The sequence below is a fragment of the Mesorhizobium sp. M0571 genome (assembly GCF_040320985.1).
Taxonomy (GTDB): domain Bacteria; phylum Pseudomonadota; class Alphaproteobacteria; order Rhizobiales; family Rhizobiaceae; genus Mesorhizobium.
In genome coordinates, this window is sequence record NZ_JAMYQT010000002.1 from 1 (window position 1) to 57671 (window position 57671).

Below are 57671 nucleotides of genomic sequence, written 5' to 3' on the forward strand. Positions count from 1 at the left end.
CTGAAGTTGCTTGAGTTCAACAAGGGAGGAATGAAATGCCGGAAAAACTGCATCCGAAAATCGACAATGGACTGCCCAGGGTAAAGGCGGATTTTGCCGGTGGCACGCTGGTCTGCGCCTGCACCAGCAACCCGGTCAAGGTCAAGGTCAAGGGCCAGATCGCCCACAACCACGCCTGCGGCTGCACCAAATGCTGGAAGCCGGAAGGCGCACTGTTCTCGGTCGTGGCGGTTGCCGGTACAAACGACGTGACGGTGACCGAAAACGGCGACAAGCTGAAGGTGGTCGATCCGGGCGCGCTGATCCTGCGCCATGCCTGCACCGGCTGCGGCGTTCACATGCACGGCCCGGTCGAGCGCGACCACGCGTTCAAGGGGCTGTCCTTCATTCATCCGGAGCGCTTCCAGGAAGACGGCTGGTCGCCTCCGGGCTTCACCGCCTTTGTCTCGTCGATCATCGAATCCGGCATCGATCCGAGCCGCATGGACGGCATCCGTTCGCAGCTGAAGTCGATCGGCCTCGAACCCTATGACTGCCTCAATCCCGGCCTGATGGACTACATCGCCACCTGGACGGCGAAGAAGTCCGGCGCGTTGCCGGCCTAGTAGCCGCTCGAATATCATCGATTGAGCCGGGCGACGTCGCCCGGCTCTTTCACATTTGGAGAAACGATGCCCGCACCCGCTATTCTCGTCGATGCCGATGCCTGTCCGGTGAAGACCGAGGTCGAAAAGGTTGCCGAGCGGCACGGCATCGTCATCACCTTCGTCTCCAATGGCGGCTTGCGTCCGTCGCGCGATCCGATGATCCGCAATGTCGTCGTCTCCAAGGGCGCCGACGCCGCCGACGACTGGATCGTCGACAATGCCCGGCCCAACGACATCGTGGTGACCGCCGATATCCCGCTTGCCGCCCGCGCGGTGGCGCTTGGCGCCCATGTGCTCGGCCCGACGGGACGCCCGTTTACGCCGGAAACGATCGGCATGGCGGTGGCGATGCGCCATCTCAAGCAGCATCTGCGCGAGACCGGCGAAAGCAAGGGCTACAATTCGAGTTTCGCGCCGCAGGATCGCTCGCGGTTTCTTAGCGAGCTCGACCGCATCTTGCGGCGGGCGCTGAAATCCGCCACAGCGGACTAAAACCATGACGACCGGTACGCCGAACAGGATACCAATGCAGCGGCACATGCAGTTCGCCGTGTCGGCCTGCATCGGCGTGGCAGCCTTTGGCGCGGCGCTGATCTGGCGCGCGCCGCTTGCCTACTCGATCGGCGCGAATGTGTTCTTTGCCGCCTATATCATTCTTGTCGTCACCCACATGCCACGGCTCACCGGCAGCTATCTGCGCAAGAATGCGCGCGACACGGACCTGCCCGTGCTGGCCATCTTCGCCGTGACCTTGGTCGTCGTCGGTATTGCCATCATCTCCTTGTTTCAATTGATCAATAGGGAGAAAAGTGCGGATCCCGTCGAACTTACGGTCGCGCTGCTGTCAATCCCGCTTGGCTGGTTTACCATTCATGCAATGGCGGCACTTCACTACGCGCATCTCTACTGGATGGATGGCGACGCGATAGACACCGAAACCAGAAAGAAGACACCGGTCGGCGGCCTCGAATTCCCGGGCGGCAAACGGCCGGAAGGCTCGGATTTCCTCTATTTCGCCACGGTGATCGGCATGACCGCGCAGACCGCCGACACCAACATCACGACCTCGCATATGCGCCGCGTCGTGCTTGTGCATTCAATCCTGTCGTTCTTCTTCAATACGGTCATCGTCGCCGCCGCGGTCAACCTCGCCGTCAGCCTCGGCAGTCCGTAATAAATCCGTGATCGGGTGAAACATCGCTTTGGCCGGGAACGTATTGGGAGGAGAAGAGATCTGACAGGCCGTGGCGAACCGCGCCGCCGGAAGGAACAAAACAGATGGAATCGCTTGCCAGAAGCAAAGCCGCCGCCGGAGCGGATACTGCGGCGCCGAACGATGCGACGCTGATTTATCGCCAGTCGCGCTGGACGCGGCTGACGCATTGGCTATGGGCGATCGCGCTGTTTTTCATGCTGCTTTCCGGCCTGCAGATCTTCAACGCCCGCCCACAGCTCTACATCGGCAAGGAGTCCGGCTTCGGATACAACAACACCATCTTCGCCATTGGCGCCGAGAATACGGCGACTGGCCCGCGCGGCTACACCGAGATCTTCGGCAAGCGCTTCGATACAACCGGCGTGCTCGGCTGGTCGGGTCTGGCCGGCCAAGAGACGTCCCGCGCCTTCCCGTCCTGGGCGACGATCCCTTCCTATTACGACCTCGGCACCGCGCGCGTCGTTCATTTCTTCTTTGCCTGGGTGCTGACCACCACGCTGCTGGTCTGGCTGGTCGCCAGCCTGATCAACGGCCATTTGCGCCGCGATCTTGCGCCGCGCCTCGATGATATCAGGCGCTTGCCGCGAGACATCGTCGAGCACGCCAAGCTCAGGTTCCACCACACGCGCGAATACAATACGCTGCAGAAAATGGCCTATGGCGGGGTGCTGTTCGTGCTGCTGCCGCTGATGATCATCACCGGCCTCGCCATGTCGCCGAGCATGAACTCGGTGCTGCCGTTCCTGAACGACCTGCTCGGCGGCCGGCAGACGGCGCGCACAATTCATTTCACGGTGATGCTGCTACTTGTCGCCTTCTTCGTCATCCATATCCTGATGATCCTGGCCGCCGGCCCGCTCAACGAGCTGCGTTCGATCGTCACTGGCTGGTACCGCACCGATCCGCCGGCGCCTGGCGACAAAGCGCCAGAAAGGAGTGCCTGACATGGCTAAATTTGAGATCAGCCGCAGAAAATTCCTGACCTCGGCCAGCCTCGGCCTTTCCGGCATCATGCTGTCGGGCTGCGACGCCTTCGACAGCCAGCTTGGCGTCGGTGACGGCCTGCGCAGCTTTCTCGAAAGCGCCAACGGCCTGACCTGGCGGGCGCAGCGGCTGCTTGCCGGCCGCGATGCGCTGGCGCCGGAATTCACCGAGGCCGACATTCGCCAGCCGCAGCGGCCGAACGGCATCACCGCGCCCGACGACGATTACTACAAGGGCCTGCTCGCCAACGATTTCGCCGACTGGCGGCTCGAGGTTTCCGGCCTCGTCGAAAAGCCGCTGTCGCTGAGCCGCGAGCAGCTGACGAACATGCCAAGCCGCACGCAGATCACCCGCCACGATTGCGTCGAAGGCTGGAGCTGCATTGCCAAATGGACCGGCACGCCGCTGTCGCTGGTGCTCGATCTGGCGGTGGTCAAGCCGCAGGCGCGCTACCTCATGTTCCACTGCCTCGACACGATCGATCGCAGCCTCGCCGGGGATATCAAATATTACGGCTCGATCGACCTGATCGATGCCCGTCATCCGCAGACCATCCTTGCCTATGGGCTCAACGGCAAGCCGTTGCCGGTCGAGAACGGCGCGCCGCTGCGCGTCCGCGTCGAGCGCCAGCTCGGCTATAAGATGCCGAAATATCTCTACAAGATCGAGCTCGTCGACGGCTTCGCCAATCTCGGCGGCGGCAGAGGCGGCTATTGGGAGGACAATGGCTACGACTGGTACGGCGGCATCTGATGGGGCTATTGCGCTCAATGACTTAGTCCCTTTTTCTCACGCAACCTTGTCGATCAGCGGCTTCAGCGCCGGATGGATTTCCGGCGAGGCGTGCTTGATCATCGTCAGCAACGCACGCTCGTTCTCCTGCAACGGCCGGTCGCCTATGTGTTCAGCTAGCCATTTCGCCTCGCCGGCATCGACCGTCTCGGCGCGACGGGCCAGTGCCTCGGCTGCCTTGTTCTTCGCTTCCCACTCGGCCTCGACGTCGCCCGGCGAGTGATAGACTTCCATGATGCCGGACAGGCCGCCCGACACCATGCGGCTGAAGAAACCGCCGATCTCCGGATCGGAGTGCTCAAAGAAGGAATCCCGGCGCAGCGCCACGTCGCGCACCGGCGCTTCGTAGCCGGCCGAACACATGACGAAATTGGCGATCGCCTTGACGAACAGATCGTTCCACGCCGGATCGTTGTCGGCCGCCTTTGTCCGCTCGTTGATCTTGAACAGCACCTCGGCCTCGGCGCGGCTGATGGCGATGTTGCCATCGCCGCCATAGGCGTAAAGGATGCGGCGCAACAGCTCGACCTCAGCCTTGGCAATCGACCCAGGGATAAGTCTGCCGCCGGTCATGAGCGGCCCCTTGCCGTCCACGACCGCATGAGCGACCTGCTCCAGCGCATAGCTGGAAAGCGTGCTCGGCGATGATTTGGCAACTTCCAGCACATGCACCAGCAGCTCGAGCTCGGTCCGGCTGTCGACCATGCCGTCGCGCGAAATCGTCCGGACCAGCCAGTCGGCATTCTCCTGCGAGACATAGCCCGCCGGCTTTTCCTGGTGGACGATCAAGTCGGTGACGGCCTCGACGAAAAACTCAGGCCATTCCGCGCATTTGTCCCTCGCCGTCGCGTCGAGCGCAAACAGCGCCTCGGCCTCGCCGCGCGTTACCACGCCGTCGCCGAACACTTCGCGGCGCAGCATGATCACGTCTTCGGCCGTGATCCGATTTTTCGAGGTCAGCCCGGCCACCGGCGCGCTCATGATCAGTTCGCCCATTTTTGTTCCCCGCCCGCGCCCGGCAATTGCCGGTCCTCATCCGGTATATCTGCAAGGTCTTGAGAAACCGGCAAGCGGCGTGGTTAGCGAAGGCTTGCCTATAAGAAGGCCCGCAAAGAGGGCTTGTTAGTAAAATGTCGCCGGCAGGTGACAAGGTGTCGTCCACAGGCTATGGATGGCGCGTCGAGGGCTCTTAACCGAGTCCTACCTGTTTGCGGGAGAGAGCAGCGAGAGCTGCCGCCGAAGGGGAAATCGCCCGAAATCTCTCAGGCAAAAGAACCGTAGACGGGAAAGACACTCTGGAAAGTCGGGGCTTGCCCCCGCGCCGAAGGTGTAAGCGCTGCCGACAGAGTTACGGGGCGCGAGTCTCTCAGGCTTCAGACAGAGGGGCACGGACTGGTCGCCATTTGCGGCCGCTTGCGTGCGACTCTGGAGATGACATGACGGGCGACACCAAACACCTTCCCCTCGAAGATCTGCACATGGCAGCCGGTGCGCGTTTCGGCGCCTTCGCCGGCTGGTCGATGCCGCTGACTTATCCGGCCGGCGTGATGAAAGAGCACCTTCACAGCCGCGAGCATGCCGGTCTGTTCGACATCTCGCACATGAAGCTGTTCGAAATCAGCGGTCCGGGCGCCGCAGCACTTCTGAACCGCGCCTGCCCGTTCGATGCCGGCGCGCTTGAGATTTCCCAATCCAAATACACGTTCTTCCTCAACGAGGCCGCCGGAATACTCGACGATCTGATCGTCACCAGGCTCGACGCCGAGCGCTTCATGATGGTCGCCAATGCCGGCAACGCCGCCGCCGACGAAAAGCATCTGCGCGCGCTGGCCGGGGGCGATGTGAAAGTGGACGCGCTCGATCGCGTCTTCCTGGCCATCCAGGGCCCTGCGGCGTGGGCCGCCCTTTCGCGCGCCGGCATCGAGACCGGGTCGCTGGTGTTCATGCACGGCATCGAGCCGCGCGAAAAATGGTTCATGAGCCGGTCTGGCTACACCGGCGAAGACGGTTTCGAGATCGGTCTGCCCGAGGCGGACGCAAGAACTCTCGTCGCCAGGCTGCTCGAGGACGAACGTGTGATGTGGATCGGCCTTGCCGCCCGCGACAGTTTGCGGCTCGAAGCAGGGCTGTGCCTGCACGGTCTGGACATCACGCCGGAGATCGATCCGGCCAGTGCCGGGCTGATGTGGGCCATCCCCAAGGAGGTTCGCGCCTCTGGGGCCTTCATCGGCGGCGATGCATTGCGCGCCATCCTGGAGCGCGGCCCGGCGCAAAAACGCGTCGGTTTGAAGCCGGACGGCCGCCAGCCGGTGCGCGCCGGTGCTGCCCTTTTCGATGCCGACGGCAATCCTGCCGGCCATGTCACCTCAGGCGGCTTCGGCCCCTCGGCCGGTCATCCGGTCGCCATGGGCTACGTCCAGACGCCGCTTGCCAAATCCGGCGCAAAACTGTTCGCCGATGTCCGCGGGACGAAAATCCCGGTCGACATCCACCCCTTGCCCTTCACGCCCCATCGCTACCGCAAAGGATGAACTTCATGGCAAAGACCTATTTCACCGAAGATCACGAATGGCTTCGCGTCGAGGGCGGCATCGCCACCGTCGGCATCACCGACTACGCACAGCAGCAGCTCGGCGATCTCGTCTTCGTCGAACTGCCGGAATTGGGCAGAAAACTGGCCAAGGGCGACACCGCAGTGGTGGTCGAATCGGTCAAGGCGGCATCGGACGTCTATGCGCCGGTCGACGGCGAGATCACCGAGGCCAATACCTCGCTGTCATCGGATCCTTCGCTCGTCAATTCGGCGGCGACCGGCGACGGCTGGTTGTGGAAGATGAAGCTGGCCAATGAGAGCCAACTCGAAGGCCTGCTCGATGAGGCGGCCTACCAGGCGCATATCGGCTGATGACACGACCAGGACATTGAACATGACCGCAGCACCCTACCCCTTCTCGGCTCGCCATATCGGCCCAGGCCTCAATGACGTCAGAGCCATGCTGGCCACGATCGGCGTTCCCTCAGTCGAGACGCTGATCAGCCAGGCAGTGCCGAAGTCGATCCGGCTCGACCGTCCATTGGCCCTGCCCGCCCCCGCAAGCGAAGCGGAAGCGCTGGCGGAGCTCGCGGCGACGATGGCGAAAAACACCATGCTGAAGAGCTTCATCGGTACCGGCTATCATGGCGTCCACGTGCCGCCGGTAATCCAGCGCAATCTGTTCGAGAACCCGGCCTGGTATACCGCCTACACGCCCTACCAGGCCGAGATCAGCCAGGGCCGGCTGGAAATGCTGTTCAACTTCCAGACGCTGGTCGCCGAACTGACCGGCCTGCCGGTGGCGTCGGCCTCGCTGCTCGACGAGGCGACGGCGGTGGCCGAAGCGGTCGGCATCGCGCTGCGCCATCATCGCGACAAGCGGACCAAGGTGGCGCTCGCCGGCACGCCGCATCCGCAGACGCTCGACGTGGTGCGCACCCGCGCCGAGCCGCTGGGCATCGAGGTAGACGGCGAGGTGATCGACGACAACACCGCCGCCCTGTTGGTCTCCTGGCCGGACACGTTCGGCGTCTATGGCAATCACAAGGCAGCGATCGAAAAGGCCCGCGCTGCCGGCGCGCTGGTCGTCTTCATTGCCGACCCGTTGGGCCTGACGCTGACCGATGCGCCGGCCAAGCTTGGCGCCGACATCGCCGTCGGCCCGATGCAGCGTTTTGGCGTGCCGATGGGCTTTGGCGGGCCGCATGCCGCCTATTGCGCCGTCTCCGACAGGCTGACGCGGCTGATGCCCGGCCGGCTCGTCGGCCAGTCGACGGACAGCAAGGGCCGTCCCGGATATCGCCTCGCTTTGCAGACACGCGAGCAGCATATCCGCCGCGACAAGGCGACCTCCAACATCTGCACCGCACAGGCGCTGCTCGCCAACATGGCGACGGCCTATGCGATATGGCATGGCCCAGCCGGGCTTCAGGCGATTGCCGGCCGCGTCCACGCACTGGCCGACCGCCTTGCCGCCGGCCTTAAGGCAGCAGGCGTTTCGATACTTGGCGAAAGCCGTTTCGACACGGTGACAGTGGAAGTAAAGGGCAAAGCCGGCGCGCTCGCCGACGCTGCTGAAAAGACCGGCCGGTTGCTGCGCCTCATCGACGCCGACCATATCGGTATCAGCTTCGACGAGACCTCCACCGAGGCCGATCTGGAGGCGATTGCCACGCTGTTCAGCGCCAAGGCCGACGTTGCCGCCGGCAATTCCATGCCAGGAAAACCGCGCGGCAACGAGTTCCTCACCCAGCCCGTCTTCCACGACAACCGTTCGGAAACCGAAATGATGCGCTTCCTGCGCCGGCTGGCCGACAAGGACCTGGCGCTTGACCGCGCCATGATCCCGCTCGGCTCCTGCACCATGAAGCTCAACGCCGCCGCCGAGATGATGCCGGTAAGCTGGCCTGATGTCGCCAATTTGCATCCCTTCGCGCCGGCAAGCCACTCGGCCGGCTACCGCGCCATGATTGACGAGCTGGAAGGCTGGCTGGCGGAGATCACTGGTTTTGATGCCGTGACCTTGCAGCCCAATGCCGGCAGTCAGGGCGAATATGCCGGGCTGCTCGCCATTCGCGGCTACCACCGCTCACGCGGCGAAGGCCACCGCACGGTCTGTCTGATCCCGTCATCCGCGCATGGCACCAATCCGGCGAGTGCGGCGATGGCCGGCATGAGCGTCGTCGTCGTGCGCTGCACCGAAGACGGCAACATCGACGTCGACGATCTGAAGGCCAAGGCGGCCGAGCATGCGCAAGACCTCGCGGCGCTGATGTTTACCTATCCCTCGACGCATGGCGTCTTCGAGGAAGGCGCGCGCGACCTCTGCGCCCTTATCCATGAGCATGGCGGCCAGGTCTATTTCGACGGCGCCAATCTCAACGCGCTGGTCGGCCTCGCTCGGCCGGGTGACATCGGCGCCGATGTCTGCCACATGAACCTGCACAAGACCTTCTGCATCCCGCATGGCGGCGGTGGTCCCGGCGTCGGCCCGATCGGCGTCAAGGCGCATCTGAAGCCGTATCTGCCCGGCCACGTCACCGAAGGCTCGGGCCATGCCGTGTCGGCTGCACCGTTCGGCAGCGCGTCGATCCTGCCGATCACCTGGATGTATATCCGTATGATGGGCGCTTCCGGCCTGAAGCAGGCGACCGAGACGGCGATCATTTCCGCTAACTATGTGGCGACGCGGCTCGAAGCGCATTTCCCGGTGCTCTACAAAGGCAGGCACGGACGCGTTGCGCATGAATGCATCCTCGACACCCGCGTGCTCAAGGACAGTGCCGGCATCAGCGTCGACGACGTCGCCAAGCGGTTGATCGACTATGGTTTCCATGCGCCGACCATGTCGTTTCCGGTGGCCGGCACGCTGATGGTCGAGCCGACCGAGTCCGAGCCCAAGAGCGAGCTCGATCGCTTCTGCGATGCGATGATCGCGATATCGGGCGAGGCGGCCAAGGTGGCGAAAGGCGAATGGCCCCTGGCCGACAATCCGCTGGTCAATGCGCCGCATACCGCCGCCGAGGCGCTGGCCGGCCAGTGGACCCATCCCTATTCGCGCCTGGAGGCGGCCTACCCCGCCGGTGATGCCGATACTGCGGCAAAATACTGGCCGCCGGTCTCACGCATCGACAACGTCGCCGGCGACCGCAACCTGGTCTGCTCCTGCCCGCCGCTGTCGGAATATCTGGGTGCTGCGGAGTAGCAATCAGGCAGAACGCAAGGCCGGCCCCTCGGCCTTGCTCGCCTTGTCCTGGGCGACGACGCGATTTCGCCCGGCGCGCTTTGCCGCATAGAGTGCGGCGTCGGCTTCGGCCAACACATCGTCGAGACCGGTGCCGCTCGTCGCACCAAAGCCGATGCCGCCACTGACTGTGCTTCGCAACGGACCAAGCTGGGTGGCCACGACTTCCGTGCCGAAGGCGACGCTGATCTTGCTCGCTATGTCATAGGCCTTCTCTTCCGTCATCCGCGACATGACGAGCACGAATTCCTCGCCGCCCAGCCGGAAGGCGTCGACTCCGGTCCTGGCGTATTTCCTGATGACGGCGGCAAAGCGGCGCAGAACCTGGTCGCCGACCGGGTGACCGAATACGTCGTTCGTCCTCTTGAAATGGTCGAGATCGAACATGGCGACGGACATGAACGGACCGAAAGCCCGGTCACCGTAGAGTGCCGTCAACGCCCGCCGGTTCATCAGCCCGGTCAATGGATCGGTCATCGTCTCGGCCTTCAATTCGATCTGCGCCTGCAAATGGTGCAGGGAGAGCGTCAATGCACCAAACCCCGTCATGCAGGCGACGGCTACGACGGAATTCACCCGCTCGGCCCAATTGTCGGGCGCAACGCCGAGCACCCATTGGCCCTTGATTAGCAGAACCGCGCCGCAAAGTCCGAAGGACAGCGCACAGACGCCGCTCAGGAACGAGACGACCAGCAATATCCGACGATCGTGGCCACCCTTGATCCAGAACATCACCCCAATGAGCGAGAGCAGCGCCGTTACCGTCGCGTAGGTGACAATGAAGCCGATACCATCAAACCCGAGATACGTCGCGCCCGCGCAAACAGCCATCGCAATCAAGGTCGGCAGAACCGCGCGCCTGTAGTCGCGTATGCTGAGATATTGCATGGCCGACAGGCAGATAATCAGGAAGCCCAGGCTGAGAAGCGCAAGCACGATCTGGCAAAGCCAGGGGCTAGGATCCCTTGCGTAATGCCAAAACAAGACCACATGTGCGACGAGCATGAGAATGCCACACGCCACCGTCAGCACAAACCGTGCCTGTGGCGCGGTGAACCAGATCGCAAACATGGTGATGCTGAGACACGTGCCCGACAGCGCCGCCGCGAGCAGGAGCGAACTGTAATCCAACATGCTTAGGCGACAGCCTCTCGAGGGTTCCGCTGCATTCTAGGTCAGCGACACTCCGCGGATATCGTTTTTCAGCCAACCTTGCGGCGTAACCTTCGGACAGGGTTTACAAAACGTCGATGCTCCAAGCCTCGACCCCATTTCCGCCGCTTGGTTGTCGAATGGTTTTGCAGTAAGAGGCTCTATCCTCGAACGTAACAGGAACCTCCGTCGCCTGCCCGCGAAAAGCGTGGCAGTATCGGGGGTGATTCGCAGCATCGGAATCCAGGACCAGCATGGACGACAGCAACGATCTTTTCGGCAATCCGGAAAAGCCGCCGCAGCCAGCTCGCGCTACCGCGCGCCCGGCCGACCCGCTGGTGCAGGCGACGAAGCGCCCGCCAGCCCGCGATGCCAGCGAGAGCTATAGTGCCGCCGATATCGAGGTGCTGGAAGGGCTTGAGCCAGTGCGGCGCCGCCCGGGGATGTACATTGGCGGCACCGACGACAAGGCGATGCACCATCTGTTCGCCGAAGTCATCGACAATTCGATGGACGAGGCGGTCGCCGGCCATGCGACGTTCATCGATGTCGAGCTGTCCGCAGATGGATACCTGACGGTCACCGACAATGGCCGCGGCATCCCGGTCGATCCGCACCCGAAATTCAAGAAGCCGGCGCTCGAACTCATCATGACGACGCTGCATTCGGGCGGCAAGTTCGACAGCAAGGTTTACGAGACGTCCGGCGGCCTGCACGGCGTCGGCGTATCTGTCGTCAACGCGCTGTCGGACCATCTCGAAGTCGAGGTCGCGCTGGGAAGGAAACTTTATCGGCAAAAATTCTCGCGCGGTATTCCGGTCACCGGCCTGGAGCAACTCGGCGAGGTGCACAACCGCCGCGGCACGAAGATCCGCTTCCATCCCGACGAACAGATTTTCGGCAAGGGCGCGGCGTTCGAGCCGGCGCGGCTCTACCGCATGGCGCGCTCAAAGGCCTATCTGTTCGGCGGTGTCGAAATCCGCTGGACCTGCGATCCATCGCTGATCAAGGAAAAGGACACCACGCCGGCCAAGGCCGAGTTCCATTTTCCGGGCGGCCTCAAAGACTATCTGAAAGCCTCGCTCGGCGACGAATTCCAGGTGACTCGTGAAATGTTCGCCGGCAAGAGCGAGAAGCAAGGCGGCCACGGTTCGCTCGAATGGGCGGTGACCTGGTTCGGCGGCGACGGTTTTATAAATTCCTATTGCAACACCATTCCGACCGCCGAAGGCGGCACGCACGAGGCCGGGTTTCGCAACGTGCTGACGCGCGGCTTGCGCGCCTATGCCGATCTGGTCGGCAACAAGCGCGCTTCGATCGTCACCTCCGAGGATGTGATGATCTCGGCGGCCGGCATGCTGTCGGTGTTCATCCGCGAGCCGGAGTTCGTCGGCCAGACCAAGGACAGGCTGGCGACGATCGAGGCGATCCGTATTGTCGAAAGCGCCATCCGCGACCCGTTCGACCATTGGCTGGCCGACAATCCCCAGGAAGCCTCCAAGCTGCTCGAATGGGTGATCGCGCGCGCCGACGAGCGGGTGCGCCGCCGCCAGGAAAAGGAAGTTTCGCGCAAGAGCGCGGTGCGCAAATTGCGCCTGCCCGGCAAGCTCGCCGATTGCACGCAGAATGCCGCCGCCGGGGCCGAATTGTTCATCGTCGAAGGCGATTCGGCCGGTGGCTCGGCGAAGCAGGCGCGCGACCGCGCCAGCCAGGCGGTGCTGCCCCTGCGCGGCAAGATCCTCAACGTCGCCAGCGCCGGCAACGACAAGCTTGCCGGCAACCAGCAGATATCCGACCTGATCCAGGCCTTGGGCTGCGGCACGCGCTCGAGATACCGCGACGAGGACCTGCGTTACGACCGGGTCATCATCATGACCGACGCCGACGTCGATGGCGCCCATATCGCTTCGCTGCTGATCACCTTCTTCTACCAGGAGATGCCGAGCCTGGTCCGCGGCGGCCATCTCTATCTGGCGGTGCCGCCGCTCTACTCGATCCGGCAAGGCGGCAAGGTCGCCTACGCCCGCAACGATGCGCACAAGGACGAACTTCTGCGCACCGAATTCACCGGGCGCGGCAAGGTCGAAATCGGCCGCTTCAAGGGACTGGGCGAAATGATGGCCGCCCAGCTCAAGGAAACCACCATGGACCCGAGGAAGCGCACGCTGCTCCGGGTCGACGTCATCGACGCCGAGGCGGCGACCAAGGATGCGGTCGACGCGTTGATGGGGACCAAGCCCGATGCCCGTTTCCGCTTCATCCAGGAACGCGCGGAATTCGCCGAGACGGAAGTGCTGGATATCTGAGCCCCCGCCGCTAGCTTGCCCTTCTGAGCTGGAGACGAGCACGTGACCTGGGCGCGGTTGAAGGACGGTATCGGCACGCGGATCGCTGGCCTGACGCGGCCGACGCGCTCGGACTGGATCTTTGCCCTACGCACCGTTTCGGCCGGTCTCATCGCGCTTTTGGCCGCCTATGCGCTGAAGCTCGACCACCCGCAATGGGCGATGATGACGGTGTTCATCGTCGCCCAGCCGGTCGCCGGCATGGTGCTGGCGAAGGGGTTTTATCGTCTGCTCGGCACGCTTGCCGGCGCGCTGGCGGCGATCGGCATAACCACTGTTTTCGGTGCCAGTCCGTGGCTGCTGGTTACCGTTCTTGCTATCTGGATCGGCATCTGCACGCTGGTCTCGTCACTACTGCGCAATCCGGAAGCCTCTGGTGCCGCCCTTGCCGGCTACACCGCGATGATCATCGGTCTGCCGGCGTTCGGACAGCCGCACCTCGTTGTCGATCTCGCCCTGGCGCGCTGTGCGGAAATCGTTCTTGGCATCGTCTGCGCCGCCCTGACCAGCCGGCTGATCCTGCCGAAATTGGCCGCCGATGCCATCGTCTCGAGACTGAAGCGCAGCATTCTCGACCTGGCAGCCTACGCGGACGGTGCTTTTTCCGGCGGCGATGCGGAAAGGCTTGCCGGGCTGCACCGCAAGCTGATCGGCGACGTCCAGACGCTGGGCGAAATGCGCGCCTATGCAAGGCTGGAAGGGCCGAGCCTCGCCACCCGCGCCTATCCGGTCCGGCGTACCATCGGCCAGCTTCTGTCGGCCCTGTCGGCGGCGCGTGCGCTGCATGCCCATGCCGCGCCGAAGAATGCAGCCCTTATTCCGGTGCGCAGCGAACTGCGGGCTCTCGTCGGCGAACTGGCAGCCAAGCCGGGCGCGCTGGACGACACGGCGCCCTGGGTGGCGCGGCTCGACGCAATCGTCTACAAGGCGCGGCAGATGCCGGACATCGCGGCAGGGCAAGGCCCCGGGCATGACAATGACAGGGTTGGCACGGTCACACGCCTCACCATTGCCGCCGACTTCGCCGAAGCCATGCAGCAAGTGCTGCGCGGCCTGGACGCACTCCGCTCCCCCTCGCCCCGTGCCAGTCGCGAACGGCGGCAGCCGGCGCTGGTGGTGCACCGCGACTACCGTGCGGCATCGCGCAACGCCGTGCGTGCCGCAGTCGCCACGCTCCTGGTCGCCGCCTTCTGGCTGACGACGAAATGGTCGGATGCGGCGGGCACGGTCATTCTGGTTGCGGTCGTCTCCAGCCTGTTCGCCGCTCGTCCTGATCCGATCCGGTCGGCGTGGAGCTTCTTCGAGGGCACGTTGCTGGCCCTGCCCTTTGCGTTTCTCGTCGGCCAGCTGGCGCTTCCCGCTTTGCCCGGCTTCGGCTGGTTCATGGTCTTCGTCGTGCCGATCCTGGTGCCGGCTGCACTGGGGATGGCCAATCCGCGCTATATCGGTGTGGCGACGGCCTTCGCCATAAATTTCCTCGCCTTCCTTAGCCCGCATCAGGCGATGACCTACGATCCGTTGCCGTTCCTCGCCGGTTCGGCATCGATCCTGGTTGGTATTCTTCTGGCGATCGGCGTCTTCGCCGTCGTGCTGCCCGCCGACCCTTGGGTCACCATCAACCGCATCCTGCAAGCAATGCGCGAAGATCTTGCACGCCTTTGCCTGCATGACCGCCTGCCGCGGCGATCGGCTTTCGAAAGCCTTGCCTACGACCGGATCAACCAGTTGATGCCACTGCTGCAGAACGCCGGCAAGGAAGGCGACGCCGTTCTCGGCGGCGGCATTGCTGCCGTTACCGCCGGCCTCGAAATCCTGCGGCTGCGCAACGCGCAGCAAAGTTCCACGATCCCATCCGAAACAGCACTTTCCATGACCAATTTCCTGCGCGGGCTGGCGCGCGAACTGCTGTTCCGGCGGCCCGGCGAACCGCGGACTGCGACTGCCACCGTCGCCAGGCAATATGCAGCCGGTATCGCTGAACGAAGCGACGCCGCCGAAATGCTGCAGATCGCCGCCTCGCTGCGCATCATCGCCGCCGCGATCGAGGATTTTCCAGACTTTTTCGCGAAAGACCGGGTTTAGCTAGATCGCTGCCATATTGGCCTCGTTCTCTGCGCTACAGCTTTCGCATCGGCGCGACCACTCGGGCCGGCTTTGTTTCATCGCCAAGATCGACCCCGAAATGCTTCGCTACCCGTAAAATAAGGTCCGAGATGTTGTCGATGGCTTCCTGAAGTTTCGCGCGATCAGGTGCGCGAGGTATCTGGCCGGAAGGCAATGTATATCGAAAAGTGGTCGCGTAGGCTCCCAGCCATACGACTGAGTTCAATGCCGCCTTCTCAGCATGGTCGTCCGGGAATCACCTCACAACTTTATCGAGCTGATGTGCGTCGTGACGTTCGATATGAACAGCCTCCGAAGTCGCCAGCGCCCGGACAACCTGCTCGATCGCCCTGCTCACTCAGATAAGCCGCATTTCTGGACCCGGATTCAGCGAGAAGACGTGCATCCCTGATACATCCATTCGCCAATCGAAGCGCACTGGCGATGGTCCGGTGGTCAGATATCTAACCGGTGCCCTTTCCGAGCAACATCATAAGCAATCGTGTTTCGCGAACCCCAGCTTGCGGCCAATTCGCTCGCCGTAGTGGCAAGGATCGTGGCAGGAATTCCGACTTCATGCTGAACGGTCCAGCCGACGAGCGGATCAAGTAGTTCCGGCTGAGCGTCGTCAGGCAAAGCAACGAGAATATCCCAGTCGCTGTCAGGGCGATTGTCGCCTCGCGCTCGACTGCCGAACAGCCATATAGAATCAGGATTCAAGCGAACCCTGATCTCGTCAATCAACGGCTTGATTTCGGCCGGAACCGTGAGGCTTTTTGAAGCTAAATGGCGCATACTCAAACATAGGACCACTTTTTTGCGCCTACAACGGCAGGCAAGCCAACCGGCCAGTCCTAAAGCTTTAAGTTTGTGCTAGGCAGCAGCAATCGCCAGTGCGTGCCCGCGTGCGTTTTCGCGCAGCGCGTCGAGATGGATCGACTTGACCAGCCCGGCGAGATCGCCTTCGGCCGACTGCCCGCCCAATTCCTTCAGCATCAGCCAACTGACTTCCTGCACGCCGGCGAGGCGCTTGCCATTGGCGACCTCACGCCAGACCTTCAGCGCACGCAGGATGATGGCGTGGGTGGCGGCGGCAAGCCCGGCACTGCGGAACAGTGCCTGCAACGCCACGTCGTGGCCGCCGGCCAGCAGCGCCCTAACGCGTTGCTCGGATTGCTGGCTGAGCGCGACCAGTGCCGAGCCGAAGAAGTCGACCTTGCCATGCGCGATGGTGCGGATGATGAAGCTTGCGGTCAGGTCGCCGCGCAGGCGCAGATGCTCGACAAGCGCGGTATGTTCCTCTGCCCGCGTGCCTTCGATCAGTGTCACCGAAGCCTTGACGCAGGCATCGCGCGTGACGCGCTCGGCCCTGGCGGCGCCCATCAGCGCCAGCACCAGCGGCGACCCCTTGAGCGTCTCGCCGAGCTTGACCAGCAGCATATGCCGGCAGTCGGCGGGCAGACGCGCGTCGGCGATCAGCGCCTCGCGCACCAGAGGCAGATGGCCGTGCCGCTCGGCCATGCGGCGAAAGCTGACAGATGCAATGTCGGCGCCGCTGTTGGCGAGCAACGTGGCGCAGGCTTCGGGCTCGCCAATCTCGGCGATCGCTGCCGCTACCGACATCGAGACGCGCGGCCGGTCGGCGATCACCTTCTGCGTCGCCTTCTGGCCGCTGGCGACCCGGTCGATCAGGTCTGCATCGGTAAGCAGCGGCGAGCGTGCCAGTACCAAAGCGGCCACTTCAGGCTGGTCGGACGCCAGCGCGCTGACGATCTGCAGCGGCGCATGATGGCTCATGGAAAGCGCTTCGGCGATCGCCAGCCGCACCTTCGACGACGCATCGTCGAGCAGCAGCGTCAGCGCCGCCTCCGCCGCGCAGCGGTCCTCGAAAGGCAGGTCCGAGTCGACATAGGCGCGAGCCAGCGCGCTTGCCGCCGCAGCGCGCTCCGACACCTTCGCCGTGTGGATCCATTTCAGGAAATGCGAAACGACCATGTCGCCTGCTTACGCCCCTTGCCAGAACGCTTCTGACCCTGGTGGAGACCGTAGGCACAAATGGTTTACGAACGGTTCACCATGTTCGTTAACTGGCTTGCGAGCGCGATATGCAACGCCTATCAACCCTTAGAGCGACGTGCGTCCTTTCGGACGCACAAAGTACGCTCTAACACTTTGAATCCTCGCATCGTGCTTTCCGAAAATCGATACCAATTTTCGGGCCGATGCGGCAGCGGAGGAGATCGACCATGGCCGGGCTTTATCTTGAGGAGTTCGTCGTCGGCCATGTGTTCAAGCACGCGCTGCGCAAGAGCGTGACCGAAAGCGACAATATGCTGTTTTCGGTGATGACACTGAACCCGCAGCCGCTGCACATCGATTTCGACTTCGCCGCGAAGAGCGAATGGGGCAAACCGCTGGTCAATTCGCTGTTCACGCTTGGCCTGATGATCGGCATTTCGGTCAACGACATCACTGTCGGCACCACCATTGCCAATCTCGGCATGAAGGAGACCGTGTTTCCGCATCCGGTGTTCCACGGCGACACGATCCGCGTTGAGACCACGGTGGTTTCGGTGCGCGATTCCAGGTCGAAACCGGACCGCGGCATCGTCGAGTTCGAGCACCGCGCCTATAACCAGAACGACCTATTGGTTGCCAAATGCACGAGGCAAGCCATGATGATGAAAAAGGCATAGCCGATGCGTTCTCTGCTCTTCGTTCCCGGCGATTCGGAAAAGAAGCTGGAGAAGGGCTTTGGCGTAGGCGCTGACGTGGTCATCGTCGACCTCGAGGATTCGATTGCCTCGCAGAACAAGGTTCTGGCGCGCGACACCGCGGCGCGTTTCATCGCCGAGCACAGGCATCAAACCAGCTCCGCGATCTATGTGCGCGTCAATGATCTTTCGACCGGACTGACCGACGACGATCTGGCGGCGCTCGTGCCGGTGAAACCAGACGGCATCATGCTGCCGAAGTCGAACAGCGGACGGGATGTCCAGCAGCTGTCGGCCAAGCTCAGGGTGCACGAAGCCGAAACCGGGCTGCCGGACGGCGCGATAAGGATCGTGCCGATCATCACCGAAACGGCAGCTGGCGTTTTGGCCGCTGCAACCTACACCGAGGCAAGCGCGCGGCTTGTCGGCGTCACCTGGGGCGCGGAAGATCTGTCGGCAGCAATCGGCGCACGCGCGATGCGCGACGCGAATGGCCGCTACACGGATGTGTTTCGCTTCGCCCGCACCATGACCATTCTCGCCGCAGGTGCCGCGGAAGTCGCGGCGATCGACACGGTGTTTCCGGATTTTCGCGACATGGCTGCCTTTGAGGCTGAATGCGCCGAGGCCGAGCGCGACGGGTTCACCGGCAAGATGGCGATCCATCCGGCGCAGGTGCCGGTCATCAACGCCGCCTTCACGCCTTCGGTGCAAGCGGTGAAAAATTCGCTGGCAATCGTCGAAGCGTTCAAGACAGCGGGAAATCCCGGCGTCGTCGGCATTGACGGCAAGATGTACGACCGGCCGCATCTCAAGCTCGCCGAGCGCCTCCTGGCACGAGCCAGGGCGGCGGGGCTTGACGCTTAGGGTCTCTTCCGCGTCGCAAATTACCCCACCCACGGTCCCGAATAGTCGGCATAGAGCGTTGCCGGATCGGGCCGCGGCCGCTCCGGCGCCGGTCCCTGGCAGGAGCCGATATGGACGAAGCCGACGACCCGCTCATGCGGCGCCAGACCCAGGATCGCCCTGCCCTCCGGCACGTCGGAATACCAGTTGCTGATCATGTTGGTGCCGTAGCCCAGCGCATTGGCTGATAGCATCAGGTTCAGCGCTGCCATGCCGCCGGACAGGAACATCTCCCATTGCGGGATCTTTGGATTTTCCCTGGGGATCGAGATCACGCCGATAACCAGCGGCGCCCGCGAAAAGCGTGCCAGTTCCTGGTTGCGGCGGCCTTCCGGCAGCGGCCCTTCGCGCTGTTCGGCAAGTGCCGCCAGCTTTTTGCCGATCTCGACGCGAACCTCGCCGCGATAGAGGATGAAACGCCACGGCTCCAGCCGGCCGTGGTCCGGCACCCGCGACGCTGCGGCGATCATCGTCGCGATCTCCGCATCGCTCGGTGCCGGTTCTTTCAAATCCGGGATCGGCGCGGAATTTCGGGTCAGCAGAAAATCGATGATGGGCGACGCCATAAGCGCAAGTCTCCTGGAATTTGAGCTGAAGCGCACCATCGGGATATCGGGCGGCTCGGGCATTGGCGCGGCGCGCCGGACAAAGAGCCCTGTAGCAGAAGCCGATCGGACTCTTCGGACTCTTAAGCCTTGAAATTGCCACCGCCTTGGGCTTCAACGCAAGGCATGTTTGAGGGGACATTGCGTCTTTTCCTGATTTGGCTGGGCGCCGCCCTGTTGATGGTGCCGGTTTCGCCGGCTGCCGCGCAGGATGCGGACGGCATCGGCAATCTGAAACTTCCCGGAATTTCGAGTTATGCGTCGCCCAAAAGCGATACGTCGCTGGCGTTGGGCGGCAGCGGGGCGATCACGCTGTCGGCGCAGCTGATTGACAAGGGCGCCGATATCGCGCGCGGCATCGTCTGGCGCGTCTTCAAGCCCGAGCCGGCCGGCGACGGCAAGCTGCCGATGGTCGCCTCCGCTCATGGCGGCACCGCCGTGTTCCAGCTCGAGCCGGGTTCCTATCTGGTCCACGCCTCCTACGGGCGGGCCGGCGCCACCAAGCGCATCACCGTCGGCAAGGAAGCCAAGCGCGAGAGCCTCGTGCTCGATGCTGGCGGCCTCAAGCTTGATGCCGTGCTGTCGGGCGGGGTGCGCATTCCGCCGAAGAAGCTGCGCTTCTCGATCTATGAGAGCCACGCCGAGCCCGATGGCGATCGTGCGCTGATCATACCCGATGTCGAGCCGAACAGCGTCGTGCGGCTCAATGCCGGCATCTACCACGTTGTTTCGACCTATGGCGCGGTGAATGCGGTCATCCGCTCCGACATCCGTGTCGAGGCCGGCAAGCTGACCGAAGCGACGGTCGAGCACCGTGCGGCCGAGATGACCATGAAGCTGGTGCGCGAACCAGGCGGCGAGGCGATCGCCGACACCTCCTGGTCGCTGCTCAACGAGTCCGGTGATCCGATCAAGGAAACCGTCGGCGCCTTTGCATCGATGGTGCTGGCCGAGGGCGACTACACCATCATCGCCAAGAACCGCGACCGCATCTACCAGAAGGATTTTACGGTGGTGGCCGGGCACAATCAGGACATTGAGGTCCTGGCTACCGAGGCTTCGGCCATCGACTCCGAGGAAGGCGCCGATTAGGCCGCGCCCCTCTAGGCTGCTTTGCGCATGCGTCGCGCCAGCAAGTGTACGCGGCCACGCGCCTCGGCCGCAGCCAGATCGAAGACGCCGCGCTGAAGGCGTTCGAGCAGGGCTTTGCGGTCGCGCAGAGGCTCCAGTTCGTCCCACTCCAGCGTGTCTCCGACGCGCACCTCGATCGATTTGCCGGACAGCCGCGAAAATTCGTGGATGAGCAGAGAGATGCGCAGCGTCAGCGAAGCCCTGCCGACGAATTTCGCTACACGCCCGTCGCGTTCGGCCATGTTCATGGGACCACTGACCAGATGGAACAGCCGGCCGTTCTGGCCGGAAAAATGCATTGGGATGACCGACGCCTTGGCATCCTGAACGAGACGGGCCGGAAACATCTTCCACGGCAGATCGCGCGCCCGGCCAAATCCCTTCGGCGCGGTGGCGACGCCGCCGGCCGGGAAGACGACGATGGTGACGCCTTCGTTGAGCAGCCGCACCGCCTCATGCCGCACCGCCATGTTGTTCTTCAGCGCGTCCTTGGTCTCGGAAAAGTCGATCGGCAGTGAGTACGGCTCCATCTCGCGGATCTTGAGCAGATCCTTGTGGATCATGACGCGAAACGGCCGGCCGAGCCGCTCTGCCAGCGACAGCACCGCAATGCCGTCGCCGATGCCGAACGGATGATTGGCGACGATCACCAGCGGCGTGTCGGGCAGCTTCGCCGGCGGCCATTGGGCTGCGGTCCGCACCCGGACGTCGATCAGATCCAGCATGCGGCTGAACACGCGCTCGCCGCCAGGCACCACGTGCCGGCGCCAGAAATCATAGAGTGCCGCGAAGCGATCGCGTCCCGACAGGCCTTCGACCGAATGGATGAACCAGCGCGTCAGCGCCGGCTGATGCGGACTGGCATAAGAGAGCTCGGGAAAAGGTCTTTCGCGCGTCTTCAGCTTGAGCATGGGGCTCGCTACAAAATTGGCGTGACAGTCATATGAAAATGGCGGTGGATCGCTCCACCGCCATCTTCGTTGCCGGTTGACCGGCTCAGGCCGCGCGGCGCTTGCGGTCGGGTGTCACCGCCTCGTCGGAAAGCAGCTTCACGGCTGCTGCGAGACCAAGCGATTCCTGGTCGCGCGAGCCCAGACGGCGGACATTGACCGTCTCTTCCTCGGCCTCGCGCTTGCCGCAGACGAGAATGACCGGGACCTTGGCCAGCGAATGCTCGCGGACCTTGTAGTTGATCTTCTCGTTGCGCAGGTCGGCTTCGGCAATAAGCCCGGCCGTCTTCAACTGCGCGACGACCTTTCGCGCGTAATCGTCGGCATCGGAAGTGATCGTCGCCACCACTACCTGCAGCGGTGCGAACCATAGCGGGAAATGGCCGGAATAATTCTCGATCAGGATGCCGAGAAAACGTTCCATCGAGCCGCAAATGGCGCGATGCACCATCACCGGCTGCTTCTTTTCCGAATCCGAGCCAATGTAGAAAGCGCCAAAACGCTCCGGCAGGTTGAAGTCGACCTGCGTGGTGCCACATTGCCATTCGCGGCCGATTGCGTCCTTCAGCACATATTCGAACTTCGGCCCGTAGAACGTGCCCTCGCCCGGATTGACGCCCGTCTTGATCCGGTTGCCCGACCGCGCCGCGATCTTGTCGAGCACGTCCTGCAGCACGCCCTCGGCATGATCCCACATCGCGTCGGTGCCGACCCGTTTTTCGGGGCGGGTCGCCAGCTTGACGGTGATCTCGTCAAAGCCGAAATCGGCATAGGTCGACAGGATCAGGTCGTTGATCTTGATGCACTCGTCGGCGAGCTGTTCCTCGGTGCAGAAGATATGGGCATCGTCCTGGGTAAAACCGCGCACGCGCATCAGCCCGTGCAGCGCGCCCGAAGGCTCGTAGCGATGCACATTGCCGAATTCCGCAAGCTTTACCGGCAGATCGCGGTAGGACTTCAGCCCGTGCTTGAATATCTGCACATGGCCGGGACAGTTCATCGGCTTCAGCGCAAAGACGCGGTCGTCGTCGGTGTCGTCCCCGGCAACCGTCACCTTGAACATATTGTCCCGGTACCAGCCCCAGTGGCCTGACGTCTCCCACAGGCTCTTGTCGAGCACCTGCGGTGCGTTGACCTCCTGATAGCCCTGCTCGTCGAGGCGGCGGCGCATGTAATTGACCAGGTTCTGGAACATCCTCCAGCCCTTGGCGTGCCAGAAGACGACGCCAGGGCCCTCCTCCTGGAAGTGGAACAGATCCATCTCGCGCCCGAGTTTCCTGTGGTCGCGCTTTTCGGCTTCTTCCAGCATGGTCTGATAGGCATCGAGCTGGGCCTGGTCGGCCCAGGCCGTGCCGTAGATGCGCGTCAGCATCGGGTTGTTGCTGTCGCCGCGCCAATAGGCGCCGGCGACCTTCATCAGCTTGAAGGCGCTGCCGATCTGGCCGGTCGCGGCCATATGCGGACCGCGGCAGAGGTCGAACCAGTCTCCCTGCGCGTAGATCTTGAGATCCTGATCCTCAGGGATGGCGTCGATCAGTTCGAGCTTGTAGCGCTCGCCCTTGTCGGCAAAGATCTTTTTCGCCTTTTCGCGCGACCACACCTCTTTGGTAAACGGCTTGTTGCGCGCAATGATCTCGCGCATTTTCTTCTCGATCACCGGGAAATCGTCGGGCGTGAACGGCTCGTTACGGGCGAAATCGTAGTAGAACCCGTTCTCGATCACCGGCCCGATGGTCACCTGCGTGCCCGGCCAAAGTTCCTGCACGGCTTCGGCCAGCACGTGCGCTGCATCATGGCGGATGAGTTCGAGGGCGCGCGGGTCCTCACGGGTGATGATTTCCAGCTTGCCCGACTTGCCGATCGGGTCGGAAAGATCGCGCAACGTGCCGTCGATGCTGTAGGCGACAGCCTTCTTGGCCAGCGACTTCGAGATCGACTCCGCCAGGCCGGCGCCGGTCATCGCCGCGTCGTAGTCGCGGACGGAGCCATCGGGAAATGTCAGGGAAACTGAATTCAGCATAAAATTCTCCTATCCAGTCCCGCAAACGAGCGCGGGTGGTGAAAATGCATGTCGCCCAAAAGTTCGCAGCGGTTTTGGGGTTACGACATGCATCAAGTAAGAGCCGGATGCGTCCGGCGGCGAGCGGTCTTTTATTGGCAGTTTTCGGCGCCGTAAAGCCGGATGTAGGTCACCTGACGAGATTCGGCAGCTCTTTCAGGAACATCGCTCGCGTCTTGAGTCCCTTGGGCGTGTCGGACCGTTTCGTATCGATTACCAGGCGGGCAAAGACGATCTTGCGAGCGTCCTTCTGCGCCCAGCCGACAAACCAGCCAAGCGAGCGCTTGTCGCTGCCAAGCCTGGTGGTCCCGGTCTTGCCCTGCACCGTCCAGCCCCCTGCCCGGAAGGTTGGGATTATCGCGCTGGTCATCGCATGGGCCTTGTCCGAGACCGGTAGTTTTCGCGCCAGCAGCTTGCGCAGGAAGTCGACCTGTTCGACCGGCGATATCGCGAGCGAGGAATTCACCCAGGAATGGGTGAGGCCGTCATTCTTGCCAGAATTGCCGGAGACGTCGGTGTTGCCATAGTCCAATCTGGACACGTAGCCGGCAAACTGTTTGCTGCCGAGCCGGCGCGTAATCTCGCGCGAGAACCAAAGGACCGAATCCTTTTCCCAAATCGTCGGGTCGACGGTCTTCCGGTCCCGTTTCGGCGCATTGAACTCCGGCTTGTACTCCCAGCTCGGCGCGTGCTCGTCGCTCAGGATTCCGGCGTCGTAGCCGATCAACGCCAGCGGAACCTTGAATGTCGAGGCGGGGCTGACGCGCTGGTCGCAAACCCCTTGCCGATACAGCGTCTCGCCGCTTGCGGCATCGACGATCAGCGTGCATTCGATGTCCCCGAGCGGCGCTGATTGCGCGCGGATCGGAAAACCCAACAGCCACGCCAGAAGATAGAGAACCACGGCGAAAACAAATGGACGGCGGTCTATCTGGTGCATTTGGCAATCTCTCCTGAGGGCTGTCAGGAGCGGCTTAGCGAGGCGTCTTGTCTCGATTTTGTCTCAAATGCGTAACATGCGGTTAAGCTTAGCAAATCGTAAACCTGCCGCCTCCAACCGGGTCCGAAGCGACAATGCGGTCAGTTTTCGAGGGCGCGCTTGTTCCCGATCCGCCGGTATCGCCAGGGCGTGAACCAGAGATAGCGATCATCTAGAACCTCAGGCACCCGGTCGATGCCGTGCGTTCCGAACGGGCCGCAGCGCAGCACCCGGAAAAATCCCATCCAGCCGCCGGCCCACAGCCCGTGACGGGCGATCGCTTCGTGCGCGTATTCGGAACAGGTCGGCAGATGCCGGCAGGAATTGCCGACAAAGCCGGACAGCGTCAGCTGGTAGAAGCGGACGAGCGACGTGCCGAGGATGCGGCCCGGCGTCTTGCGCCACGGTCCGGGCCAGTTGCGCGTGTATCGCGGCCTCTGATGCTGGTGCGCGTGATCGGCAGCCATTTGACGGCTAAGCCGCCTGTTCTGCGCGCTTCTTCTCGACCTGGCCGATGGCATCGACCACCGCATCGAAGGTCAGCATGGTCGAGGCGTGGCGGGCCTTGTAATCGCGCACCGGCTCCAGGTATTTCAGGTCGGCGAAGCGGCCTTCGGGCGGGGGGCCATTTTCCTTCAGCATCTTCAGCATCGTCTCGCGCACGCTGCGCAATTCTTCGGCACTGGCGCCGACGACATGCTGCGCCATGATCGAAGACGACGCCTGGCCAAGCGCACAGGCCTTCACGTCATGCGCGAAATCGGTGACGACGCCGTCATCCATCTTCAGATCGACGGTCACCGTCGAGCCGCACAGCTTGGAATGCGCCCGTGCGGTTGCGTCGGGCCGATCGAGCCGGCCGATCCGTGCGATGTTTCCGGCAAAACCCAGAATTTTCGCATTGTAGACATCGTCGATCATATTTTTCCAATCCGTCGCCGCCCAGCGAACAGCGATTGCCGCTCTGGCGTCTTCCTTTCGCTCGGCACGACCATATATAATGGTGGTAGTCGGGTATCGACAAGACGGACCAAAAGTCTCGTCCTGCCCAAATCAGTTCACGCCGCTTACGGGCTGGAAACCGACGAGTTTCTTACACCCGAAAGGTCGTGGTCCGTTCAACTCGTTCCTCCTGAGAGAGGAACTACGGGAGACGCCTTTTATGGACGCCGTCATCAAGAAACTCATGCCGCAGTCGGCCTATATGGAAAAGCCGGTCACCGACCGGCCGAGCGAAGCCGAAGTCGAAGCCGCGGTGCACACTTTGTTGCGCTGGACCGGCGACAATCCGGAGCGCGAGGGCCTGATCGATACGCCGAAGCGTGTCACCAAGGCGTTCCGCGAAATGTTCAACGGCTATGACATGTGCCCCGCCGAGGAGCTTGGCCGCACCTTCGAGGAAGTCGCCGGCTATGACGACCTCGTCATCGTCAAGGACATATCGTTCCATTCGCATTGCGAGCACCACATGGTGCCGATCATCGGCAAGGCGCATGTCGGCTATCTGCCGGACGGCAAGGTTGTCGGCCTGTCCAAGATCGCGCGCGTCGTCGACATCTTCGCCCATCGCCTGCAGACCCAGGAAGCGATGACCGCGCAGATTGCCGGCGTCATCCAGGACGTGCTCAATCCGCGCGGCGTCGCCGTCATGGTCGAGGCCGAGCATATGTGCATGGCCATGCGGGGCATCCGCAAGCAGGGATCCACCACGCTGACCTCGACCTTCACTGGCGTCTTCAAGGACACACCCGAAGAGCAGGTCCGCTTGGTCACCATGGTGCGCGGCGGCGGGATCTGAACCCGACCTCGCCGGCTTCGCTAGATAAGGACCGGCGAATGTCGGCATTGGAATTCCCGAAAGCTCCCTCAGACAAAAAGGCACTTGAGGAAGGCACGGTCCTTTCACCGCGCTTCGATGCCGGCGGCCTCGTCACTGTCGTCGTCACCGATGCCGAAGACGGCATGCTGCTGATGGTCGCGCATATGAATGCCGAGGCGCTGGCGCTGACACTCGAGACCGGCATCGCGCACTACTGGTCTCGCTCGCGCAACGCGCTTTGGAAGAAGGGCGAAACCTCGGGCAATGTGCAGCAAGTCGTCGAGATGCTCACGGATTGTGACCAGGACGCGATATGGTTGCGCGTCAAAGTGTTGGGTCACGAAGCAACTTGTCACACCGGCCGACGTTCATGCTTTTATCGGACGGTGGGACTGAGCGATGGCAAGGGGACGCTTGCCAGCGACGGCAGCAAGCCGCTGTTCGATGCGGAAAAAACGTATCGAAAGCCCAGTACGCCATCAATATGAACCATTCGCAGCGCTCCAGCCACGTATATTCATGATTTCGATACGGCCCGCCTCTAGGATGACCGTGGGACAAGGGAGATTGTGATGCTCGACTGGGCGTCATTGCTCAACAGACCTGACGTTCGGGAGGCCAATGGCGTCTCCTCGGCCGCAGGCGTATCCGAAACCAAATCTCCAGGTAAAACAGGGATCTCGCTGGCATTGGGCGGCGGCTGTGCGCGCGGCTGGGCGCATATCGGCGTGCTGCGCGCGCTTGATGAAGCCGGCATCGAAGTGTCGATGATCGCCGGCACCTCGATCGGCGCGCTGGTCGGCGGCTGCTATGTTGCCGGCAAGCTGGACGAGCTGGAAGAATTCGCGCGCAGCCTGACCAGGCGGCGCATTTTTGGCCTTCTCGACCTCAATTTACGCGGCAGCGGCCTGTTCGGTGGTATGAAACTCGACGCGCGGCTGCGCGAGCACATAGCCGGCATCCGCTTCGAGGATCTGCCAAAACCGTTCGTCTGCGTCGCTTCGGAAATCCGCACCGGCCATGAAATCTGGCTGTCGAGCGGCTCGCTGAGCACCGCCATGCGCGCCTCCTACGCGCTGCCCGGCGTGTTCGAGCCGGTCGCCTGCAACGGGCGCGTGCTGGTCGACGGCGCACTGGTCAATCCGGTGCCGGTCTCTGTCTGCCGCGCCTACGAGCAGCCGCTCGTGGTTGCGGTGAACCTTCACTACGACCTGTTCGGCCGCGCCGCGGTGATCAAGCACAGTGCCGGCGAGTTGGTCATCGAGAAAGACGCTCCGAGGGCCGGCCACGCCGATCCCGAACGCCAGTCGCGCGAGACACGGCTCGGCATCACGGGCGTCATGGTCGAGGCCTTCAACATCATACAGGACCGCATTTCGCGCGCCAGGCTGGCCGGCGACCCGCCGGACATGTCGCTGCAGCCGAAGCTCAGCCATATCGGCCTGACCGAATTCCATCGCGCCGACGAAGCGATCCGTATCGGCTACCAGGCAACGATGGCGCAGATCGGCGAACTGACCCGGCTGCAGACCGTCCTCGCTTAGGCAGAGCCGGTCGGTCAGTTCTCAGGCGAGCGCTGCGTCGATGATACGAAATTGCACCGTGCGGCTGCCGTTCCAGTGATTGCCCGATAGCGAGCCGGCGACATGCACCGGCTTGCCTCTGTTCTTGAACAGGAATTCGCCAAGAGCCGTGTCGATGGCGCGAAACGCGATCGCCCGGATGCGGCCGCCGCTTTCCGACTGCAGCTCGGCACGGATGTGGTTGGTGCCGACCGGCCGCGCGTCGGCAAGCCGATGACGCGGCAGGGCGAACACAGGGGCGACATGCCCGGCGCCGAATGGCCCGGCTCTTTCAAGTGCATCGAGCAGCCCAAGCGTGGCGCCCTCGGCGGCAAGCGCACCGTCGATCGCCAGGCTCTCCTCGCCTTGCAGCCGGAATACATCCACTGCCGCACGCTCTTCGAAAAAAGCCCGGAGCGCGCCGAGCTTCGCCCGCTCGACAGTGATGCCCGCCGCCATTCCGTGGCCGCCGCCCTTGACGATCAGCCCGGCATCGGCAGCCTCGCGCACCAGCCGGCCGAGGTCGAAGCCCGACACCGAACGGCCTGAACCGGTACCGACACCATTGGCGTTGAAGGCGATGGCAAAGGCCGGCCGCCTTGCATGGTCCTTGAGCCGCGAGGCAAGCAGGCCGACGATACCCGGATGCCAGTTGCTGCTGGCCGTAACCACGATGGCCGGACCATTGCCGCCGGCAAGCTCGGCGTCAGCCTCTGAGCGCGCCGCGGCCAGCATCTCCTGCTCCATTGACTGCCGCTCCTGGTTGAGCCGATCCAGCGTCTCGGCAATGGTGCGGGCCTCGACCGGATCGTCGGTTGCAAGCAGGCGGCTGCCAAGCGCTGCGTCGCCGATGCGCCCGCCGGCGTTGATGCGCGGACCAATCAGAAAGGCCAAATGGAACGTGCTGATCGGCTCGCCGATGCGCGAGACCCGCGCCAGCGCCGCCAGCCCTTCGTTTCTCTGCTGCCGTGCCACCTGCAGCCCCTTGACCACGAAGGCGCGGTTGACGCCGGTGAGCGGCACCACGTCGCAGACGGTGGCCAACGCCACCAGGTCGAGCAGGCCAAGCAGATCCGGCGGTGCGGCATCCGGCAGACGGCCGCGCAGGATCTTCGCCGTTTGCACCAGGCACAGGAAGACGACGCCGGCGGCGCAAAGATGGCCTTGCCCGGAAAGGTCGTCCTCGCGATTGGGGTTGACGACCGCAGCCGCCGCCGGCAACAGCCCGCCGACCTGATGGTGATCGAGCACCACGACGTCGGCACCGTCGGCCTTCGCCGCGTCGATGGAAGCAGCACTATTGGTGCCGCAATCGACGGTGACGATCAGCGTCGCGCCGCGCGAGACGAGTTCGCGCATCGCTTCCGGATTGGGGCCGTAACCTTCGAAGATACGGTCCGGTATGTAGATCTCCGACGGCACCGAGAAATGTGCGAGAAAGCGCTTGAGCAGCGCCGACGAGGCGGCGCCGTCGACATCGTAGTCGCCAAAGATCGCCACCTTTTCCCTGGTCATCACCGCCTGGGCGATGCGAGAGGCGGCTTTGTCCATGTCGGTCAGCGATGCCGGGTCGGGCAGCAGGTTGCGGATGGTCGGATCCAGGAACCGCTCGGTCAGCTCGGCGGTGACGCCGCGCCCGGCCAGCACGCGTGCCACGATGTCGGGCACGCCATAACCTTGCGCAATGGCGAGCGCGGCCATGTCCTGGCGCTCGGTCAGCCGGTGTTCCCAGGAAACACCAGTGGCCGACTGCCTAACATCGAGGAAAAAGCGTCTTTCCCCCATCACGTGACGCGCCGTCTGCAAAATTGTCATTGCACACGATATGCAACGGGCAACTGAGTCGAAATCAAAACTTTTCCAGATCCTGGTGCCTGGCCTTGATTTCGCGCACGGTTCGCGACGACGAACGCAGCACGATCGTGTGCGTGGTGATGAAATTGCGGCCGAACTTGACGCCAGCCAGCATGTTGCCGTCGGTGACGCCGGTCGCGGCAAACAGCACGTCGCCGCGTGCCATGTCTTGCGTGTGGTAAATCCGCTTGGGGTCGGAGATGCCCATTTTTGCCGCGCGCGCCAGCTTTTCCGGCGTATCGAGGATCAGCCTGCCCTGCATCTGGCCGCCGGTGCAGCGCAACGCCGCTGCGGCCAGCACGCCCTCCGGCGCGCCGCCGGTCCCGAGATAGATGTCGATGCCGGTTTCGTCCGGATCGGTGGTGTGGATGACCCCGGCGACATCACCGTCGCCGATCAACCGGATCGCGGCGCCCGTCGCCCGCACGGCTTCGATCAACGCCCCATGGCGTGGCCGGTCGAGGATGCAGGCGGTGATCTCCGCCACCGGCACCCCCTTGGCCCTGGCCAGGCTGGCGATGTTTTCGGCCGGCGAGGCATCGATGTCGATGATGCCATCGGCATAGCCCGGGCCGATGGCGATCTTGTCCATATAGACGTCCGGCGCAAACAAAAGGCTGCCTTTTTCGGCAATGGCGATGACGGCCAATGCATTGGGCAGGTTCTTGGCGCAGATCGTCGTGCCTTCGAGGGGATCGAGCGCGATGTCGACAGCCGGGCCTTTGCCGGTACCGACCTCCTCACCGATATAGAGCATCGGTGCCTCGTCGCGCTCGCCCTCGCCGATCACCACCGTGCCCTGGATGGCAAGATGGTTGAGCTCCTGCCGCATGGCGTCGACCGCGACCTGGTCGGCGGCCTTCTCATCGCCACGTCCGCGCAATCTGGCGGCCGCAACAGCGGCACGTTCGGTGACGCGCACCAATTCCATGGTCAGTATCCGGTCGAGGCCGGCGACAATGTTCTGGGCCACATTCATCGATGGACAATCCTCGTTGGCAGTTTAGCCTCCCGCCAGAGACGCGCTCCTTGTGTCAAAGCTCCGTGACAACAGCAAGACCTGCGCTGGATCTTTTTGAAAGCGCAGCAATATCAATCGATTGAGGGAAGCTTTAGCCTGCCCGCTCGATGCGGATGACTTGCGGCTTGTCGGTCAGAAGGCTGTCCCTGGTGATGCCGTCGACGGCCTTGCGCACCGCAGCCTCGGTCGTCTCGTGGGTGACAAGGATGACCGTCTTCTGTGCCTCGGTTTCCGGCCCGGCGGCATGCTGGACGATCGATTCCAGCGAAATGTCGTTGTCGGCCATGCGCTTGGCGATGGCGGCAAAGACGCCGATGCGATCGTGCACGGTCAGCCGGATGAAATAACCCCCGGCATGGCTGCGCATCTGCGCCTTCTTGTAGGGCTTCAATTCCTTCGCCGGCCGGCCGAAGACCGGACCATGCTGGAAGCCAGGCCGGCTTTTGGCGATGTCGGCAATGTCGCCGATCACCGCCGATGCGGTGGCGTTGCCGCCGGCACCGGGGCCGGAGAGCAGCAATTCGCCGAGGATGTCGGTCTCGATCGCCACCGCATTGGTGACGCCGTGCACCTGTGCGATGACCGATGCCGTCGGCACCATGGTCGGGTGCACGCGCTGTTCGATGCCGCTTTCGGTGCGCTGGGCGACGCCAAGCAGCTTGATCCGGTAGCCGAGATCGCCGGCCGCGCGGATGTCGGCCTGGCTGATGTTGGAGATGCCCTCCATGTAGATATCGTTGGCCGCGATCCTCGTGCCGAAGGCAAGGCTGGTCAGGATCGACAGCTTGTGGGCAGTGTCATGGCCCTCGATGTCGAAGGTCGGGTCGGCTTCGGCATAGCCCAGCCGCTGCGCGTCCTTCAGGCAGGCATCGAACGACAGGCCCTCGGCCTCCATGCGTGTCAGTATGTAGTTGCAGGTGCCGTTGAGGATGCCGAAGACGCGGGTCACCGAATTGCCGGCCATCGCCTCGCGCATCGTCTTGATGACCGGAATGCCGCCGGCCACCGCCGCCTCGTAGTTGAGCAGCACGCCCTTCTTCTCGGCAATCTCGGCCAGCGCCACGCCGTGCTTGGCAAGCAGCGCCTTGTTGGCGGTGACGACATGGCGGCCAGCTTCAAGTGCCGCTTTTACGGACGAGCGCGCCGGCCCGTCGTCGCCGCCGATCAGCTCGACGAACACGTCGATCTCGCCGGTCTGCGCCATCTTGATGGCGTCGTCGAACCACTGTGCGGTACCAAGATCGACGCCACGGTCGCGCTTGCGATCTCGGGCTGAAACGGCTGTGACGACGATGTCGCGTCCGCACTGCCGCGTCAGTTCCGCCGCCTTGTCGCGCAGCACGCGCGCCACCGACGCACCGACGGTGCCGAGGCCGGCAATTCCAACACGCAACGCTTCAGTCATCGGAGAGTCTGTCCGCCAGCTAGAATTGATTTTCGACCGCAACCAGATAGTCGTCGTTTTCATCAGGCTTCCGGGTCACGGTGACTATAGTCCCGGGCTGAAACTCCCACACTTCCGAGGCTGGTATGGGCTGGTCCAAGATGAGCTACGTGGTCGGATCAATTTGTTTTGCTTGCACCGGCCGCCAAACGGAAACCGACTCATCGATTAGCCTGACATAAACGACGGCTTCGACGTTCATGCTGGCGGGGTCGGTCATGGCTGTTGACTGAACCACTCAGCGATGCGCGGCGAGCGGAACGACATTGTTCGGCTGCTTGGCGCTGGACGCGAGGAAGCGCTTGATGTTGCGCGCTGCTTGCCGGATCCGGTGCTCGTTTTCGACCAGCGCGATGCGCACGTGATCGTCGCCATGCTCGCCGAAGCCGACGCCCGGCGCTACCGCGACGTCGGCGTGCTCGATCAGGAGCTTGGAGAATTCGAGTGAGCCGAGATGCTTGAACGGCTCCGGGATCGGCGCCCAGGCGAACATCGACGCCGCCGGCGCGGGAATGGTCCAGCCGGCACGGCTGAAAGCGTCGACCATGACGTCGCGGCGTTTGCGGTAGACGTCGCGCACTTCGGCAATGTCGGCACCGTCGCCGTTGAGTGCATGCGCCGCCGCAACCTGGATCGGCGTGAAGGCGCCGTAGTCGAGATAGGATTTCACCCTGGTCAGCGCCGAGATCAGCCGCTCGTTGCCGACGGCAAAACCCATGCGCCAGCCCGGCATCGAAAAGGTCTTCGACATCGAGGTGAACTCGACCGCCACATCGATCGCGCCCGGCACCTCCAGCACCGAAGGCGGCGGATTGCCGTCGAAATAGATCTCCGAATAGGCAAGGTCCGACAGGATGATGATGTCGTTCTTCCTGGCGAAGGCCACCACCTCCTTGTAGAAATCGAGCGAGGCGACCAGTGCCGTCGGGTTGGACGGATAATTGAGGATCAGCGCCAGCGGCTTCGGGATCGAATGGCGGATGCCGCGCTCCAGCGCCGGGATGAAACCGTCGTCCGGCTCGACCTGCAGCGAGCGGATGACGCCGCCCGACATGATGAAGCCGAAGGCGTGGATCGGATAGGTCGGATTGGGGCACAGGATCACATCGCCGGGGGCGGTGATCGCCTGCGCCATATTGGCAAAGCCCTCCTTCGAGCCCAGCGTCGCCACCACCTGGCTGTCCGGGTCGAGCTTCACGCCGAAGCGGCGGGCATAGTAATTGGCCTGGGCGCGGCGCAGGCCCGGAATGCCGCGCGATGACGAATAGCGGTGCGTGCGCGGATCGCGCACGACCTCGCAAAGTTTGTCGACGATGGCCTTGGGCGTCGGCAGGTCGGGATTGCCCATGCCAAGATCGATGATGTCGGCGCCGCGCGAACGGGCACTGGCCTTCAGCCGGTTGACCTGCTCGAAGACATAGGGCGGAAGCCGGCGGACCTTGTGGAATTCTTCCATGGCAGTTCCAGACAGTGAGGTTGCGGTCGCGCGTATAAGCTTATTTGCAATTAGGGTCGAGAGCGGGGTCGCATTTACCTTCGATCTGCTTCAGCGCCTCGGCGCCGTGTTTTTTTGCCAGTTGGTCCAGCGCTGCCTGGTCCGCGACCTTGACGACGCCGCCCTTCGCGGCCTGGCCCTGCTCCTCGGCCTTCAGTTGGGCGAGCTTGGCGTTCTTTTCCTCGTCGGTGAATTGCTCGGCCGCCACCTGCGGCGGGATGTTCAGGTTCGGATAGGAACCGGTGTCCTTCGCGCCGGCGAAGCCGGCGGCGGGCGCTGCACCCTCTATGTTGCTGCTCGTGCAACCGGCCATCGCCAGCAGGACGACCGCCATGCGGCAAAAACGACCAATGCCGGAAAAAACGTTCTTGCCAATATTAATCGTCATATTGTTTTCCTGGCGACCGGGTTAGAGCACATTGGACCCTGTCTGATATCCCATGGTAATATGTCAACAAAACGCTTCGGGAGGAACCCCGCGAACCATGTCCAAAACACCCGATTCGGGCAAAGCGGAAGATGACCAACCTTCGACCGTCGAGCAATATCTGGTGAAGGACCCGGAACGCTTCGCCCTGAACATGGCACGCATGATCGAGCAGGCCGGCAAGGCCGCCTCGGCATGGGCCGAGCCGCGGGAAAAGGGCGAGGTGCGCGATCACGTCGCCGAGCCGGTCGTCGACATGGTGAAGACCTTCTCCAAGCTCACCGAGTACTGGCTCTCCGACCCGCAGCGCGCGCTGGAGGCGCAGACGCGGCTGTTTTCCGGCTACATGACCGTCTGGGCCAACGCCGTCCAGCGCATCGGCGCCGGTGCCGAGGACGCCGAGGATGCGGTCAAGCCCGAGCGCGGCGACAAGCGTTTCCAGGACCCGGAATGGGGCCGAAACGCCTTCTTCGATTTCCTGAAACAGGCCTATCTCGTCACCTCGCGCTGGGCGGCCGAACTGGTCGAGCACGCCGATGGTCTGGACGAGCACACCCGCCACAAGGCCAGCTTTTATGTCAAGCAGGTCTCCAACGCCATCTCGCCGTCGAATTTCATCCTGACCAACCCGGAATTGTTTCGCGAGACCGTTGCCTCGAACGGCGAAAACCTGGTGCGCGGCATGAAAATGCTGGCCGAGGACATTGCCGCCGGCAAGGGCGACCTGAAGCTGCGGCAGGCCGATTATTCATCCTTCGAAATCGGCAAGAATCTCGCTACCACGCCCGGCAAGGTGGTCGGCCGCAGCGACGTCGCCGAGATCCTGCAATACGAGCCGACGACCGACACCGTGCTCAAGCGGCCGCTGCTGATCTGCCCGCCATGGATCAACAAATACTACATCCTCGACCTCAACCCGCAAAAATCCTTCATTCGCTGGGCCGTCGAGCAAGGCCACACCGTCTTCGTCATCTCCTGGATCAATCCGGACGAGCGGCACGGCGCCAAGAGTTGGGAGGCCTATATCAGGGAGGGCCTGCAATACGGCCTCGACACGATCGAAAAGGCCACCGGCGAAAAGGACGTCAACGCCATCGGTTATTGCGTCGGCGGCACGCTGTTGGCGGCAGCGCTGGCCTTGATGGCGCAGGAAGGCGACCAGCGCATCAAATCGGCGACCTTCTTCACCACGCAGGTCGATTTCACCTATGCCGGCGACCTGAAGGTGTTCGTCGACGAGGAGCAGGTCGCGGCCGTCGAAAAGGCGATGAGCGAAAAAGGCTATCTCGACGGCACCAGGATGGCGACTGCCTTCAACATGCTGCGCTCGGGCGACCTGATCTGGCCCTACGTCGTCAACAACTACATGCGCGGCAAGGATCCCCTGCCCTTCGACCTGCTCTACTGGAACGCCGATTCGACCCGCATGGGCGCGGCCAACCATTCCTTCTACTTACGCAATTGCTATCTCGAGAACAGGCTTTCGCAAGGCATGATGGAGTTGGCGGGCCGCGCGGTTTCGCTAAAGGACGTCACCATCCCGGTCTACAATCTCGCCTCGAAGGAAGACCACATCGCCCCGGCGCTTTCGGTGTTCCTCGGCTCGAAATATTTCGGCGGCGAGGTCGATTACGTCATGGCCGGCTCCGGCCACATCGCCGGGGTCGTCAATCCGCCGGCGGCGCAGAAATATCACTACTGGACCGGCGGCAAGCCGGTAGGGGACTTCGACGAATGGTTCGCCAAGGCGGCCAATCATCCTGGCTCATGGTGGCCGCACTGGCAACGCTGGATCGAAGCCAAGGACAATGCGCGCGTTCCGGCCCGCAAACCGGGCGAGCACATGCAAGTTCTGGGCGAAGCCCCCGGCACCTATGTCAAGGTGCGTGTGTAACCATCTGTAATGTGTGGTGAGTTGACGCGCCGCGAAAAGCGGGCGAAATGGTGCCGTCAACCCTGAGCAGCCTTGATTCATCCTCTAGCCACCAAATTGCTTTGAGGCTTGCAGATTTGGCACAGGTCTCGTTTCCGGTTCGGGAACAAGGGTCATTTCGACGAGACGTTTCGACGCCGCGCCAATGACGAACCGGTCGGATATCGAGGGGGAATTTGGTTTTGAAATCAGCAGGATCGCGCCTTGCAAAAGGGGAAAGCCGCGCCATTGTGGCGGCGCTTTTCTCGGTGCTCCTGGCGTCCTGCACCTCTGCCGGCGACCCGACCATGTCCGTCGGCATGCCTGGCTATAACGCCTCGGCCACCGAAATCAGCACGGCCGCCGGCGCGCCCCAGGCCAGTACGGCCGCGTCATCGTCGCAGATGACAAGCGCACAAATGACGATGAATACCGAGGGCGACGCCAGTCTTCCCGCGCAGGTCGCCTATGTGCCGATGGCCAAGCCGGGGGCCAAGCCCGACGCCGGCTTCCCGATCGCCGTTCCCACGGCAGCCGAGACGATCGCGGGACACACGCCGCAGCCGCTGCAACCAAACGCCCAGACGGCTGAACAGGCCGTGGCGCAGAACACTGCCGGCGCATCGAAGTCCGACGCCAAGGCCGCCGCGCCGGCGATGGACAACCCGGTCTATGTGACCGCCGGCGAAATGCCGCAGCCGCAGGCCTATGCGCCAAAGAAAAGCTTCCTGGCCTCGCTGTTCAGCGCTACGCCTGCTTCGGCCGCACCTTCTTCGCCGGCCAACAGCAGATCGGGCGGGCAGCCAGCGGTCGTGCAAGCCAAGGCGACGCCTGCGGCAAAGCCCACCGTCACCCTGGCCTCGGCCAATCCGGCTGAAAAGCCTGTGCAGCTGGTGTCGACCGGCGATACCAGCCACTTCACGGCCGATGCGCTGCCCGGCGTGCGTCAGACGGCGCTGTTCGAGATCAAGCGCAAATCCGGCCTCGACGATGAGAGTGATGTCGACCTCAATGAAGACGAAGGTTCGGGTGGCGCCTACCAGGTCGCCTCCGCCGCCGGCCTCGCCCGGCTGGCACCCAACGGCCTCCTGAAACAGAACGAAAGCGTCGACGTTGCCTGCTTGAAGCCGTCGCTGGTTCGCGTGTTGAAGACGATCGAAGGCCACTACGGCCGCAAGATGACGGTCACCTCCGGCTATCGCGATCCGGCCCGCAACCGCCGCGCCAACGGTGCCAAGAATTCGCTGCACATGTACTGCGCCGCCGCCGACATCCAGGTTCCCGGCGTCTCGAAGTGGGAACTGGCGAGCTATATCCGCACCATGCCGGGCCGCGGCGGCGTCGGCACTTATTGCCACACCGAATCCGTCCACGTCGATGTCGGCCCCGAGCGCGACTGGAACTGGCGCTGCCGCAGGCGCGGCGGCTAGTCTCTTCTCGTGCTGCGATGCCCGCCTTCTCTGCGACATTCCTGATGCGGCGGAATCAGACTTGGCTGCCGAAAAAACGCGGTTTGGCGCCAAAGGAAAAAAGTTGTCGCAGCCGGCGGCAGACGGGTTGCCGGTTTGTCGCGACGCAACTATAAGCGCTCACATCTGAGCGCGCCCATCGTCTAGCGGTCAGGACACCGCCCTTTCACGGCGGTAACAGGGGTTCGATTCCCCTTGGGCGTACCAGAGATTTTCAAGCCTTAGCACATGCCATCACTAACGCGATGCTGCGTAACCTTGCCGGACCACCACCCTGATGAGGATGTCGGCAAAGGCTGCAAAGACAAATCGAGGATTTTGTTGATGGCGGCTACGCCCGCAGCCCCCTCGCCTCGCCGCTGCGCTTGCGCGGCACCATCATATCCCTGGCCAGGAGGCCGCTCACCCGGCAAAAGGCCATGAAGGCCCGCCATGCGTCCTCGGTCTCGACGATGTCCACAGTGGCGCCGAAACAGGCGTTGAACGCGGCCTGGTAGCTTGGCCCCTTCCGGCGAACCGGCCATGTTTGCAGGAAATCGAGCGCCTGCTCGACGCTGTAGATTTCCTCGACCGGCTGGCCGGGCACAGGCGTGATCCGCACCGGCACCTCGAATTGCAGTCTGTCCATTCGATCTCTCCCGAACCGACGCCCCCGCAGCAACGCCGTTCGTCGCAAAAAGTTACTGTGGCGGCTTCATGCTTGGGGCCGACTTCTCGCCTAGAAATGTGTCGTCACTGCGGTAGCCAATGAACTGGTCGGAAGCATGGGCCGCTACAGGCAAGGAGAGTGCCCCCAAAGGCCTGAATATCGCCGGTCTTCGGTCGCCGCCGGCAGTTCGTCCTTGAACCTTGCGCTTTCCAGTGCCAAATCTGGGGAGATTTCTCTCGCGGGGCTCATCCAGGCCCCTCCCATCCCTGCAAGACGGACAAAAATGGTCACCTATCTCGACGCCGCCACGGCACCGCTCAGAAACACCGGCCAGATCCGTCTTTACGACGAGGAAGGCTTTGCCGGCATGCGCAAGGCTTGCGATCTCACCGCGCGCTGCCTCGACGAACTGGTGCCGATGGTGGCGCCCGGCGTCACCACTGAGGCGATTGATCGTTTCGTCTTCGAATTCGGCATGGACCATGGCGCGCTTCCGGCGACGCTCAACTACCGCGGCTACACGAAATCATCCTGCACCTCGATCAACCACGTCGTCTGTCACGGCATACCCGACATCAAGCCGTTGAAGGATGGCGACATCGTCAACATCGACGTCACCTATATCCTCGACGGCTGGCACGGCGATTCCTCGCGCATGTATCCGGTGGGCACGATCAAGCGTGCCGCGGAGCGGCTGCTCGAAGTCACGTATGAGTGCCTGATGCGCGGCATTGCGGCGATCAAGCCGGGCGCCCGCACCGGCGCCATCGGCGCCGCTATCCAGACCTATGCCGAAGCCGAGCGTTGCTCGGTGGTGCGCGATTTCTGTGGCCACGGCGTCGGCCGGCTGTTTCACGACGCGCCGAACATCCTGCATTACGGCAGCGCCAGCGAAGGCGTGGAGATGCGGCCGGGCATGATCTTTACCGTCGAGCCGATGATCAATCTCGGCCGGCCGCATGTAAAGGTGCTGTCGGACGGCTGGACTGCGGTGACGCGCGACCGGTCGCTGTCGGCGCAGTACGAGCACACGATCGGCGTCACTGAGACCGGCTGCGAGATTTTCACGCTGTCGCCAAAAAACCTCGACCGCCCCGGCCTGCGGGCCTAGTGTCTGGCAGATCGGGCGTCACCTTGCCCGGCAAATGCTGGGTGCGGGCAGCCATGACCGGTGACGATGACGAGCGGGCCTTCTTTCCCGAAAAGCCAATGCGATCGTCCGCCAAGGCAGTGGCCGCCGACAAGCCGCATTATCTCGGCCATCGCGACCGCTTGCGCGAGCGCTTCGCCGCCGGTCCCAACACCCTCCCAGACTACGAACTGCTCGAGCTTTTGTTGTTTCGGCTGATCCCGCGCGCCGACACCAAGCCGGTCGCCAAGGCATTGCTGGCGCGCTTCGGCACGTTGGCCGAAGTGCTCGGCGCGCCTGTCGAGCGGCTGCAGGAGGTGAAGGGCATCGGCCCGGCGGTGGCGCTCGAGCTGAAGGTGGTTGCTGCAACGGCGCAGCGCATGGCGCGCGGCGAGATCGCCGGCCGCGAGCTTTTGTCAACCTGGACGCAGGTTCTCGAATACTGCCGGTCGGTCATGGCCTTCGAGGAGCGGGAGCAGTTCCGCATCCTGTTCCTCGACAAGAAGAACGCACTGATCGCCGACGAAGTGCAGCAGGTCGGCACCGTTGACCACACGCCGGTCTATCCGCGCGAGGTGGTCAGGCGCGCCTTGGAGCTCTCGGCGACGGCGATTATTCTAGCTCACAACCATCCATCGGGCGATCCGACGCCGTCGCGCGCCGACATCGAGATGACCAAGCTGATCATCGAGACGGCCAAACCGCTTGGCATTGCCGTTCACGATCACATCATCATCGGCAGGAAAGGCCATTCCAGCATGAAGGGCCTGCTGCTTATTTGATTATTTGAGGGTTGTTGTTACCGGCCTGGCCTGCCACGCGCATATTGATGCGACGCTCAACGCCGATCGCGCCGGTAAATGCGGGGACTCACGCTCAGCTGGCTGTGCGCAGCCGCCGGGATCGAACAAAGGCCTTTAGTCCGTCGGAATCGAGCGCGTAGCCGAAGGCATAACCCTGCAACATGTCGCAGCCCAGGCCTTTGAGTATCCGTGCGTGCTGCATCGTCTCGACACCTTCCGCCACGACCTCGATACCCAAGGACTTGCCGATGTCAATGATTGACGAGACAACCTGCCTTCTTTGCGGCGATTTGACGATTGGGGTGACCAGCTGCCGATCTATCTTTAGCCGGCGAGGCTGCAACTTGAGCAAACTGACTATCGAAGCGTAACCGGTGCCAAAATCATCTATTTCGATGTCAATCCCGAGTTCTTTTATCTGCTCGATATTCCAGGTGACAAGGTCGTCGTTTTCGTCCAGGAAAATTGACTCAACAAGCTCGAATGAAACTGTCCCTTTTTTGATATTTTGTTCTCGCAAGCTCTTGATGAGCGCCTCATCTTGAAGGCGTCGCGCCGAAACATTGACCGATACCCGCGGAATGTGGAGTCCAGCATCGGACCATTCTTTGAAGTCCAAAAGCGACTGCTTCAATATGGCTTGGTCGATGATCGATACCACATTCAGTTCTTCCGCAATTCTCAGGAAGACATCGGGCGCCAAAATACCCTTTTCTGGATGTCTCCACCTCGCCAGCGCCTCAACCCCAACGATTTCGAGCGTCTTTGCGTCAAATTGGGGCTGGTAGAAGGGGATGAACTCGTTGCGCTCAAGGCCGCCGAGAATTTCGTCGGCAATCCGCTTTGTATCGACGATTTCGCTTTGCATCGCGTCGGTGAAGAATTCGTATCGATTGCGCCCACGCCTCTTTGCTCGGTAAAGCGCGATATCGGCGTTTACCAGCAGGTGTTTGGCTTCGATATTTTTTCCGTTGTCGACTGCGATTCCCACGCTGACACCAAAACGGCATCGATGGCCCTGGTAGTAGACCGGTTCGCGCATCTGGCTGATGACGCGGTCAGCGAGCAGCGCCAGTTGCTTGGTATCGTCGCGCACCACGCACAGAACGATGAATTCGTCTCCTCCGATGCGGGCGACGAATCCCTCGTCGCCGACCTTCGATCTGAGGACTGTTGACGCGTGAATCAACATTGCGTCACCGGCGGCGTGGCCCAGCGTATCATTGATGTGCTTGAACCGATCCAGATCGATGTGAAGCAGTGCCGCATGCCCGCCTGAGCGCCTGGCGTTTGCCGCGTAATCTTCCAGTACCTGGTCGAGGTAACGCCGGTTGGGCAAGCCGGTCAACGAGTCATGAAGCGCGATGTGCTCTATGCGCGCTTTGGCCGACTCGAGTTCTGCATTTTTCGACTCGGACAGCTGTTTTGCGCGAACCAGATCCTGGTTCAGCAGGACATCGGCTGTAACGTCCCATTCCGCGCCGATCATTTTTGGAGTGTTGTTTGCGACCCGGTAAACGATCGCCTTGGACCGGACATGACGGACCTCGCCATCCGGACGCACAATCCGGTACTCCGACAAATATGGTCGTCCGCTGGCCACCGCGCTGTCGAAATCTGCGTTGGCGGTAGCCAAATCATCTGGGTGGATTGCACCCGCCCAGTCTATGTAGCCCCGGTGCTCCCCGGTTGATTTGCCATATATCTCATTTACGCGATCATCCCACGTAAGGTCGTTGGTCGCGAGATCGTGTTCCCAAACCCCAATAGCCGAGGCTTCCAGAGCGAGTTCCAGGCGTCGTGACAATCGACGCAATTCCGCATAATTGCGCTGTCTTTCGCCGATCAGGCGACCTGTGACCAGGAAGGGGAACACAACCAAGGCCCCGGCCGTCGCCATGATCGCGCGCAACAACCATGCGTTACTTGGCGTCGAAGGCCAGCCATTTTTGGGAATGGCCGCGATCTGCCACGAACCGGACGGGAGCAAAACGTCGGCCGTCACCGGATCGCTTTTGCCGATCCGCTCATTGCCGTAGAATTGGTCTCCATTTTGGCCGAGAGCGTCCCTGCCGATCAGCGCTATGTCAATCCCGAGATCGTCGTCAAGCAGCCCGCTCGCCCGATAGAGACGCTGCACGTCGACAACGGCGGAAATGATGCCCCAGAACCTTTCCGTATTGCCCGCGCTCCGCACGAAAACCGGAAAGCGACCGATAAAGCCTTGTCCTCCCTGCTTCAGATCGACGGGACCGGCAAGCACCAGCTTGCGTTCGTCTCGCGCCCTTAGCGCAGCCGCACGCTGCCGCTCGTTCTTGCGGTAATCGAGGCCCATCGCCTGCTCGTTACCCTCCATCGGGTACATCAGGGAAACGACCAGATCGGGCGCGCCGGCAATATTGTTCAATTGCGAGTCCGCGCCAAACAGATTACTCGCCAGCGAAGCGAAGCGTTGCTGTCCCATATAGGGCTCAGTTACGACCGCAGCGACCAGTCCATGCACGAGTTGAAGGTTTCCGTTGATATTGCCTTCGAGCTTGGCGCGGATGAGGTTGACCTTGGTCAGCACGTCCGCACGGACGGCCTGGTCCGAGACGATCTTGTTCTGGTGCTCCGCGAACGCTGCGCTGATAAGGATGACGACAAACGCGATCGCCGCCGGAATATTTGCCGACGAAAAGACGGCCTCCTTAATGCCGCCGAACCTAGCGCGGAAAAAAGCCAATAGGCGATTCCTCAATTGCCATTTCAGGTTCTCGGGTCGATCCGATGAGGAATATTAGCGTTCAATGTTTAATTTGACCTTCACACTCCTGAAAAATTTCGCATTTCCGACGGCTGACGCCGGCTGTTATGTCGACATCGACACCACCGCCCGCGCGATGTTGAAGGCAGGCTGCATGAAGCGGACCAACATGAAACGAGATCAGCCTTGCTCGGAAGACCGTAGACACGAGCGCCATTGCACACCTCGATGCTCCGACCCGAGTACGTCAAGAGCATTGACCTTGGGCTAGTGGCCCTCAATCGACTTGTGAGACACAAGATATGGTATCTTGCCGACGCTCCGCTTCGTCGCGCCAATGGAATAGGCCATCGGTATCTTGGGAGAGTTCTCTGGCAGGCCGTACATATCCTTGCCGGCCCGCACTGCAAATGAAAAGTGCTGCCACGAAACCGTGTCATGCTCATTGAGAAAATCGAGCGTCAGACCAGCTGAAATCAGCGCGTTCACCACGTCACTGATCGGGTGGATCCACTCATAATAGCGAGGATGCTTCAAGATGCGGTCATCGCCGGTGTAGGTCAGTTCCTCGTTCCAGGCGAGCGGCCGAGCTATCGGCGTTCGCCAGTCGTGCTTCAACTCCAGAGCCGCGGCCTTTCGATTGCACTGAAACATCAATGGATGGCCCTCTGCCATGTAGAGCCGGCCGCCGGGTCGCAGGAGATCGGCAACCACCCGCGCCCAACGGAACACGTCGTCCAGCCAGTTTACCGAACCCCAGGTAACGTAAGCGATGTCAAAGGTCCGGCCCAGGGCTTCGACCGCCTCGAACAGTGGCGCTTCCACGAAATGCACGTCGGTGCCTGCCTTCGCAGCGAAATCCCGCGCCGCCGCGATCGCCGCGGGTGAAAAGTCGAGGCCGGTCACGCTGCCCGCACCAAGATTCTTCAAGCTGATTGTGTCAAGGCCGATGTGACACTGCAGGTGGACGATATCCTTGCCGGCAATATCGCCGACCTCGCGCGTTTCCAGCTCATAGAGATTGGATCCGCCTGCCAGCACATTCTCGATGTGGTAGCTGCCCGTTGTGTCGGTCGAGTGCAGTTCGGCCCGATCATCCCAATTAAGGCGGTTCGCACCCAGAAACGGTTCCAAATTCCCCCCACTCCCAGCCCGGACTGACGCATGGTAAACAAGTCGTTAAGATACCTTTGCAGCGAAAGTATCGCGCGTCAATCCGGACCGGTCGTCTCTCAAACACGCTTCGGCGGCAACCAAGACGAGCAAGAGCTTCCCGTTGCCAACTTATTTTGTCCCAAGCCTATAATTGTGCCGTTCGTGCTCGTCCTGCGCAGTCAGGTTGGCCTCAACCCTCGGGGCCCAAGAGCTGCGATCCATGACAAATGTTTCACCGGCTCGAGAAAAGAATGAGCTGCCCGCGCCGCTGTCCCGCTGCCCTGACCAGTGGCACGGCACCTTTGGATTTGATCGATCACCGTCAAGTGATCCAGCATGCTGGTCTCGAGTGGAACATAAAGCCTGGAATTCAGTTAGATAGCCGGATTTGACCGGAGTTCCGCCAGATACGGAGGTCCGGCCGGGTAAGGGCATTGGCGCGACGCGGAGTGGGCGGCTTCGGGCGCATTTCGCCGAACCTCAGGCACCTTGCCGAACTCGGGAGCCACAAACGCTCTCTCTATGGAGGATGCCATGAACCAGTGGACAAACGCTAGGCTCTGTGACGTAGCCAACCTGATCCTTGGGGCAATTCTGTTCTTTTCTCCTTGGATCTTCGCCTTTGCGGCAGGCCCACCGACGCAGAACGCCCTCGGCAGCGGAATCTTGATCGTCGTGCTTTCGGTTGCCGCCCTCGCGGCATTTGCCGTCTGGGAAGAGTGGGTGAACCTGGTCGTCGGACTGTGGGTACTCGTATCGCCCTGGGTGCTTGGATTCCAGGCGACCACTGCGATGACCGTGCATGTCGTAATCGGCATTCTGGTCGCCGTCCTGGCCGCAATCGAGCTGTGGATGATGTACCAGAACCCGCCGACGCAGTCCGCGGCTTAGCAGCCGAGCAAGTAGCGGCTGTCTCGACCCGCACTTTGCGGGCGTTGTTGATAGGCGCTGCTGCCGGTGTCGCGGCAGCGGCGACCATGCTGAGTTGGTCTGATCGGGGCAAAAGGAGCGCATATGGTTGGTGACAATCCGCGTTCGACGGCTAGGATTGCGGGGCATCCCATTCATCCGATGTTGGTGCCATTTCCGATCGCCTGCTTCGTCGGCACCCTGCTGACGGATTTGGCCTACTGGCGGACAGCGGAGATGATGTGGGCGAATTTCTCCGCTTGGCTGGTTACCGTCGGCGTGATCATGGGCTGCCTTGCGGCGATCGCAGGCTTGATCGATTTCCTGGCCAATTCGCTGATAAGAGCGCAGCCCCCCGCCTGGCCGCACGTGCTCGGCAATCTGCTTGCGCTGGTGTTGTCCGTGATCAATATGCTCGTGCACACCCGCGATGCATGGACTTCCGTCGTTCCCACCGGCCTGATCCTCTCGGCGGTTGTCGTGCTCATCCTCATCTTCACTGGCTGGCTGGGCTGGTCCCTGGTGTACCGGCATCACGTCGGAGTGGCGGATTGACGCGCGTAGAAAGCTCCATCAGACAGGCCGGGCGCATCGCGGCGTCTATCCTCACCTGCACCGCGGCGATTACGCTTGCCGCGTGCAGCGGCAACGACCCAGATCCCGGCAGCCAAATAGGGCCGAACCCAAACCTGCCCGAGCCGATCCAATATTTCTTCCCGCCCATGCATCTCGCTTCCGTGGTCGGATGGAAGAACGGCGGAAAGCCGACCGTTGCGCAGGGGCTGCAGATCCAGGCTTTTGCCAACGGCTTGCAGCATCCGCGCTCGCTTTATGTGCTTCCCAATGGCGACGTCCTGGTGGTCGAGTCCAAGGCGCCGGGCGGCGAACCAATCAAACGGCCCAAGGATTTGGTGATGGGCTGGATCGAATCCTGGGTCACCTCGGGCGGCGACAGCGGCCCAAGCAATCGCATTACGCTGCTGCGTGACGCCGACGGCGATGGCAAGCCGGAGCTGACCAGCGTATTCCTCGACCACCTCAACTCGCCCTTCGGCGTGGCGCTGGTGGGGAGCGATCTTTACGTCGCCAACACCGATTCCATCGTCCGTTACCCCTACACCACCGGTGACACCAAGATCACCGCGCCCGGAACGCCGCTGACTGCCCTGCCCGGCGGCCCGATCGACCACCACTGGACGAAGAGCCTTGTGGCAAGCCCTGACGGCTCTCTGCTCTATGTCGGCATAGGCTCGAACAGCAACGTGGCCGAAAACGGCATCCAGGCGGAGAAGGACCGCGCCGCCATCTGGCAGGTGGACAGGGCTACCGGCCGGTCACGCATTTTCGCAAGCGGATTGCGCAACCCGAACGGCCTGACCTGGGAGCCTGAGACCGGCGCGCTCTGGGCAGTCATCAACGAGCGCGACGAGCTCGGCCCCAATCTCGTGCCGGATTACCTCACGTCGGTAAAGGACGGCGGCTTCTACGGGTGGCCATACAGCTATTACGGCCAGCATCTCGATCCGCGCGTCATGCCCCAGCGTCCGGACCTGGTCGCGAAAGCGATCGTGCCGGATTATGCGCTGAGTTCCCACCTCGCCCCTCTCGGACTGGCCTTCTATACGGCAACCAGCCTGCCCGAGACATATCGCGGCGGCGCCTTCGTTGGCGAGCATGGCAGCTGGAACCGCACGCGCTTCAATGGCTACAAGGTGGTGTTCGTACCATTCAGCGGCGGCCGTCCGAGCGGCGTCGCGCAGGACGTGGTGACCGATTTCCTGAAGGACAACAAGGCGCGCGGCCGGCCCGTCGGCCTGGCGGTCGACAAGTCCGGGGCCTTGCTCATCGCCGACGACGTTGGCAACACGGTGTGGCGGGTGACACAAGCTGGCCAATGACGCGTGGCATTCTCGTAACCGGCGTCATGGGCGGCATGATCGCGGCAACCCTGCTCGGCATATTCTTCGTGCCGTTGTTCTTCACCCTGGTGGCGAGACTTTCCGCGCCGGCTCCCGCCTTGCGCGATGAGGGTTTGCCGGAGGTGCCGGGCGGCTGAGTTGAAATTAGAAGAAGGCCTGCCGCCGATCTGACCCGAAGGTCCGCCTGCACCGAGAAATTGTATTTTTTGCCGTTCCCACAGCCGGCTCTAGAATTTTCATCGCAAATCGAGCTATGATGCACTTGGTATTTCCCGGGACGGCTTTGCCCCTGGATCGCCGGGAGGAAACGGGACATGGCCGTTGCGCTTGTACTCGTTCTGATAGTCGTGGGCTCGGTGTTGTTCCACTTCCTGAGCCCATGGTGGTGGACGCCGATTGCCTCGAACTGGGACTATATCGACAACACCATCATCATAACTTTCTGGATCACCGGCGTCGTCTTCGCCGCCGTGGTTCTTTTCATGGCCTATTGCGTCTTCCGCTTCCGTCATCGGGAAGGCAATCAGGCGGCATATGAACCGGAGAACAGGCGGCTCGAATCCTGGCTGACAGTCGTCACCGCGGTCGGTGTCACGGCTTTGCTCATTCCCGGCTTGTTCGTCTGGAGCCGGTTCGTCAACGTTCCAAGCGACGCAACCGAGGTCGAAGTCGTCGGCCAGCAATGGCAATGGAGTTTCCGCCTGCCCGGTAAGGACGGTAAGCTCGGCACATCCGACACCCGCGACGTCAACGCTGAAAATCCGCTCGGCGTCATCGCCACCGATCTCAACGGCCAGGACGATGTCGTGGTCGAAGCGGCCGATCTGCATCTGCCGGTCGGCAAGCCGGTCAAGATGCTGCTCCGCTCGATCGATGTGCTGCACGATTTCTACGTGCCGGAATTCCGCGCCAAGATGGACATGATCCCGGGCTCAGTCACCTATTTCTGGTTCACGCCGACCAAGACCGGAACCTTTCAGGTCCTGTGTGCCGAACTCTGCGGCCAGGGACATCCGATGATGCATGGCGTGGTCATGGTCGATACGCAGGAGGATTATCTGGCGTGGCTCGGCCAGCAGCAGACGTTTGCGCAACTGTCGGCGCCCCAGCAGACGGGCTCGGCAAGCCAGGCGCTGGGCCGGACAACGGCGTCAGGTTCGAAGATTGCGGCAAAGCTCGAAACCGTCGGGTCTCGCTGAAAAGGACACGGAGGTGTTCCTATGGTTGATATCACGCCTGCAGATGCCATCCCGCCAGCCGAAGTCGCGGAAATGGAACTCTACCACCCGCACAGCTGGTGGACGAAATACGTTTTCTCGCAGGACGCCAAGGTCATTGCCATCCAGTATTCGGCGACGGCGACAGCGATCGGCTTGGTGGCGCTGGTATTGTCCTGGCTGATGCGGCTGCAGCTCGGCTTCCCCGGCACGTTCGATTTCATCACCCCGGAAGCTTACTACCAGTTCATCACAATGCACGGCATGATCATGGTGATCTACCTGCTCACGGCACTCTTCCTGGGCGGCTTCGGCAACTACCTGATCCCGCTGATGGTTGGCGCTCGCGACATGGTCTTTCCCTATGTCAACATGCTGAGCTACTGGATCTACCTGCTTGCCGTGCTGGTCCTGGTGTCGAGCTTTTTTGCGCCCGGCGGACCGACAGGCGCCGGCTGGACGCTCTACCCGCCGCAGGCGATCATGACCGGTACGCCAGGCGGCCAGGACTGGGGCATCATCCTGATGCTCGTCTCGCTGATCCTGTTCATCATCGGCTTTACCATGGGCGGCTTGAACTACGTCGTGACGGTGCTGCAGGGCCGCACGCGCGGCATGACGCTGATGCGCCTTCCGCTCACTGTCTGGGGTATTTTCACCGCCACTGTCATGGCGCTGCTCGCCTTCCCGGCGCTGTTCGTCGCCTGCGTGATGATGCTGTTCGACCGCGCGCTCGGCACCAGCTTCTTCATGCCGGCTATCGTCGAGATGGGCGAACAATTGCAGCACGGTGGCGGCAGCCCGATCCTGTTCCAGCATCTGTTCTGGTTCTTCGGCCACCCCGAGGTCTATATCGTCGCGCTTCCGGCCTTCGGCATCGTATCCGACCTGATCAGCACCCATGCACGGAAGAACATCTTCGGCTACCGCATGATGGTCTGGGCCATCGTTGGCATCGGCGCGCTGAGCTTCGTGGTCTGGGCGCACCACATGTATGTCAGCGGCATGCATCCCTATTTCGGCTTTTTCTTCGCCACCACGACACTGATCATCGCAATTCCAACAGCCATCAAGGTCTACAACTGGGTGCTGACGCTGTGGCGCGGCGACATCCATCTCACCATACCAATGCTTTTCGCCCTGGCCTTCATCGTCACCTTCGTCAATGGCGGGTTGACTGGGTTATTCCTCGGCAATGTCGTCGTCGACGTTCCGCTGTCGGACACAATGTTTGTCGTCGCCCATTTCCATATGGTCATGGGCGTCGCCCCGATTATCGTGATCTTCGGCGCGATCTATCACTGGTATCCGAAGGTCACCGGTCGGATGCTGAACGAAACACTGGGCCAGTTCCATTTCTGGGTCACTTTCCTTGGCGCCTACCTGATTTTCTTTCCGATGCACTATCTCGGCTTGATGGGCGTGCCGCGGCGCTACAACGAACTGACCGACATGACGGTGATGACGGAATCGGCGCACCACCTGAACTCGTTCATCAGCATCATGGCGTTCATCGTCGGCTTTGCTCAGATTGTGTTTCTGTTCAATCTGATCTGGAGCATCCGCCATGGCCGTGAGGCCGGCGGCAATCCTTGGCGGGCCACGACGCTCGAGTGGCAGACGCCCGAAACACCTCCGGCCCATGGCAATTTCGGCAAGGAACTGCCGATCGTCTATCGCTGGGCCTATGACTACAGCGTGCCGGGCGCCAAGGAGGACTTCATTCCGCAAAACGTTCCGGGCTCGTTCGCCCCCTCCAGGGAGCCGGCATGAGCGTAATTCTGGTCTTCCTGCTCGTGATCGCCGGTATTGCCGGGTGGTGGCTTTCCCACCAGCGGCTGATGACCAAGCCATGGCTCGAGCAAGGTATGGCCGGGGATTTTGTCGGTATGGAAGGATCGGCGCTGCCGACCGCCAAGATCGGGCTCGGCGTCTTCCTCGCCGTCGTCGGCTGCCTGTTCGCACTGTTCACCAGCGCCTATTTCATGCGCATGGCGCTGTCGGACTGGCAGCCGCTGCCCATCCCGCCCCTGCTCTGGCTTAATACCGGCGTACTGGTCTTGAGCAGCATTGCGATGCAGTGCGCTTCGCTCGCGGCGCGCAAGGGTCAAGTGGACATGGTCAGGCTCGGCCTTGCCACCGCTGGACTTACGGCGCTCGCCTTCCTGATTGGACAGCTTGTGGCATGGCGGGAACTGAGCGCAGATGGCTATTTTCTGGCCTCCAATCCGGCCAACAGCTTCTTCTACCTGCTAACAGGAATGCATGGCCTGCATATACTGGGAGGGCTGGTCGGCCTGGGCAGAACGACCGCCGGCGCCTGGAACGGAGCGCGGCCGCAGCGGCTTCGCCTCAGCGTCGAGCTGTGCGCCATGTACTGGCATTTCCTGCTTTTCGTCTGGCTCGCCATCTTCGCTCTTCTGGCCGGCTGGGCTTCGACTTTAATCGACATTTGCCGAGGGTTGCTGACCTAGAAGGAACGGGCGGATGGCAGAGACGACACTGACCCACATCGGCCGAACGGAGCCGCGGCCGGCAGGCTGGCAAGGCATTGCCGACGACTGGTCCTCGGATCAGCGCGCGTTCAAAAACGTGTCCTGGGGCAAGGCCATGATGTGGATCTTCCTGCTCAGCGACACTTTCATCTTCGGCTGCTTCCTGCTCTCCTACATGACCGCGCGTATCTCCACACGCGTGCCGTGGCCCAATCCGAGCGAGGTCTTTGCCCTGCGCATCGGCGGCTCCGAGATTCCGTTGATCCTTATCGCCATCATGACCTTCGTGCTGATCTCGAGCAGCGGAACGATGGCCATGGCGGTGAATTTCGGCTACCGCCGCAACCGCCGCAAGACGGCAGTCCTGATGCTTCTGACCGCAGCACTCGGCGCGACCTTCGTCGGCATGCAAGCCTTCGAATGGACCAAGCTGATCACCGAGGGCGTGCGGCCTTGGGGCAATCCCTGGGGCGCTGCACAGTTCGGGTCATCCTTCTTCATGATTACCGGCTTCCACGGCACGCATGTGACGATCGGGGTCATCTTCCTGATCATCGTGGCGCGAAAGGTCTGGCGCGGGGATTACGATGTCGGACGGCCCGGCTTCTTCACCAGCCGGAGGGGCCGCTACGAGAACGTCGAAATCATGGGGCTCTACTGGCATTTCGTCGACCTGGTCTGGGTGTTCATTTTTGCATTTTTCTATCTTTGGTGAGAGGCAGAACATGGCTGAAGCAACCGCAAACGGCCTGCGACAACACACGCTCGACGGCGCCCATACGCATGATGCGACGACGACCGGCGTTACCCCCGCGGAGGTTCATCAGGAGCACCCGATCAAGCTCTATCTGGTGGTCTGGGCATGGCTGTTCATCCTCAGCACCTGCTCCTATCTGGTCGACTATTTCGGTCTCCACGGCTATCTCAGATGGTCGCTGATCCTGATCTTCATGATACTCAAGGCAGGGTTGATCGTCGCCATCTTCATGCACATGGCCTGGGAACGGCTGGCGCTGACATATGCAATCATCCTGCCGCCGGTGCTGGTGCTGGTGTTCGTGACGATGATGGTCTTCGAAGCGGACTACACGCTTCTCACCCGAATGGCATTTTTCGGGGCTGGCCCCTGACATGCAATCCGGATCCAGGCGGTCCGGTCCTGGAGCCTTCGCCTTGAAACAATCTGCAGCTGGTCCATTTCTGTTGGTATCGGAAACGGCAGGCGATGCCGACGTTTCCACATGCGTCGCGAACACCAGCAAGGGGCGCCCAAGATGACCATCGCAAACAGACTGAAGGACTTCATCGATAGGAAAGGAATTTCTTACGATACCGTCGAGCATCACCGCACGGCGACAAGCAGGCAATCCGCCATTGCGGCACATGTGCCTGGCAGCATAGTGGCCAAATCGGTGGTCGTTCACCACGACCGTGGCTATGCGCTGGCCGTGGTTCCAAGCACGCATAGGATCGAACTTGCGACATTGCAGGATGTCATGGACAAGCCTCTTGGACTGGCCTCCGAAGACGAGGTGATCTCGTTGTTCGGCGATTGCGACGTCGGGGCTGTCCCGCCGATCGGCGCTGCCTATGATGTGCCGGTGGTCGTCGATCAAAGTCTCGGCGACGCTCCCGAAATCTATTTCGAGGGCGGCGACCACAGGACGCTGGTTCATGTGAGCGGCAAGGATTTCCGCGACCTGACAAAAGACGCGCGCCAGGCCCGCTTCAGCCACCCGGCCTATTGAAAGCTCCGACCCACTCTGCCCGCACCGGCCCTCTCGCCGGTGCGGCAGAGCAGATTTTTTTCAGCTCACCGGTCTGGTGGCCGTCGGCGATTCCACAACTTTCCGATAGACATGCCAGGTGGCATGACCAAGGATTGGCAGCACGACTGCCAACCCGGCGAACACTGGCAGCGAGCCGATGATCAGGGCAACGGCGACAATAAGGCCCCACACCGCCATCACGATCGGGTTGGCCAGGACAACGCGCACCGAGGTGTGGATGGCTTCGTAGGCGCCGACATCGCGGTCGAGCAACAACGGGAAGGCGACGACCGTGGTGCACAACACAACCGCGGCGAACACGAAGCCGATGGCGTGACCCAGGATGATGAGCGTCCAGCCGCGTCCCGTGGCGAATATTTCACTGATGAAGCTGGACAGCGATTGCGGTGGCGCCGGGCCGAACAGGGTCTGGTAAAATATCTGGGCCGTCAAAAGCCAGGCGATGAAGATCGCAAGCAGCATGATGCCGACCGCCGCGATAGCCGGCAGCGCCGGAGAACTCCTGACCTCAAAGGCGTGCCTCCACGAGGCGTCGAGCCCGGCTTCCCGTCGCCGGCTGATCTCATAGAGGCCGATCGCCGCGAACGGACCAATTAGTGCAAAGCCGGACACAAGCGGAAACAGCAATGGCAGCGTGTTGTTGCCTGATGTCCAGACAGCAAGCACGACCCCCGCAAGCGGGTAGATCAGGCAGAGAAAAACGATGTGCGATGGCTTGACCATGAAATCGTCGACGCCACGCCTGAGCGCATCGAAAAGATCGGAGACACCGATTTTTCGAACTCTGGTGTGTTCCAGCGTCTCGCTGGCGCCTGCTATCACGTGAAAGCTTGCCATGACCATTCCTCCAGACCAGGTCCGGTAAGGTCGCGGTTTTACGGTGCTGCCGTTTTGCATGACTGGCCACGCGAAACCGCGACCTGCACCATCATCAATATACTCTCATGCGAGGGACTTGTCGCGCTTGTAAGAAGGCCTCGGCGGCCCGACTAGCTCTGGAGGCTTTTCTTCGATATGCTCTTCAAGTCGAAGGTGAAGGTCATGGATGGAAGGACAGTTCTCATACTCGGCCTTGGCGTCGTTGTTCTGCTGTTGCTGGGATTTTGTGCACTGCCAACCTGATGTTTGAGTCGGCCTTGACTTCTCCAATCGCCGAGCCGAAGTCTCGGCCGGGCAGCAACTCTAGAACGCTGAATTAATCCAGATGCATCTAGGGCGCGTACTCATAAACTCGGTTCATGTCCGTTTCAGTCCGAAAGCAACGCAACTGCTGCGTAGCAGCGGAATGTCGCGAAGTGCCGGAACGGGATATTCCAACACCTAGACCACAGCCACGATTACGTGTGCCTGAATTTTGGCAGCAACCTCGCCGCTGCCATGTTTGTCTGCAATCGCGGATGCGGCATAGTCGGTTGCGGCCTCCAGTTCTCCTGCGCCTCTGGCCTCGATTTCGTTTCGAAGAAGAGTTCCCTGACAATAAGCAACGGCCGGAAGGCGCGGCGAGGATGCACGGCTTTGTTCGGCTCTCGTCTCGATCACCACACGGGAGAAGCCTGCGTCCTCCAGCTCGCTACGGATCAGTGCCGTATCGTGGTAGCCGTGCGGCGTGCGTGCCAGAAAGCGCGGCGGATCGTTCGGAAAAATCTTGGCGAGAGCATTCGTCACATCATCCGCAAATACATTCTCCTCGATGCGATCCCATACGTTGAATAAAAAGTGTCCTCCGGGCTTCAGGACTCGCTTTGCTTCGCGGTAGGCAGATGAGCGGTTGGGAAAGAACATCGCGCCGAACTGACAACAAACGAGATCGAAGGCCGCATTTTCAAACGGTAGCGCCAGAGCATCAGCTTGGCGCCATTTGATGCGACTGTCGGGAGCTTGTCGCGAAGCGGCGTAGTCGAGCATCGGCTGGTTGAGGTCGGTTACGATATAGCTTGCGTCAGGGGACAGTTTTGGCGCCAGTGCGCGGTTGACAACCCCGGTGCCCGCGGCGGTTTCCAAGACGGCCCTGGGCGAAAAGGACGCTGCTCGCTGTGCAAGATCTGCGGCGAACGGCTCGAAAATCAACGGCACCATATAGCGATCGTAATTTTCCGGAATCGAGCCAGCAAACACCTTGTCCGTTTCCAACATTTGCTATCCCCCGCCGTCCGTTTTGATTGGCTCGCGAGCCTAGCATACAATTGTTGGTTTTGGGTTGCTTTCGACCGAGAGGCGTCCAACAGCATATGCAGCTATGTCGGGCCGTAGCTCCGCGAAAGCGGAAGTAAGATCAGGCTATTGGTGTCTATCATGATGGACGTGGCGGGTTGATGATGCGCCCGCGTGCATCCGCCGATGGCTGCGCGTTTATGAGTCCACGGCCTAAGGCGGGGAACAAGTCGTCAGTAGCCGGCTGACATGACCGCTCGCATTGCAATGGTGTCGGCAAGCAGCGCCGCAAAAATCGCGAAAAGATAAATAATCGAATAGGCAAACAGCGCCTTTGCTGACTTCATTTCCTTGTCGGCGATGACGAGGACCTTCCAGGCATGCCAGATGAAACCCGCGCCCAATGCGGCCGAAACAATGCCGTAATATCCGCTCGCGAAGCCGAAGGCCCAAGGAAGCACGCCGATTGGCGCAAGAAGCAGCGAATAGGCGAAGATTTGTTTTCTGGTCGAGGCCTGGCCAGCCACATTCGGCATCATCGGGATGCCCGCTGCGGCATAGTCGCCGACCTTGAAGAGGGCCAGCGCCCAGAAATGAGGCGGCGTCCAGAGGAAAATGATCAGAAACAGAATGACGCTATCAATGCCGATCGCGCCGGTTGCAGCCGCCCACCCGATCACCGGAGGAAGGGCGCCCGCAGCGCCGCCTATGACGATGTTTTGCGGCGTCGAACGTTTCAGCCACATCGTATAGATGACGACATAGAAAAAGATGGTGAACGCCAGCAGCGATGCGGCAAGCCATCCCACCAGCACGCCGAGCGTCATGACCGACAGTGCGGAAAGCACCAGGCCGAAGCCGAGAGCTTCGCCAGGCGTGACGCGACCTGACGGGATCGGCCGCTTTGACGTGCGAGACATCAAGGCATCTATGTCCGCGTCATACCACATGTTGAGCGCGCCGGCGGCCCCTGCTCCAACCGCAATTGCGCCGATGGCGATTACGGCGATAACCGGATTCATCACACCGGGCGCCATCATCAGGCCGACGAAGGCGGTAAAAACGGCGAGCGCCATGACCCGTGGTTTCAAAAGCGCAAAGAAGTCGCCGGCCGTCGCTTCCGAGAGGCGGACGCCGGTATCCTTGAGACGGCTTTCTCTAGTCGACATTCAGACGACCACCAATGGGAACGGTAGCCTAGCCGGCCAATGTTTTTTTTGCAACGAGCCGCCCTCCCCATCGACACTGCCGGTGGATTTCGGTCGAGGCCTGCCTCGACCTGTTTGCGATACCAAGATGCGGCGGAAGTACCGGGTTATTTGGAGAATTGCTTCAGATAAGCGATGACATTGGCGACGTCCTCGTCCTTTTTGAGGCCGGGAAATGCCATCTTCGTTCCTTTGACCATCGCCTTGGGATCGTGAAGGTAGGTCGCCAGCGTGGCTTCGTCCCATTTAACGCCGGATTTTCCAGCCTCGGTCATGGCCTTGGAATAGCTGAACCCCGGATGCGTGCCGGCCGTTCGGCCGATGACGCCGTTCAAGGACGGACCGATCTTGTTCTGGTCCTTGTCCGCGATGTGGCAGACCTTGCATTTGGCGAAGACCTTCTCACCCGCCGCGGCATCCTGTGCCCGCGAGGGATCGGCAATGACGGTCGCGACGGACATGACGGTAAAAAACACAATGGCACGCATGGCATTTCCTCCCTGATCGCCAATTTGCCCTGGCTGACCTGCACATGCCGACATTTAGTCCGCCAGCATGCGCCCTTGTACGGCAGAACGGATATTCACTGCCTATGGAGTTGCGGCACCTACATACCACAGAACCCGGCCGGCAGGTAGAGTTCGACCATGCAAAGGTTTAATGCGGACAATCTGCTCAAGGCAATTTGGTGTTGCAGGCGGCGGCGATCCGGCCGACCGCCTCTTCAAGGCCGGCAAGATCGAAATCGGCTTCACCGCGGCCCGACAGCAGCCCGAACCGCCAGGACAGCAGCAGCCGGTCCGCGGCAATCAGTCGCTTGATGCCGTCGGCACCGTCGCGAACCAGCATCCTGCCGCGCGGGCCGACCGACCAGCTTTCGTTGACCTTGCCGGATTGGTCGACAGTCACCGACATGGCGATGTTTCGACTGGCGGAGACGGTATCGCTCAGTTGCAGCCATTCGCTCCAACGCGGTTCGCCAGCGGTCCGGCAGGCGATCGTCAATACCGGGCTGTAACTCAATGCGCCGCCGCCGGTGATGAGCTTGTTGGTCGCGTAAAGCGAGGCGGTGACAAGACCATCGCTGCTCTTGTCGAACCGCCAGTTGTCGAGAACCGTATCAGCCTGGGCGATGCCGCGGACCGACGCAAGCAGGAACACCGTCGCGACCACGCTTCCGATACCGAAGAACTGTCTCAACGATGCCTCCAACAACCGCTGCGATCCGCAACCCAGCGCAGATAATCATCAAAGCTTCGTATCGCTACCTCGACCGCCATATACGTGAAATCCGTTGCGTCTGCGCCACAACGAAAAAGGCCGCCTCGATAAGGCGGCCCTTCGGCATTCAGCAGGGACGTTATTCAGCGTCCTTGGTGGCCTTTTTCTTCGGCGCGGCCTTTTTCTTGGGCTCTTCAGCGTCGTCGTCGGCCTTCTTGGTGTCGGCCTTTTTCGCAGCGGCCTTCTTCGCCGGCTTCGCCTTGGTCGTCTCCGTATCCTCGTCGTCGGCCAGCAGCTCTTCCTTGCTGACCTTGACGTCGGTGACCGAGATCTGGCCGAGCAGATGGTCGACCACCTTCTCTTCGAACATCGGCGCGCGCAGCGTGTTCAGCGCTTCGGGGTTGCTGCGGTAGAACTCGAAGGCTTCCTGCTGCTGGTTGGCCGGATAGCGGCGCACCTGCTCGAGCAGGCCGCGCTGCAATTCCTCGTCCGACACGGTGACGCCGGCCTTCTCGCCGATTTCGGCGAGAACAAGGCCGAGGCGCACGCGGCGTTCGGCAAGCCGCATATACTCGGCACGCGCTTCTTCTTCCGTCGTCTCTTCATCGGCGAAGGTGCGGCCGGCGGCTTCGAGATCGCGGTTGACCTGGTTCCAGATGTTGTTGAACTCGGCCTCGACGAGCTTGGACGGCGCCTCGAACGAGTAGGCGGCGTCGAGCTGGTCGAGCAACTGGCGCTTGATCTTCTGACGCGTTATCGAGCCGAACTGGTTCTCGATCTGACCGCGCACCACCTCACGCAGGCGCTCCAGCGACTCCAGGCCGAGATTCTTGGCCATCTCGTCGTTGATCTCAAGCACGCCGGGCTTCGACACTTCCTTGACGGTCACGTCGAAAGTGGCCTCCTTGCCGGCCAG

Annotated in this window: 54 protein-coding genes, 1 tRNA gene and 1 riboswitch (1 of these 56 running past the window's edge); of the genes, 31 read left to right on the forward strand and 24 right to left on the reverse strand. The window is 61.9% G+C overall.

The window, feature by feature from the left end; translation table 11 throughout:
- The first annotated feature begins 35 nt into the window (after positions 1-35).
- The 5 genes from gfa to NKI85_RS02405 all read left to right on the forward strand — a co-directional run bounded on the left by gfa (position 36) and on the right by NKI85_RS02405 (position 3600).
- Positions 36-605: an S-(hydroxymethyl)glutathione synthase gene (gene gfa, locus NKI85_RS02385; RefSeq protein WP_352775619.1), complete on the forward strand. Its 570-nt coding sequence runs from the start codon at positions 36-38 to the stop codon at positions 603-605.
- A gap of 66 nt (positions 606-671) precedes the next feature.
- Positions 672-1139, forward strand: a complete 468-nt coding sequence (locus tag NKI85_RS02390; protein ID WP_352775621.1) for a YaiI/YqxD family protein — start codon at positions 672-674, stop codon at positions 1137-1139.
- Between the two features lie 4 nt (positions 1140-1143).
- The gene (locus tag NKI85_RS02395) at positions 1144-1821 is read left to right on the forward strand and encodes a DUF1345 domain-containing protein (protein ID WP_352775624.1); all 678 of its coding nucleotides are present in this window, start codon (positions 1144-1146) and stop codon (positions 1819-1821) included.
- A 104-nt stretch (positions 1822-1925) separates the two neighbouring features.
- Positions 1926-2807 (forward strand): cytochrome b/b6 domain-containing protein, encoded by an 882-nt coding sequence (locus NKI85_RS02400; protein WP_352775627.1) that lies wholly within the window; start codon positions 1926-1928, stop codon positions 2805-2807.
- Position 2808: 1 nt separating this feature from the next.
- Entirely contained in the window at positions 2809-3600 is a 792-nt protein-coding gene (locus NKI85_RS02405) for a molybdopterin-binding protein (RefSeq protein ID WP_352775630.1), read from the forward strand.
- A gap of 36 nt (positions 3601-3636) precedes the next feature.
- Here the strand turns inward: NKI85_RS02405 and NKI85_RS02410 are convergent, their stop codons facing one another.
- Entirely contained in the window at positions 3637-4635 is a 999-nt protein-coding gene (locus NKI85_RS02410; protein ID WP_352775633.1) for a hypothetical protein, read from the reverse strand.
- A gap of 205 nt (positions 4636-4840) precedes the next feature.
- Positions 4841-4927, forward strand: a riboswitch (glycine riboswitch).
- Between the two features lie 148 nt (positions 4928-5075).
- Between NKI85_RS02410 and gcvT the strand changes: the two genes are divergently transcribed.
- From gcvT to gcvP, 3 genes are read left to right on the forward strand one after another with little or no spacing between them, the layout of a single operon-like run.
- Entirely contained in the window at positions 5076-6170 is a 1095-nt protein-coding gene (gene gcvT, locus NKI85_RS02415; RefSeq protein WP_352530457.1) for a glycine cleavage system aminomethyltransferase GcvT, read from the forward strand.
- A 5-nt stretch (positions 6171-6175) separates the two neighbouring features.
- The gene (gene gcvH, locus NKI85_RS02420; RefSeq protein WP_352530455.1) at positions 6176-6544 is read left to right on the forward strand and encodes a glycine cleavage system protein GcvH; all 369 of its coding nucleotides are present in this window, start codon (positions 6176-6178) and stop codon (positions 6542-6544) included.
- Positions 6545-6566: 22 nt separating this feature from the next.
- Positions 6567-9377 carry an aminomethyl-transferring glycine dehydrogenase gene (gene gcvP / locus NKI85_RS02425; RefSeq protein WP_352530453.1) on the forward strand — a complete coding sequence of 937 codons (2811 nt, stop codon included), beginning with the start codon at positions 6567-6569 and terminating at the stop codon, positions 9375-9377.
- Between the two features lie 3 nt (positions 9378-9380).
- Here the strand turns inward: gcvP and NKI85_RS02430 are convergent, their stop codons facing one another.
- The gene (locus NKI85_RS02430) at positions 9381-10550 is read right to left on the reverse strand and encodes a GGDEF domain-containing protein (protein ID WP_352530451.1); all 1170 of its coding nucleotides are present in this window, start codon (positions 10548-10550) and stop codon (positions 9381-9383) included.
- A gap of 272 nt (positions 10551-10822) precedes the next feature.
- Between NKI85_RS02430 and parE the strand changes: the two genes are divergently transcribed.
- Together parE and NKI85_RS02440 are read left to right on the forward strand one after the other, a co-directional pair.
- Complete coding sequence (gene parE, locus NKI85_RS02435; protein WP_352530449.1) at positions 10823-12874, forward strand: DNA topoisomerase IV subunit B; 2052 nt, start codon at positions 10823-10825, stop codon at positions 12872-12874.
- Positions 12875-12916: 42 nt separating this feature from the next.
- A complete protein-coding gene (locus NKI85_RS02440; protein ID WP_352775637.1) occupies positions 12917-14995 on the forward strand; it encodes an FUSC family protein in 2079 nt (692 codons plus the stop codon).
- A 477-nt stretch (positions 14996-15472) separates the two neighbouring features.
- Here NKI85_RS02440 and NKI85_RS02445 read toward each other — a convergent pair whose 3' ends face one another.
- Together NKI85_RS02445 and NKI85_RS02450 are read right to left on the reverse strand one after the other, a co-directional pair.
- The gene (locus NKI85_RS02445; protein WP_352530471.1) at positions 15473-15811 is read right to left on the reverse strand and encodes a nucleotidyltransferase domain-containing protein; all 339 of its coding nucleotides are present in this window, start codon (positions 15809-15811) and stop codon (positions 15473-15475) included.
- A 78-nt stretch (positions 15812-15889) separates the two neighbouring features.
- Complete coding sequence (locus NKI85_RS02450) at positions 15890-17011, reverse strand: DUF2336 domain-containing protein (RefSeq protein WP_352530445.1); 1122 nt, start codon at positions 17009-17011, stop codon at positions 15890-15892.
- 251 nt (positions 17012-17262) lie between these two features.
- Between NKI85_RS02450 and NKI85_RS02455 the strand changes: the two genes are divergently transcribed.
- Both NKI85_RS02455 and NKI85_RS02460 read left to right on the forward strand, forming a co-directional pair.
- Positions 17263-17712, forward strand: a complete 450-nt coding sequence (locus NKI85_RS02455; RefSeq protein ID WP_352530443.1) for a MaoC family dehydratase — start codon at positions 17263-17265, stop codon at positions 17710-17712.
- Positions 17713-17715: 3 nt separating this feature from the next.
- Complete coding sequence (locus tag NKI85_RS02460; protein ID WP_352530441.1) at positions 17716-18597, forward strand: HpcH/HpaI aldolase/citrate lyase family protein; 882 nt, start codon at positions 17716-17718, stop codon at positions 18595-18597.
- 20 nt (positions 18598-18617) lie between these two features.
- Here the strand turns inward: NKI85_RS02460 and NKI85_RS02465 are convergent, their stop codons facing one another.
- A complete protein-coding gene (locus tag NKI85_RS02465; protein WP_352530439.1) occupies positions 18618-19202 on the reverse strand; it encodes a nitroreductase family protein in 585 nt (194 codons plus the stop codon).
- Positions 19203-19367: 165 nt separating this feature from the next.
- Between NKI85_RS02465 and NKI85_RS02470 the strand changes: the two genes are divergently transcribed.
- Entirely contained in the window at positions 19368-20333 is a 966-nt protein-coding gene (locus NKI85_RS02470) for an RgsD C-terminal domain-containing protein (RefSeq protein ID WP_352530469.1), read from the forward strand.
- Between the two features lie 11 nt (positions 20334-20344).
- Here the strand turns inward: NKI85_RS02470 and NKI85_RS02475 are convergent, their stop codons facing one another.
- From NKI85_RS02475 to NKI85_RS02495, 5 genes are all read right to left on the reverse strand, one after another.
- Entirely contained in the window at positions 20345-21283 is a 939-nt protein-coding gene (locus NKI85_RS02475; protein ID WP_352530437.1) for a lysophospholipid acyltransferase family protein, read from the reverse strand.
- A gap of 85 nt (positions 21284-21368) precedes the next feature.
- Complete coding sequence (thrS, locus tag NKI85_RS02480) at positions 21369-23342, reverse strand: threonine--tRNA ligase (RefSeq protein WP_352530435.1); 1974 nt, start codon at positions 23340-23342, stop codon at positions 21369-21371.
- Between the two features lie 169 nt (positions 23343-23511).
- Positions 23512-24321, reverse strand: coding sequence for a class D beta-lactamase (gene blaOXA, locus NKI85_RS02485; RefSeq protein ID WP_352530433.1), 810 nt, complete (start codon positions 24319-24321; stop codon positions 23512-23514).
- Positions 24322-24461: 140 nt separating this feature from the next.
- A complete protein-coding gene (gene yidD, locus NKI85_RS02490) occupies positions 24462-24827 on the reverse strand; it encodes a membrane protein insertion efficiency factor YidD (RefSeq protein ID WP_352530431.1) in 366 nt (121 codons plus the stop codon).
- Positions 24828-24834: 7 nt separating this feature from the next.
- Positions 24835-25281: an iron-sulfur cluster assembly scaffold protein gene (locus NKI85_RS02495; protein ID WP_352530429.1), complete on the reverse strand. Its 447-nt coding sequence runs from the start codon at positions 25279-25281 to the stop codon at positions 24835-24837.
- Between the two features lie 241 nt (positions 25282-25522).
- Here NKI85_RS02495 and folE point away from each other — a divergent pair, with 241 nt between their 5' ends.
- The 3 genes from folE to NKI85_RS02510 all read left to right on the forward strand — a co-directional run bounded on the left by folE (position 25523) and on the right by NKI85_RS02510 (position 27723).
- On the forward strand, positions 25523-26158 hold the full coding sequence (gene folE / locus NKI85_RS02500) for a GTP cyclohydrolase I FolE (RefSeq protein WP_352775643.1): 636 nt from the start codon (positions 25523-25525) through the stop codon (positions 26156-26158).
- Between the two features lie 38 nt (positions 26159-26196).
- Entirely contained in the window at positions 26197-26667 is a 471-nt protein-coding gene (hisI, locus tag NKI85_RS02505) for a phosphoribosyl-AMP cyclohydrolase (RefSeq protein WP_352530425.1), read from the forward strand.
- Positions 26668-26751: 84 nt separating this feature from the next.
- The gene (locus NKI85_RS02510; RefSeq protein ID WP_352530423.1) at positions 26752-27723 is read left to right on the forward strand and encodes a patatin family protein; all 972 of its coding nucleotides are present in this window, start codon (positions 26752-26754) and stop codon (positions 27721-27723) included.
- Between the two features lie 21 nt (positions 27724-27744).
- Here NKI85_RS02510 and recJ read toward each other — a convergent pair whose 3' ends face one another.
- The 5 genes from recJ to NKI85_RS02535 all read right to left on the reverse strand — a co-directional run bounded on the left by recJ (position 27745) and on the right by NKI85_RS02535 (position 33889).
- Entirely contained in the window at positions 27745-29556 is a 1812-nt protein-coding gene (recJ, locus tag NKI85_RS02515) for a single-stranded-DNA-specific exonuclease RecJ (protein ID WP_352530421.1), read from the reverse strand.
- A gap of 34 nt (positions 29557-29590) precedes the next feature.
- On the reverse strand, positions 29591-30574 hold the full coding sequence (glpX, locus tag NKI85_RS02520) for a class II fructose-bisphosphatase (protein WP_352530419.1): 984 nt from the start codon (positions 30572-30574) through the stop codon (positions 29591-29593).
- A 133-nt stretch (positions 30575-30707) separates the two neighbouring features.
- On the reverse strand, positions 30708-32021 hold the full coding sequence (locus tag NKI85_RS02525; RefSeq protein ID WP_352530417.1) for a homoserine dehydrogenase: 1314 nt from the start codon (positions 32019-32021) through the stop codon (positions 30708-30710).
- A 277-nt stretch (positions 32022-32298) separates the two neighbouring features.
- Positions 32299-33516, reverse strand: a complete 1218-nt coding sequence (locus NKI85_RS02530) for an LL-diaminopimelate aminotransferase (RefSeq protein WP_352530413.1) — start codon at positions 33514-33516, stop codon at positions 32299-32301.
- A 40-nt stretch (positions 33517-33556) separates the two neighbouring features.
- Positions 33557-33889 carry a hypothetical protein gene (locus NKI85_RS02535; RefSeq protein ID WP_352530411.1) on the reverse strand — a complete coding sequence of 111 codons (333 nt, stop codon included), beginning with the start codon at positions 33887-33889 and terminating at the stop codon, positions 33557-33559.
- 151 nt (positions 33890-34040) lie between these two features.
- Between NKI85_RS02535 and phaC the strand changes: the two genes are divergently transcribed.
- From phaC to NKI85_RS02550, 3 genes are all read left to right on the forward strand, one after another.
- Positions 34041-35876 (forward strand): class I poly(R)-hydroxyalkanoic acid synthase, encoded by a 1836-nt coding sequence (phaC, locus tag NKI85_RS02540; protein WP_352530409.1) that lies wholly within the window; start codon positions 34041-34043, stop codon positions 35874-35876.
- Positions 35877-36091: 215 nt separating this feature from the next.
- Entirely contained in the window at positions 36092-37324 is a 1233-nt protein-coding gene (locus NKI85_RS02545; RefSeq protein ID WP_352775651.1) for a YcbK family protein, read from the forward strand.
- 171 nt (positions 37325-37495) lie between these two features.
- Positions 37496-37570, forward strand: a tRNA-Glu gene (locus NKI85_RS02550).
- A 124-nt stretch (positions 37571-37694) separates the two neighbouring features.
- Here NKI85_RS02550 and NKI85_RS02555 read toward each other — a convergent pair.
- A complete protein-coding gene (locus NKI85_RS02555) occupies positions 37695-37991 on the reverse strand; it encodes a DUF982 domain-containing protein (RefSeq protein WP_352775654.1) in 297 nt (98 codons plus the stop codon).
- A gap of 304 nt (positions 37992-38295) precedes the next feature.
- Between NKI85_RS02555 and map the strand changes: the two genes are divergently transcribed.
- Positions 38296-39123, forward strand: a complete 828-nt coding sequence (gene map, locus NKI85_RS02560) for a type I methionyl aminopeptidase (RefSeq protein WP_352532331.1) — start codon at positions 38296-38298, stop codon at positions 39121-39123.
- Between the two features lie 53 nt (positions 39124-39176).
- Positions 39177-39923 carry a RadC family protein gene (gene radC / locus NKI85_RS02565; RefSeq protein WP_352776219.1) on the forward strand — a complete coding sequence of 249 codons (747 nt, stop codon included), beginning with the start codon at positions 39177-39179 and terminating at the stop codon, positions 39921-39923.
- Positions 39924-40017: 94 nt separating this feature from the next.
- Here radC and NKI85_RS02570 read toward each other — a convergent pair whose 3' ends face one another.
- Both NKI85_RS02570 and NKI85_RS02575 read right to left on the reverse strand, forming a co-directional pair.
- Positions 40018-42597: a bifunctional diguanylate cyclase/phosphodiesterase gene (locus tag NKI85_RS02570; RefSeq protein ID WP_352776221.1), complete on the reverse strand. Its 2580-nt coding sequence runs from the start codon at positions 42595-42597 to the stop codon at positions 40018-40020.
- Positions 42598-42957: 360 nt separating this feature from the next.
- A complete protein-coding gene (locus NKI85_RS02575) occupies positions 42958-43824 on the reverse strand; it encodes a class I SAM-dependent methyltransferase (protein ID WP_352775657.1) in 867 nt (288 codons plus the stop codon).
- Positions 43825-44379: 555 nt separating this feature from the next.
- Between NKI85_RS02575 and NKI85_RS02580 the strand changes: the two genes are divergently transcribed.
- The 10 genes from NKI85_RS02580 (at position 44380) to NKI85_RS02625 (ending at position 52133) form a co-directional block, all read left to right on the forward strand.
- Positions 44380-44736, forward strand: coding sequence for an SPW repeat protein (locus tag NKI85_RS02580; RefSeq protein ID WP_352526005.1), 357 nt, complete (start codon positions 44380-44382; stop codon positions 44734-44736).
- A gap of 123 nt (positions 44737-44859) precedes the next feature.
- Positions 44860-45309 carry a DUF2231 domain-containing protein gene (locus NKI85_RS02585; RefSeq protein WP_352526006.1) on the forward strand — a complete coding sequence of 150 codons (450 nt, stop codon included), beginning with the start codon at positions 44860-44862 and terminating at the stop codon, positions 45307-45309.
- Positions 45310-45377: 68 nt separating this feature from the next.
- Positions 45378-46652, forward strand: a complete 1275-nt coding sequence (locus tag NKI85_RS02590; protein ID WP_502900639.1) for a PQQ-dependent sugar dehydrogenase — start codon at positions 45378-45380, stop codon at positions 46650-46652.
- A complete protein-coding gene (locus NKI85_RS02595) occupies positions 46649-46810 on the forward strand; it encodes a hypothetical protein (RefSeq protein ID WP_352775659.1) in 162 nt (53 codons plus the stop codon). Before NKI85_RS02590 ends, NKI85_RS02595 begins: the two co-directional genes overlap by 4 nt.
- Positions 46811-46987: 177 nt before the next feature.
- Positions 46988-47872: a cytochrome c oxidase subunit II gene (gene coxB / locus NKI85_RS02600; RefSeq protein ID WP_352775662.1), complete on the forward strand. Its 885-nt coding sequence runs from the start codon at positions 46988-46990 to the stop codon at positions 47870-47872.
- 21 nt (positions 47873-47893) lie between these two features.
- Positions 47894-49663, forward strand: coding sequence for a cytochrome c oxidase subunit I (ctaD, locus tag NKI85_RS02605; RefSeq protein ID WP_352526011.1), 1770 nt, complete (start codon positions 47894-47896; stop codon positions 49661-49663).
- A complete protein-coding gene (locus tag NKI85_RS02610) occupies positions 49660-50364 on the forward strand; it encodes a cytochrome c oxidase subunit 3 (protein WP_352526013.1) in 705 nt (234 codons plus the stop codon). The genes ctaD and NKI85_RS02610 overlap by 4 nt, the downstream gene beginning before the upstream one ends.
- A gap of 13 nt (positions 50365-50377) precedes the next feature.
- Positions 50378-51100: a heme-copper oxidase subunit III family protein gene (locus NKI85_RS02615; protein ID WP_352526015.1), complete on the forward strand. Its 723-nt coding sequence runs from the start codon at positions 50378-50380 to the stop codon at positions 51098-51100.
- A gap of 10 nt (positions 51101-51110) precedes the next feature.
- Positions 51111-51515, forward strand: coding sequence for a cytochrome C oxidase subunit IV family protein (locus NKI85_RS02620; RefSeq protein WP_352775664.1), 405 nt, complete (start codon positions 51111-51113; stop codon positions 51513-51515).
- 144 nt (positions 51516-51659) lie between these two features.
- Positions 51660-52133: an aminoacyl-tRNA deacylase gene (locus tag NKI85_RS02625; protein WP_352526018.1), complete on the forward strand. Its 474-nt coding sequence runs from the start codon at positions 51660-51662 to the stop codon at positions 52131-52133.
- A 60-nt stretch (positions 52134-52193) separates the two neighbouring features.
- On the opposite strand, the gene NKI85_RS02630 is transcribed toward NKI85_RS02625, so the two are convergent.
- From NKI85_RS02630 to tig, 6 genes are all read right to left on the reverse strand, one after another.
- A complete protein-coding gene (locus NKI85_RS02630; RefSeq protein WP_352526019.1) occupies positions 52194-53012 on the reverse strand; it encodes a DUF2189 domain-containing protein in 819 nt (272 codons plus the stop codon).
- A gap of 483 nt (positions 53013-53495) precedes the next feature.
- On the reverse strand, positions 53496-54308 hold the full coding sequence (locus NKI85_RS02635; RefSeq protein ID WP_352775668.1) for a class I SAM-dependent methyltransferase: 813 nt from the start codon (positions 54306-54308) through the stop codon (positions 53496-53498).
- Positions 54309-54559: 251 nt separating this feature from the next.
- Entirely contained in the window at positions 54560-55495 is a 936-nt protein-coding gene (locus NKI85_RS02640) for a heme o synthase (protein WP_352775671.1), read from the reverse strand.
- A gap of 146 nt (positions 55496-55641) precedes the next feature.
- Positions 55642-55995 (reverse strand): c-type cytochrome, encoded by a 354-nt coding sequence (locus NKI85_RS02645; protein WP_502896101.1) that lies wholly within the window; start codon positions 55993-55995, stop codon positions 55642-55644.
- A 214-nt stretch (positions 55996-56209) separates the two neighbouring features.
- Complete coding sequence (locus NKI85_RS02650) at positions 56210-56734, reverse strand: hypothetical protein (protein WP_352775674.1); 525 nt, start codon at positions 56732-56734, stop codon at positions 56210-56212.
- A 160-nt stretch (positions 56735-56894) separates the two neighbouring features.
- On the reverse strand, positions 56895-57671 hold the 3' portion of the coding sequence (gene tig, locus NKI85_RS02655; RefSeq protein WP_352776225.1) for a trigger factor. 699 nt of this gene lie beyond the right edge of the window; the window shows 777 of its 1476 coding nt (coding positions 700-1476); the start codon falls outside the window, past its right edge; its stop codon occupies positions 56895-56897.

Coding starts and splice junctions, on each gene's coding strand:
- gfa (WP_352775619.1), top strand. CDS start 36: ATGCCGGAAAAACTGCATCCGAAAATCGACAATGGACTGCCCAGGGTA.
- NKI85_RS02390 (WP_352775621.1), top strand. CDS start 672: ATGCCCGCACCCGCTATTCTCGTCGATGCCGATGCCTGTCCGGTGAAG.
- NKI85_RS02395 (WP_352775624.1), top strand. CDS start 1,144: ATGACGACCGGTACGCCGAACAGGATACCAATGCAGCGGCACATGCAG.
- NKI85_RS02400 (WP_352775627.1), top strand. CDS start 1,926: ATGGAATCGCTTGCCAGAAGCAAAGCCGCCGCCGGAGCGGATACTGCG.
- NKI85_RS02405 (WP_352775630.1), top strand. CDS start 2,809: ATGGCTAAATTTGAGATCAGCCGCAGAAAATTCCTGACCTCGGCCAGC.
- NKI85_RS02410 (WP_352775633.1), bottom strand. CDS start 4,635: ATGGGCGAACTGATCATGAGCGCGCCGGTGGCCGGGCTGACCTCGAAA.
- gcvT (WP_352530457.1), top strand. CDS start 5,076: ATGACGGGCGACACCAAACACCTTCCCCTCGAAGATCTGCACATGGCA.
- gcvH (WP_352530455.1), top strand. CDS start 6,176: ATGGCAAAGACCTATTTCACCGAAGATCACGAATGGCTTCGCGTCGAG.
- gcvP (WP_352530453.1), top strand. CDS start 6,567: ATGACCGCAGCACCCTACCCCTTCTCGGCTCGCCATATCGGCCCAGGC.
- NKI85_RS02430 (WP_352530451.1), bottom strand. CDS start 10,550: ATGTTGGATTACAGTTCGCTCCTGCTCGCGGCGGCGCTGTCGGGCACG.
- parE (WP_352530449.1), top strand. CDS start 10,823: ATGGACGACAGCAACGATCTTTTCGGCAATCCGGAAAAGCCGCCGCAG.
- NKI85_RS02445 (WP_352530471.1), bottom strand. CDS start 15,811: ATGCGCCATTTAGCTTCAAAAAGCCTCACGGTTCCGGCCGAAATCAAG.
- NKI85_RS02450 (WP_352530445.1), bottom strand. CDS start 17,011: ATGGTCGTTTCGCATTTCCTGAAATGGATCCACACGGCGAAGGTGTCG.
- NKI85_RS02455 (WP_352530443.1), top strand. CDS start 17,263: ATGGCCGGGCTTTATCTTGAGGAGTTCGTCGTCGGCCATGTGTTCAAG.
- NKI85_RS02460 (WP_352530441.1), top strand. CDS start 17,716: ATGCGTTCTCTGCTCTTCGTTCCCGGCGATTCGGAAAAGAAGCTGGAG.
- NKI85_RS02465 (WP_352530439.1), bottom strand. CDS start 19,202: ATGGCGTCGCCCATCATCGATTTTCTGCTGACCCGAAATTCCGCGCCG.
- NKI85_RS02470 (WP_352530469.1), top strand. CDS start 19,368: ATGTTTGAGGGGACATTGCGTCTTTTCCTGATTTGGCTGGGCGCCGCC.
- NKI85_RS02475 (WP_352530437.1), bottom strand. CDS start 21,283: ATGCTCAAGCTGAAGACGCGCGAAAGACCTTTTCCCGAGCTCTCTTAT.
- thrS (WP_352530435.1), bottom strand. CDS start 23,342: ATGCTGAATTCAGTTTCCCTGACATTTCCCGATGGCTCCGTCCGCGAC.
- blaOXA (WP_352530433.1), bottom strand. CDS start 24,321: ATGCACCAGATAGACCGCCGTCCATTTGTTTTCGCCGTGGTTCTCTAT.
- yidD (WP_352530431.1), bottom strand. CDS start 24,827: ATGGCTGCCGATCACGCGCACCAGCATCAGAGGCCGCGATACACGCGC.
- NKI85_RS02495 (WP_352530429.1), bottom strand. CDS start 25,281: ATGATCGACGATGTCTACAATGCGAAAATTCTGGGTTTTGCCGGAAAC.
- folE (WP_352775643.1), top strand. CDS start 25,523: ATGGACGCCGTCATCAAGAAACTCATGCCGCAGTCGGCCTATATGGAA.
- hisI (WP_352530425.1), top strand. CDS start 26,197: ATGTCGGCATTGGAATTCCCGAAAGCTCCCTCAGACAAAAAGGCACTT.
- NKI85_RS02510 (WP_352530423.1), top strand. CDS start 26,752: ATGCTCGACTGGGCGTCATTGCTCAACAGACCTGACGTTCGGGAGGCC.
- recJ (WP_352530421.1), bottom strand. CDS start 29,556: ATGACAATTTTGCAGACGGCGCGTCACGTGATGGGGGAAAGACGCTTT.
- glpX (WP_352530419.1), bottom strand. CDS start 30,574: ATGAATGTGGCCCAGAACATTGTCGCCGGCCTCGACCGGATACTGACC.
- NKI85_RS02525 (WP_352530417.1), bottom strand. CDS start 32,021: ATGACTGAAGCGTTGCGTGTTGGAATTGCCGGCCTCGGCACCGTCGGT.
- NKI85_RS02530 (WP_352530413.1), bottom strand. CDS start 33,516: ATGGAAGAATTCCACAAGGTCCGCCGGCTTCCGCCCTATGTCTTCGAG.
- NKI85_RS02535 (WP_352530411.1), bottom strand. CDS start 33,889: ATGGCGGTCGTCCTGCTGGCGATGGCCGGTTGCACGAGCAGCAACATA.
- phaC (WP_352530409.1), top strand. CDS start 34,041: ATGTCCAAAACACCCGATTCGGGCAAAGCGGAAGATGACCAACCTTCG.
- NKI85_RS02555 (WP_352775654.1), bottom strand. CDS start 37,991: ATGGACAGACTGCAATTCGAGGTGCCGGTGCGGATCACGCCTGTGCCC.
- map (WP_352532331.1), top strand. CDS start 38,296: ATGGTCACCTATCTCGACGCCGCCACGGCACCGCTCAGAAACACCGGC.
- radC (WP_352776219.1), top strand. CDS start 39,177: ATGACCGGTGACGATGACGAGCGGGCCTTCTTTCCCGAAAAGCCAATG.
- NKI85_RS02580 (WP_352526005.1), top strand. CDS start 44,380: ATGAACCAGTGGACAAACGCTAGGCTCTGTGACGTAGCCAACCTGATC.
- NKI85_RS02585 (WP_352526006.1), top strand. CDS start 44,860: ATGGTTGGTGACAATCCGCGTTCGACGGCTAGGATTGCGGGGCATCCC.
- NKI85_RS02595 (WP_352775659.1), top strand. CDS start 46,649: ATGACGCGTGGCATTCTCGTAACCGGCGTCATGGGCGGCATGATCGCG.
- coxB (WP_352775662.1), top strand. CDS start 46,988: ATGGCCGTTGCGCTTGTACTCGTTCTGATAGTCGTGGGCTCGGTGTTG.
- ctaD (WP_352526011.1), top strand. CDS start 47,894: ATGGTTGATATCACGCCTGCAGATGCCATCCCGCCAGCCGAAGTCGCG.
- NKI85_RS02610 (WP_352526013.1), top strand. CDS start 49,660: ATGAGCGTAATTCTGGTCTTCCTGCTCGTGATCGCCGGTATTGCCGGG.
- NKI85_RS02615 (WP_352526015.1), top strand. CDS start 50,378: ATGGCAGAGACGACACTGACCCACATCGGCCGAACGGAGCCGCGGCCG.
- NKI85_RS02620 (WP_352775664.1), top strand. CDS start 51,111: ATGGCTGAAGCAACCGCAAACGGCCTGCGACAACACACGCTCGACGGC.
- NKI85_RS02625 (WP_352526018.1), top strand. CDS start 51,660: ATGACCATCGCAAACAGACTGAAGGACTTCATCGATAGGAAAGGAATT.
- NKI85_RS02630 (WP_352526019.1), bottom strand. CDS start 53,012: ATGGCAAGCTTTCACGTGATAGCAGGCGCCAGCGAGACGCTGGAACAC.
- NKI85_RS02635 (WP_352775668.1), bottom strand. CDS start 54,308: ATGTTGGAAACGGACAAGGTGTTTGCTGGCTCGATTCCGGAAAATTAC.
- NKI85_RS02640 (WP_352775671.1), bottom strand. CDS start 55,495: ATGTCGACTAGAGAAAGCCGTCTCAAGGATACCGGCGTCCGCCTCTCG.
- NKI85_RS02645 (WP_502896101.1), bottom strand. CDS start 55,995: ATGTCCGTCGCGACCGTCATTGCCGATCCCTCGCGGGCACAGGATGCC.